The sequence below is a fragment of the Limnohabitans sp. genome, assembly GCF_017848645.1.
Classification (GTDB): domain Bacteria; phylum Pseudomonadota; class Gammaproteobacteria; order Burkholderiales; family Burkholderiaceae_C; genus Limnohabitans_A.
Genome location: NZ_JAFEIF010000059.1, coordinates 1 through 46,391, shown reverse-complemented (window position 1 = coordinate 46,391; position 46,391 = coordinate 1). Strand labels below are relative to the sequence as shown.

General features: G+C 61.0%; 46 protein-coding genes. 11 read left to right on the top strand and 35 right to left on the bottom strand.

Annotated features, from left to right (window positions below; all coding sequences use genetic code 11):
* A partial coding sequence (locus tag QZ190_RS13285) for an aminotransferase class V-fold PLP-dependent enzyme (protein WP_291917062.1) occupies positions 1-1,101 on the top strand: 1,101 nt, incomplete at its 5' end.
* A gap of 162 nt (positions 1,102-1,263) precedes the next feature.
* Here QZ190_RS13285 and QZ190_RS13280 read toward each other — a convergent pair.
* Positions 1,264-2,247, bottom strand: a complete 984-nt coding sequence (locus tag QZ190_RS13280) for a quinone oxidoreductase (protein ID WP_291917061.1) — start codon at positions 2,245-2,247, stop codon at positions 1,264-1,266.
* A gap of 131 nt (positions 2,248-2,378) precedes the next feature.
* Between QZ190_RS13280 and QZ190_RS13275 the strand changes: the two genes are divergently transcribed.
* Both QZ190_RS13275 and QZ190_RS13270 read left to right on the top strand, forming a co-directional pair.
* Positions 2,379-3,278, top strand: a complete 900-nt coding sequence (locus QZ190_RS13275; protein ID WP_291917059.1) for a DMT family transporter — start codon at positions 2,379-2,381, stop codon at positions 3,276-3,278.
* Positions 3,279-3,699: 421 nt separating this feature from the next.
* Positions 3,700-5,040 carry an SAM-dependent methyltransferase gene (locus tag QZ190_RS13270; RefSeq protein WP_291917057.1) on the top strand — a complete coding sequence of 447 codons (1,341 nt, stop codon included), beginning with the start codon at positions 3,700-3,702 and terminating at the stop codon, positions 5,038-5,040.
* A 9-nt stretch (positions 5,041-5,049) separates the two neighbouring features.
* Here QZ190_RS13270 and QZ190_RS13265 read toward each other — a convergent pair whose 3' ends face one another.
* From QZ190_RS13265 to QZ190_RS13200, 14 genes are all read right to left on the bottom strand, one after another.
* Positions 5,050-6,225: a hypothetical protein gene (locus QZ190_RS13265; RefSeq protein WP_291917055.1), complete on the bottom strand. Its 1,176-nt coding sequence runs from the start codon at positions 6,223-6,225 to the stop codon at positions 5,050-5,052.
* Entirely contained in the window at positions 6,222-6,896 is a 675-nt protein-coding gene (locus QZ190_RS13260) for a hypothetical protein (RefSeq protein WP_291917053.1), read from the bottom strand. Before QZ190_RS13260 ends, QZ190_RS13265 begins: the two co-directional genes overlap by 4 nt.
* Positions 6,893-8,962, bottom strand: a complete 2,070-nt coding sequence (locus QZ190_RS13255; protein WP_291917051.1) for a hypothetical protein — start codon at positions 8,960-8,962, stop codon at positions 6,893-6,895. The genes QZ190_RS13260 and QZ190_RS13255 overlap by 4 nt, the downstream gene beginning before the upstream one ends.
* A gap of 507 nt (positions 8,963-9,469) precedes the next feature.
* Positions 9,470-10,270: an SDR family oxidoreductase gene (locus tag QZ190_RS13250; RefSeq protein ID WP_291917049.1), complete on the bottom strand. Its 801-nt coding sequence runs from the start codon at positions 10,268-10,270 to the stop codon at positions 9,470-9,472.
* A 42-nt stretch (positions 10,271-10,312) separates the two neighbouring features.
* Positions 10,313-11,218, bottom strand: coding sequence for a DMT family transporter (locus QZ190_RS13245; RefSeq protein WP_291917047.1), 906 nt, complete (start codon positions 11,216-11,218; stop codon positions 10,313-10,315).
* A complete protein-coding gene (locus QZ190_RS13240; protein ID WP_291917045.1) occupies positions 11,218-12,840 on the bottom strand; it encodes a gamma-glutamyltransferase family protein in 1,623 nt (540 codons plus the stop codon). The genes QZ190_RS13245 and QZ190_RS13240 overlap by 1 nt, the downstream gene beginning before the upstream one ends.
* Before the next feature lies 1 nt (position 12,841).
* Positions 12,842-13,816, bottom strand: coding sequence for a tripartite tricarboxylate transporter substrate binding protein (locus tag QZ190_RS13235; RefSeq protein ID WP_291917043.1), 975 nt, complete (start codon positions 13,814-13,816; stop codon positions 12,842-12,844).
* A 228-nt stretch (positions 13,817-14,044) separates the two neighbouring features.
* On the bottom strand, positions 14,045-15,556 hold the full coding sequence (locus QZ190_RS13230; protein ID WP_291917041.1) for a tripartite tricarboxylate transporter permease: 1,512 nt from the start codon (positions 15,554-15,556) through the stop codon (positions 14,045-14,047).
* A gap of 13 nt (positions 15,557-15,569) precedes the next feature.
* Positions 15,570-16,058: a tripartite tricarboxylate transporter TctB family protein gene (locus tag QZ190_RS13225; protein ID WP_291917039.1), complete on the bottom strand. Its 489-nt coding sequence runs from the start codon at positions 16,056-16,058 to the stop codon at positions 15,570-15,572.
* A 149-nt stretch (positions 16,059-16,207) separates the two neighbouring features.
* Positions 16,208-16,978 (bottom strand): spermidine synthase, encoded by a 771-nt coding sequence (locus QZ190_RS13220; RefSeq protein ID WP_291917037.1) that lies wholly within the window; start codon positions 16,976-16,978, stop codon positions 16,208-16,210.
* Positions 16,975-17,532: a DNA-deoxyinosine glycosylase gene (locus QZ190_RS13215; protein WP_291917035.1), complete on the bottom strand. Its 558-nt coding sequence runs from the start codon at positions 17,530-17,532 to the stop codon at positions 16,975-16,977. The genes QZ190_RS13220 and QZ190_RS13215 overlap by 4 nt, the downstream gene beginning before the upstream one ends.
* Complete coding sequence (locus tag QZ190_RS13210; RefSeq protein ID WP_291917033.1) at positions 17,529-18,353, bottom strand: TatD family hydrolase; 825 nt, start codon at positions 18,351-18,353, stop codon at positions 17,529-17,531. Before QZ190_RS13210 ends, QZ190_RS13215 begins: the two co-directional genes overlap by 4 nt.
* 9 nt (positions 18,354-18,362) lie before the next feature.
* Positions 18,363-19,154 (bottom strand): lipoprotein-releasing ABC transporter ATP-binding protein LolD, encoded by a 792-nt coding sequence (lolD, locus tag QZ190_RS13205; RefSeq protein ID WP_291917030.1) that lies wholly within the window; start codon positions 19,152-19,154, stop codon positions 18,363-18,365.
* The gene (locus QZ190_RS13200) at positions 19,147-20,415 is read right to left on the bottom strand and encodes a lipoprotein-releasing ABC transporter permease subunit (RefSeq protein WP_291917028.1); all 1,269 of its coding nucleotides are present in this window, start codon (positions 20,413-20,415) and stop codon (positions 19,147-19,149) included. The genes lolD and QZ190_RS13200 overlap by 8 nt, the downstream gene beginning before the upstream one ends.
* Positions 20,416-20,603: 188 nt before the next feature.
* Between QZ190_RS13200 and QZ190_RS13195 the strand changes: the two genes are divergently transcribed.
* The 3 genes from QZ190_RS13195 to recJ are packed head-to-tail and all read left to right on the top strand — an operon-like array spanning position 20,604 to position 24,183.
* Complete coding sequence (locus QZ190_RS13195) at positions 20,604-21,461, top strand: phosphatase PAP2 family protein (RefSeq protein WP_291917026.1); 858 nt, start codon at positions 20,604-20,606, stop codon at positions 21,459-21,461.
* Positions 21,462-21,506: 45 nt separating this feature from the next.
* Positions 21,507-22,466: a hypothetical protein gene (locus QZ190_RS13190; protein WP_291917024.1), complete on the top strand. Its 960-nt coding sequence runs from the start codon at positions 21,507-21,509 to the stop codon at positions 22,464-22,466.
* A gap of 7 nt (positions 22,467-22,473) precedes the next feature.
* Complete coding sequence (gene recJ / locus QZ190_RS13185) at positions 22,474-24,183, top strand: single-stranded-DNA-specific exonuclease RecJ (RefSeq protein WP_291917022.1); 1,710 nt, start codon at positions 22,474-22,476, stop codon at positions 24,181-24,183.
* A 12-nt stretch (positions 24,184-24,195) separates the two neighbouring features.
* Here recJ and coaD read toward each other — a convergent pair whose 3' ends face one another.
* From coaD to QZ190_RS13165, 4 genes are all read right to left on the bottom strand, one after another.
* A complete protein-coding gene (gene coaD, locus QZ190_RS13180; protein ID WP_291917020.1) occupies positions 24,196-24,702 on the bottom strand; it encodes a pantetheine-phosphate adenylyltransferase in 507 nt (168 codons plus the stop codon).
* On the bottom strand, positions 24,699-25,421 hold the full coding sequence (gene rsmD, locus QZ190_RS13175; protein ID WP_291917018.1) for a 16S rRNA (guanine(966)-N(2))-methyltransferase RsmD: 723 nt from the start codon (positions 25,419-25,421) through the stop codon (positions 24,699-24,701). The genes coaD and rsmD overlap by 4 nt, the downstream gene beginning before the upstream one ends.
* Positions 25,422-25,613: 192 nt before the next feature.
* Entirely contained in the window at positions 25,614-26,015 is a 402-nt protein-coding gene (locus QZ190_RS13170) for a hypothetical protein (RefSeq protein WP_291917016.1), read from the bottom strand.
* A gap of 52 nt (positions 26,016-26,067) precedes the next feature.
* Complete coding sequence (locus QZ190_RS13165) at positions 26,068-27,429, bottom strand: D-amino acid dehydrogenase (protein ID WP_291917015.1); 1,362 nt, start codon at positions 27,427-27,429, stop codon at positions 26,068-26,070.
* 130 nt (positions 27,430-27,559) lie between these two features.
* Between QZ190_RS13165 and QZ190_RS13160 the strand changes: the two genes are divergently transcribed.
* Positions 27,560-28,030, top strand: coding sequence for a winged helix-turn-helix transcriptional regulator (locus QZ190_RS13160; RefSeq protein ID WP_291917013.1), 471 nt, complete (start codon positions 27,560-27,562; stop codon positions 28,028-28,030).
* Between the two features lie 76 nt (positions 28,031-28,106).
* Here QZ190_RS13160 and QZ190_RS13155 read toward each other — a convergent pair whose 3' ends face one another.
* Together QZ190_RS13155 and QZ190_RS13150 are read right to left on the bottom strand one after the other, a co-directional pair.
* The gene (locus QZ190_RS13155; protein WP_291917011.1) at positions 28,107-29,495 is read right to left on the bottom strand and encodes a pitrilysin family protein; all 1,389 of its coding nucleotides are present in this window, start codon (positions 29,493-29,495) and stop codon (positions 28,107-28,109) included.
* An 8-nt stretch (positions 29,496-29,503) separates the two neighbouring features.
* Positions 29,504-30,979, bottom strand: coding sequence for a pitrilysin family protein (locus QZ190_RS13150; protein WP_291917009.1), 1,476 nt, complete (start codon positions 30,977-30,979; stop codon positions 29,504-29,506).
* A gap of 28 nt (positions 30,980-31,007) precedes the next feature.
* Here QZ190_RS13150 and ftsY point away from each other — a divergent pair, with 28 nt between their 5' ends.
* Positions 31,008-32,099 carry a signal recognition particle-docking protein FtsY gene (ftsY, locus tag QZ190_RS13145; protein WP_291917064.1) on the top strand — a complete coding sequence of 364 codons (1,092 nt, stop codon included), beginning with the start codon at positions 31,008-31,010 and terminating at the stop codon, positions 32,097-32,099.
* Between the two features lie 156 nt (positions 32,100-32,255).
* Positions 32,256-33,188, top strand: coding sequence for an RNA polymerase sigma factor RpoH (gene rpoH / locus QZ190_RS13140; RefSeq protein WP_291917008.1), 933 nt, complete (start codon positions 32,256-32,258; stop codon positions 33,186-33,188).
* A 75-nt stretch (positions 33,189-33,263) separates the two neighbouring features.
* Here rpoH and QZ190_RS13135 read toward each other — a convergent pair whose 3' ends face one another.
* Positions 33,264-34,499 carry a S8 family peptidase gene (locus tag QZ190_RS13135; protein WP_291917006.1) on the bottom strand — a complete coding sequence of 412 codons (1,236 nt, stop codon included), beginning with the start codon at positions 34,497-34,499 and terminating at the stop codon, positions 33,264-33,266.
* Positions 34,500-34,657: 158 nt separating this feature from the next.
* Between QZ190_RS13135 and QZ190_RS13130 the strand changes: the two genes are divergently transcribed.
* The gene (locus QZ190_RS13130; protein ID WP_291917004.1) at positions 34,658-35,641 is read left to right on the top strand and encodes a tripartite tricarboxylate transporter substrate binding protein; all 984 of its coding nucleotides are present in this window, start codon (positions 34,658-34,660) and stop codon (positions 35,639-35,641) included.
* Positions 35,642-35,697: 56 nt separating this feature from the next.
* Here the strand turns inward: QZ190_RS13130 and QZ190_RS13125 are convergent, their stop codons facing one another.
* The 5 genes from QZ190_RS13125 to QZ190_RS13105 are packed head-to-tail and all read right to left on the bottom strand — an operon-like array spanning position 35,698 to position 39,751.
* A complete protein-coding gene (locus QZ190_RS13125) occupies positions 35,698-36,306 on the bottom strand; it encodes an SCO family protein (protein WP_291917003.1) in 609 nt (202 codons plus the stop codon).
* A gap of 10 nt (positions 36,307-36,316) precedes the next feature.
* Positions 36,317-37,213 carry a heme o synthase gene (gene cyoE / locus QZ190_RS13120; protein WP_291917001.1) on the bottom strand — a complete coding sequence of 299 codons (897 nt, stop codon included), beginning with the start codon at positions 37,211-37,213 and terminating at the stop codon, positions 36,317-36,319.
* On the bottom strand, positions 37,210-38,340 hold the full coding sequence (locus QZ190_RS13115) for a heme A synthase (protein ID WP_291916999.1): 1,131 nt from the start codon (positions 38,338-38,340) through the stop codon (positions 37,210-37,212). Before QZ190_RS13115 ends, cyoE begins: the two co-directional genes overlap by 4 nt.
* A gap of 3 nt (positions 38,341-38,343) precedes the next feature.
* Positions 38,344-39,057, bottom strand: a complete 714-nt coding sequence (locus tag QZ190_RS13110; protein WP_291916997.1) for a hypothetical protein — start codon at positions 39,055-39,057, stop codon at positions 38,344-38,346.
* Complete coding sequence (locus QZ190_RS13105) at positions 39,008-39,751, bottom strand: SURF1 family protein (RefSeq protein ID WP_291916995.1); 744 nt, start codon at positions 39,749-39,751, stop codon at positions 39,008-39,010. The genes QZ190_RS13110 and QZ190_RS13105 overlap by 50 nt, the downstream gene beginning before the upstream one ends.
* A 14-nt stretch (positions 39,752-39,765) precedes the next feature.
* Here QZ190_RS13105 and QZ190_RS13100 point away from each other — a divergent pair, with 14 nt between their 5' ends.
* Positions 39,766-39,999, top strand: a complete 234-nt coding sequence (locus tag QZ190_RS13100; RefSeq protein ID WP_291916993.1) for a twin transmembrane helix small protein — start codon at positions 39,766-39,768, stop codon at positions 39,997-39,999.
* A 112-nt stretch (positions 40,000-40,111) separates the two neighbouring features.
* Here the strand turns inward: QZ190_RS13100 and QZ190_RS13095 are convergent, their stop codons facing one another.
* The 8 genes from QZ190_RS13095 to QZ190_RS13060 form a co-directional block, all read right to left on the bottom strand.
* Positions 40,112-40,993, bottom strand: coding sequence for a cytochrome c oxidase subunit 3 (locus QZ190_RS13095; protein WP_291916992.1), 882 nt, complete (start codon positions 40,991-40,993; stop codon positions 40,112-40,114).
* A gap of 43 nt (positions 40,994-41,036) precedes the next feature.
* Positions 41,037-41,261, bottom strand: coding sequence for a DUF2970 domain-containing protein (locus tag QZ190_RS13090; protein WP_291916991.1), 225 nt, complete (start codon positions 41,259-41,261; stop codon positions 41,037-41,039).
* A complete protein-coding gene (locus QZ190_RS13085; RefSeq protein WP_291916990.1) occupies positions 41,258-41,887 on the bottom strand; it encodes a cytochrome c oxidase assembly protein in 630 nt (209 codons plus the stop codon). The genes QZ190_RS13090 and QZ190_RS13085 overlap by 4 nt, the downstream gene beginning before the upstream one ends.
* Positions 41,888-41,896: 9 nt before the next feature.
* Positions 41,897-42,007, bottom strand: a complete 111-nt coding sequence (locus QZ190_RS13080; RefSeq protein WP_228767913.1) for a cytochrome oxidase small assembly protein — start codon at positions 42,005-42,007, stop codon at positions 41,897-41,899.
* A 13-nt stretch (positions 42,008-42,020) separates the two neighbouring features.
* Positions 42,021-43,637: a cytochrome c oxidase subunit I gene (ctaD, locus tag QZ190_RS13075; protein WP_291916987.1), complete on the bottom strand. Its 1,617-nt coding sequence runs from the start codon at positions 43,635-43,637 to the stop codon at positions 42,021-42,023.
* A 32-nt stretch (positions 43,638-43,669) separates the two neighbouring features.
* Positions 43,670-44,842, bottom strand: a complete 1,173-nt coding sequence (gene coxB / locus QZ190_RS13070; protein WP_291916985.1) for a cytochrome c oxidase subunit II — start codon at positions 44,840-44,842, stop codon at positions 43,670-43,672.
* 77 nt (positions 44,843-44,919) lie between these two features.
* Entirely contained in the window at positions 44,920-45,396 is a 477-nt protein-coding gene (locus QZ190_RS13065; RefSeq protein WP_291916983.1) for a DUF2244 domain-containing protein, read from the bottom strand.
* Positions 45,397-45,490: 94 nt separating this feature from the next.
* Positions 45,491-46,391 (bottom strand): biotin synthase (locus QZ190_RS13060; RefSeq protein ID WP_291916981.1); only part of this gene is annotated, 901 nt, incomplete at its 5' end.

The window sequence follows — 46,391 nt, the reverse complement described above, 5'->3', positions numbered from 1 at the left end:
TCGGTGGTCTACACCGACCGCGCCTTGAACCACATGTCCAAGCGCTTTGGCGGGGTGATGACCGACATCTCGCGCATGCTCAAAACAGTCTATGGAGCCCACTCGGTCGCCTTGGTACCGGGCAGCGGCACCTTTGGCATGGAGTCGGTGGCGCGCCAGTTCGCCACCAACCAGCATGTGATGGTCATTCGCAACGGCTGGTTCAGCTACCGCTGGACGCAAATTTTTGACATGGGCCATATCCCCAAGAGCCACAGCGTGCTCAAGGCCCGACGCATCGCAGACGGCTCACAAGCGGCCTGGGCACCCGCCCCGATTGCCGAGGTGACTGCCGCCATTGCCGCAGAAAAACCCGCTTTGGTGTTCGCCCCACATGTGGAGACCGCTGCCGGCATGATGCTGCCCGACGGCTACCTGAAAGCCGTGGCCGACGCGGTGCATGCCGTGGGTGGCTTGCTGGTGCTGGACTGCATCGCCTCGGGTGCCATGTGGGTGGACATGAAAGCCACGGGCGTGGATGTGTTGATCAGCGCGCCACAAAAAGGCTGGAGCAGCTCGCCTTGCTGCGCCATGGTCATGCTGAGCGAACGCGCCCGCCAGGCGATTGACGGCACGACCAGCACGACCTTTGCCATGGACCTGAAAAAGTGGCTGCAAGTGATGGAGACCTACGAAGGCGGTGGCCACATGTACCACACGACCTTGCCCACCGATGCGCTGCTGCGCCTGCAAGAAGCCATGCTGGAAACCGAAGCCTATGGCTTTGCCAAGGTGCGTGAAGAACAAATGGCACTGGGTCGACAAGTGCGCTCCTTACTTCAGGAGCACGGCTTCCCCAGCGTGGCGGCACCCGGTTTTGAAGCGCCCGGCGTGGTGGTGAGTTACACCACCGACCCGGACATCCAGAGCAGCAAGAAGTTCCTGGCGCTGGGCCTGCAAACCGCTGCGGGTGTGCCCTTGCAGTGCGACGAACCCGCCGACTTCCGCACCTTCCGCATGGGTTTGTTTGGCCTGGACAAATGGCACCAGGTGCCGCGCACTTTGCAGATCTTGCGCGAAGCGCTGGAGACCATCGCGCCCAAGGCCAAGCTGGCAGCCTGAAGTCTGAAGTTTTTCATGCAGACGCCCAGCCCATGGGCGATGGCACAAAATCAAGAGGGTGTTTGTAGGAGCCCACCCCGTGGGCGATGGGCGTGGCACACGCCCTTAAAAACCATCGCCCACAGGGGTGGGCTCCCACGGCCTCAGCCTTCGGACTTTCCGTTACAAAGTGATGATGGTGCAACCCGTGGTCTTGCGGGCTTCCAGGGCGATGTGGGCGTCCTGAATTTGCGCCAGCGGGAAAGTCTGGTCGATGTGGATCTTGACTTTGCCGCTGGTCACCGCCTCGAACAAATCATCGGCCATCTCTTGGGTGTTTTCGAGGGTGGTGATGTGGCTGAACAAGGTCTGGCGCGTCACATAGATCGAGCCCTTAGGGCCGAGGATGCCCGGCGCAAACGGGGCCACAGGGCCTGAGGCATTGCCAAAGCTGGCCATCAAACCGAAGGGGGCCAAGCAGTCGAGCGACTTGTCCCAAGTGTCTTTGCCCACCGAGTCGTACACCACTTTCACACCTTTGCCGCCGGTGATTTCCTTGACCTTGGCCTGGAAGTCTTCGGTGGAGTAATTGATGCAGAACTCCGCGCCGTTGGCCAAAGCCAGTGCGCACTTGGCGTCGCTGCCAGCCGTGCCGATCAGGCGCAGGCCCAAAGCCTTGGCCCACTGGCAGGCGATCAGGCCCACACCACCGGCTGCGGCATGGAACAGCACAAAGTCACCGGCTTTCAGGCCACCCTGGGGCAGCGTGCGCTTGAGCAAATACTGCGCTGTCAGGCCCTTGAGCATCATGGCCGCGCCTGTTTCGAACGAGATCGCATCGGGCAACTTGCACACGCACTTGGCGGGCATCACGCGCACTTCGCAGTAGCTGCCGGGCGGCTGGCTGGCATAGGCTGCGCGGTCGCCCACTTTCAGGTGCGTCACGCCCTCGCCCACGGCTTCGACCACGCCCGAGCCTTCCATGCCCAATTTCAGGGGCATGGGCAGCGGGTACAAACCACCGCGCTGGTACACGTCGATGAAGTTCAGGCCAATGGCTTTGTGGCGGATGCGGATCTCGCCAGGGCCGGGCTCGCCCACCGTGACATCGACCAATTTCATGACTTCGGGACCGCCGTTCTGGTCGATCTGGACTGCAAGGCTCATGGTGTTCTCCTGTTGGAATGTGGTTTGAGACCGGACACTTTGCCATGAAACGTGAGCCCCAGCCCAAATCAGGGGCAGTTGGCGGACAGTTTGGCGACAGCGGGAAAACCCGAATGCCGATACAGTGCCGCATGTCACAAAAACTCTCGCCCCTGACCGCCTTGCTGCTGACGGTCCCGCCTTTGCTGTGGGCAGGCAACGCGGTGGTGGGCCGCCTGGTCAACGATTTGGTGCCACCCGTCACGCTCAATTTTCTGCGCTGGGCTGTGGCCTTGTTCATCTTGCTGCCTTTGGCCTCTTGGGTGCTGCGACGCAGCAGCGGTCTGTGGCAGCACTGGCGGCGTTTTGCGCTGCTCAGTTTGTTGGGCGTGGGCTGCTACAACGCGCTGCAATACTTGGCCCTGCAAACCTCCACCCCGCTGAACGTAACCCTGGTGGCCGCCAGTGGTCCTGTGTGGATGCTGGCCATCGGGGCGCTGTTTTTTCAGGCCCCGGTTCGCCGCGCCCAAATCTACGGCGCAGTGCTGTCCATTCTGGGCGTGCTGGTGGTCTTGTCGCGAGGCGACTGGGCGCAACTCATGGCGGTGCGCTTGGTGATCGGTGACTTTTTCATTTTGCTGGCGACGGCCTGCTGGTCCTGGTACAGCTGGCTGCTCAGTCGCAAAGACGAGCCCGAAGCCATCCGCAACGACTGGGCCGCCTTTTTGCTGGCGCAAGTGGTGTTTGGCCTGGCTTGGTCAGGCCTGTTTGCAGGCATGGAATGGGGCCTGACCGATGCGCAGATCACTTGGGGCTGGCCGCTCGTCAGTGCGCTGGCCTTTGTGGCGGTGGGTCCGGCCGTGCTGGCCTACCGCTGTTGGGGGCTGGGCATTCAGCAGGCAGGCCCTGCGGTGGCGGGCTTTTTTGCCAACCTCACACCGCTGTTTGCGGCCATCTTCTCAGCCGCCTTTTTAGGCGAGTTGCCCCAGATGTTCCACGGGCTGGCGTTTGCGCTCATCATTGGCGGGATTTGGGTGTCGTCCAGGAAATAAGACGAGCGGTTTTGACCCAGCCGAACCCAAAATTTCAAACATCGATTTTTTGCTTCGAGCATGGGCAGTGATTTGACGAAAGACTGCTTTGCAGCGATTACGGACCTTCATCCTCTCCAAACAAATGCCCCTTAGTGTCCTCCTACCGGTCATTGACCCGTTCGATCGCTGGGCAGTAATGCCCGGATCGAGGGGATCTGCAGCCATTAGAGAGGACTTATAGCTTACTATGGGATATTCTAGGAAGTCGGCGGTCGAGTTCTGGGCTACCTATCACCAAAAACGAGCTGGTATGACCGCGACCGTCTGACTTAAACCAATAGGCCTACGCGCAAAACCGGGGCAACTCAGGTTCCTTCACGCAGCAGCCAGTTGCGCTGGGGCCTCCAAGTGACACGGTCTGCCACAATTCAGATCAACTATGCGAAACCCACCCGAGCGCTATCTTCAAACGCTGCGTGATCATTTCACGACGGCTCCCGATTGGTTCGACACAAGGTCGGGCTCCGAAAAACGTGGCCGTCCAATCGCAACTGGCGCCGCCCTCACGACATATCTGCATGGGCATGAAACGGCATTCCAACGCTGGTTCCGTTTCAAAGAAGCGTTCTCACCGGAGTTCGTCGCCGCGGCCATAGGATCGCTCGGGTATCGCCCTCAACACGTCATCGACCCTTTTGGAGGGTCAGGCACCAGCGCCATCACATCACAGCTGCTCTCGATCGATGCAACCACGGTGGAAGTCAATCCGTTCCTGGCGGATGTCATCAAGGCCAAGGTGAGCCCGCTGACCGCAGAGAAGTTGCGCTCGGCCGCAGCTGACTTCCATGCGCAGCTGCTCAACACACCCACAGACTTCACCAGTCTGGAGCATTGGCCACCGACGTTCATCGAATCAAATGAGAAGGATCGCTGGATCTTCCCGCGCGACGTTGCAGGGCGTCTAGCGCAGTACCTGAGTTGCATTGAGTCCATCCAGGATGCCGACGTACAACGCTTCTTTCGCGTGGTACTCGGCGCTGTGCTGGTGGACTGCAGCAACGTCTATGTGAACGGCAAAGGCCGTCGCTATCGAAGTGCATGGAAGCTCAAGCAGCCCACGATTGCAAAACTTGATGAATACTTCGGCCGCCAATTCAACACGTCGTTCGAAGACGTGCTGCGTTTCGAGGGGCGTCCGCGATCACGGGTCACAGTGGTCAATGGAGATTCACGAGCGGCGCTGCAGCAGGTTCAGGAGCCCGCCGACCTGATCGTCTTCTCTCCGCCGTATCCAAATTCTTTCGACTACACAGATATCTACAACGTGGAGCTTTGGGTCCTGGGTTACTTCGGCTGCGCTGCCGACAACACCCGCCTGCGCAACGAGACATTGCGGTCACATGTGCAAATCAGGCGTGGCTACGAAGGCCCCATCGGCAAATCCAGTACTCTGTCGCGCACATTGAAAGCCCTAGATGAACAGCGTCACTCATTGTGGGACAAGAACATACCGGAAATGGTTGGCGCGTACTTCCGAGATTTGGAACTAGTGCTTGAACAATCCAAGCGGCTGCTTGCAAATGACGGCCGCGTCATGATAGTTGTAGGCGACTCTCGCTACGCAAATACACGCATCGAGGTCGCCATCGTGCTAGCCGAGCTGGCTCGAAGTATGGGTTTTGGTCGCGTGGCTACAAAGGAGGTTCGCCAGATGCGCGCAAGCGCACAGCAAGGTGGCAGCTACCAGCTTGCCGAAAGCATCGTCGAGCTTAGCCTTTAGTCCCAATCGTCAAGGCCTTTTTGACAAGGGCGGAGTAGTTGGCTGTGCGATTGAGCTCGGCGATGCGGTGACTGTCACTTGGCCGCTTGCTGCAGGAGCTGCGCTTGTACTCGGTGCGAGCAGCGGGAAGCGTTCCTTCCGATGCTCTTCGTTCGAAGCTGTGATCCAGTACCTGCGCCCTATGACGTTGAGTTGAATTGCGGCGTCCTGCACGGCTTTCTCGATTTCCTGGCGATTGCCTGCGCAGAAGTCGTAAACACACAGAAAAGCTCCATCGAGCTTTTCTTGTTCTCGATAGGCGTGAGTCTGCTGAACGCCCGACACAGCCCATTTGACGTTATCGCGCAGTCCGATCTTGGTGGGAGTCGAGGTGCCAGGCTGAGGCGTATGGCAGTCGCGCGTTACTTTCAGCTCGAACACCGCGCTACTGTCTGAATTGTGATCCGGAGTAAATATTAGGTCCGCGCGCCCATTACCGATTTTTATTTCCTGCTTCACTTTTGCACGGTCAGCGTACGCGCCCAATAGGTACAACCACAGATCGTTCTGCACGATCGCCTCTGGAGGGCTAACCGTGACGCGCTCTTTCGCATCCTTCCACCATGTCACGGTTTGTCGCGCCACCTTCTCATAAAATTCACTGAGCTTGTCATCGAGCGTATTGAGGTTCAAGGCTGCCGGTGCATCGTCCAGCAGTTTCTGAGATGGCTGCGTTTCCGCGTCTAGCCCTTGCATCCAGATCCAGAGCTCTGTCGTGCTCATCAGGGCAATCGTGAGGCAGCTGCCTAAGCCAGCCTGCGCGATAGTCTGCTCCACATCATTGACGTCCACTATCTGCTGCGGCCTCGTGAACGCGCCGGCATTCAAGGCGCCGACACCCAATGTTCCAGACAGCGCATCGGCGACACGGGATCCGAGCATAGGGCGACGCACCCAGCCAAGTTCCTTGCCGACCCTGGCCCAATCAGGTACATAGATCAGCACGACAGGATGCGCGAGCGCCTCACCTTTAGTCCGAAGTATTCGTGCATGATCTACAAGTCTACGCGTCCAGGCATCCAGGAACGACTCCTTTGTGCCCACATCGGCGACAGACACGACGGCTGCGCCGTTGCTAACGACAGCAGCAACTGCTTGCTGGTTCGCGCCCCCTAAGCCGGGGACAGTGATGGAGCTTGCGTTCATGCTGGGGCCAATGCCTTGTCCAAGTAGTCGCAATACAACCTCACTCCGTCCCGCTGGGCGTCTGGGCGTAAAGCGCGAAGTTTATCGAGGAGCAGGCGTGCCAAGCCCATGTTCTTATTGTCAGAACTCCATTCGGAAAAATCCACTACCTCGCCATCGAGGATAAGGGCATCACCGTAGTTTGCATCGATCGCGCCGATGTCAGCGCGCTCATATAGAAACCGGCCAAAACAGGCGCAAACAAGTTCGCAAAGCAGCTGAGCGGTTCTTTGTGCTTCCATCAAATGAGCGCCGATGGCCTGGCTGATCTGCGCGCCGCGCTCGCCCAAAGCGTAGTGCGCAGCGAGGTGCCCTTTTACACCAAATTCCACATGCTCTATCTTGAGCACGCCAGCAAATGCCAGACGGTCGACCTCACGCTGAACGTCAGGAAAGAACGGATACGCCCCACGCTTCAGCACACGACCGCGGACTCGCGTGACGCCATAAAAATCGGCCAACGTATTGGCCAAATACAGGATGACGTGCAACTGTGCCGTGGACACTGGTGTGAGTCCCATGCGTTGGGATTCGGAAATGCACAACACCACCCAAGCCTTCCACATACCAGCGCTTTCCAGGCTCACCGAATTCCGGTCGGATTCGCCTTGCTTGAGGTCGTGCTGACTCATAGCGCCTCCGAGCCAGCACGGCGTTCAGGATAGATCGCCAAATCTCGTTCCTCCTCATAGGCAGCGCGAAACCTATCTAACGCGCGGGTGGGTGCCGCAATCTTGATCAAATCCAGAACATGGGATTCGCGAGCTTCGGGAGGGATCGTCTCCGGCATCTCGCTCACTTGCTCGTCAACTACTTGGCCGTAAAACTGCTTGTCCGGATAGGCACCAAAGAGCGCTGGGATCATTTCCTCGCGGTTGACGTTGGATGAGGCGATCAGTCGCGTACCGTGGGCAGCGCCAGTCTTGGTGGCAAATCTACGGAGAAGGTCAGCAGCGCGCGGCACGAAGACCGAATCGAGGCTGGCCTCCGGCGTCTCCAGAATCAGCATGGTCGGAGCACCGGGCGCAGCCAATGCCAGCAAGGCCATCCTAAAGGCGAGGTCGATGAACTCCTTCTGTGACTCCGAGACCGATTGCCCTGCCTCGCGCACAGTCGCGCCACCGCGATGAACACCTGAAGTGAGCGCTGGGATGAAATGAGGAAATGGAAACTGCTCAGTATTGGCCCGCTGCCCTAGTTGCCGATAGCGTGGCGAATACTTGATCTCGCATTGCTCGGCTAAGAATCCGCTGATGTATCTCGCGAAGGTTTGCTCGATTTTCGAAGATACTGCCTGAACTTCCTGATGAATGACTTCAGCCAACTCTCCGAACTTCTTGGCCAACTCGACTCGCTCGACGTCCAGCTGGTTGAGCACTGCTTCGAAGCTCAGCATTTGTTGTTGGAGTTCGTCCCTTTGGGCCATCACAGCAGGGATGGTCTGCCCAAGTTTCTTGAGCTGAAGCTCGAGATCGACGATGATGCCGGTTACCGAAACGAGCTCCGCTGACATTGTCGAATAATCTTCCTCCACCGACTGCAGCGGCGCTGCCATAGCGGCGAGATCAAACTCGGCTGCTGCAATCTCCAGGCGCTGTGCTTCGATGTCTTCGCCAGCAAAGGGATCCGTTATGGGGCTGTGAGCGTCCTCCAGCAGACTGTCACATACCGGGCAGCTGCTCATCATGAGCTTTGTGGCGACGCGCTGCGTCACCTCCTTGCCCTTATTGCCGCAGACCAGGCATCCTACACCCGCCTCGAAGTGCGCCAAAAGGTATCGAGCCGGGCCTTCCAGTGATGGGAAGAACGATTCGTAGAAAGAGTTGAGCTGGACCGCCAACGATGAACGTTTCTCGTGAATCTCTTGCCGGCGGTTCTCCATCTGCTCGCGTAGCTCGTCGCGATCCCGACTCAGTTCGTTCTTCCGCGCAGCGAGACCCTTCAGCTGACTACGACGCTCGTCGAGCGTCTTAACCAACATTTCGATCTGACCGCCCTCAATCGTGCTGTTCTGCTTGTCGAGCTTTCGCTTGCGTCCGTGCACCACCGCGTGCATGTTTCGGTACTCGCTGTCTTTGCTGAGGAGGTCGTTGAAGAGCTCGACGTAGTGCGTGCGCGCTCCCATAGCACCGAAGAGGATGCCCAAGATGTCCCCCTGCGCGGCCGGGTCCCAGACCAAGCTACGGCGATCTTCCAAGTAGAAGATGACATAGCGCAGCAGGAATACGAAATCATCGAACGACGACAGTCCAGCGGCTGCTTGAACCACGTCGCGGTACACGGCTTCCAGCTCAGCGGCTCGCCGGTGAGGAACTTGTTGCTGATCCACCCACAGCTCCAAGACATCTAGGTTGGCCAGCGAGCGCGTGACTTCAAAATGCCGCTCACCGAGATTGAACCAGATCGTCACCTTCGCGTTAACTGCATCATCGGGAACCCTCTTGCGAAACCAGTTTCGCTCCACTGGTATTAGGCGGCGCTTCTTATCACCCAGGGCGTCGTCGCCCGGCACGTCTGAGGCTCCAGACAATGAGCGCAGCAGTATGTTGAGCAGCGTAGTCTTGCCGAGGCCGTTGATGCCGACAATAACGTTGACACCATCGACGAAATGATGGTCGAGGCCTGGCTTGTCGGCCGTACCGACATAGAGCCCATATTCCGTAACGCGCACGCGCTCGAAGACCGGGAAGTTAACCATTTACGCCTCTCGGGAACAAACAGTGGGCGGCGAGCAATAGGCCGCCGATCAAGGTCGAGTACCGGCAAAGATCCGAAGCGCGCACAGAGCATCGTCGAGGCGATAGGTCTGGACGGAACAACAAAACGTGCCACCCTAAATTTTGAAGACGAATTTTTATTGCATTGATTCGCTTAAGGATAAATATACAGCATACTTTTGGTTGAAATATTTTGGCTTTTTCCGTACTCATATCATGCGTCTCGCGCCACGAGCATTCGAAACGAAAGCGCCCGCAACCACGGTATTGACGCTGCACTTATGTGGCTGTGGTCGCTCGTGCAACGGATACGCGAGCGGCGGAAGATGAAGCCGCCTCTCAGACATTGAGGAGGATTGACTGCTCCCAGCCTAAATAGGCCCCTCGACCCACTAACTCAACTCTTCGTGACCCTGCAACCCGGCGATAAAGCTGCTGCCATCGCCTGTCAGCGATGGCAGCACTTCAAAGCAGTCCACTGAACGGTATCAATACGTCCCGGCGTAAGACCCGCCATCGGCCAGCACGTTCTGACCCGTCATGTAAGCCGCGTGCTGGCTGCACAAGAAGGCGCAGATCGCGCCGAACTCCTGCGGGTTGCCGTAGCGCCCGGCCGGGATTTGGGCTTGCTGGATCACGCGCAGCTCTTCCACCGTTTTGCCTTGCTTTTGCGCCATGGCGGGCAAGGTCGAGCGGATGCGGTCGGTGTCGAATTTACCGGGCAGCAGGTTGTTGATGGTCACACCTTTGGCCGCGATGGCGCTGCGCGAAGCACCGGCCACAAAGCCTGTCAAGCCGCTGCGTGCGCCGTTGGACAGGCCCAGCACGTCGATGGGCGCTTTGACGGCGCTGCTGGTGATATTGACGATGCGGCCAAAGCCGCGTGCGGCCATGCGGTCCACGGTGGCTTTGATGAGTTCGATGGGGGTGAGCATATTGCCGTCGATGGCCTTGAGCCAGGCCTCGCGGTCCCAGTCGCGAAAATCCCCGGGCGGTGGGCCACCCGCGTTGGTGACCACGATGTCGTAGTCCTTGCCGGGGCCGCCCGCCACGTTCCAGATGGCTTCGCGACCGGCTTCGGTGGTGATGTCCACCGCAACGCCAATCAGCTGAACCTTGCCACCTGTTTCGACGCGCAAGTCGTCCACGGCTTTGTTCAGCACCTCGGCGCCGCGTGCCACCATGACCACGTTCACGCCTTCCAGGGCCAAGGCCCGTGCGCAACCCCAGCCCAAGCCTTTGCTTGCGCCACCTACCAAAGCCCATTTGCCTGCAATGCCCAAGTCCATGTCAATCTCCTGAAGTTGATGCGATGTGGCCCATTGGCCGCATCACGGTTTGCGACCCGCTGGCCGCGTGACCCAAAACACACCGCTCAAGACCAGCACGGTCCCGGCGATGATCCACATGTTGAACGGCTCGTCCAAAATCCACACGCCCATGAGCAGGGTGAACATGGGGCCGATCATGCCCGTTTGCGATGTGAGGCCTGGCCCAATGCGCTCGATGGCCATCATGACCAAGAGCACGGGCAGCACGGTGCAAGCCGTCGCGTTGAGCAGCGACAGCCACAACACGGGCTCGGGCACCCAGGCGGTGGCCAGGGGCCTGAGCAGCACAAACTGCAGCAAACAAAATGCGCAGGCCACCGAGGTGGCCAGGCCCGCCAGGCGCAGAGAGCCCAGGCGCTGCACCAGCTGCCCGCTGTAAGTCATGTACACGGCGTAACTGGCCGCGCTCAAAAACACCAGCAAAGCCCCCCAAGCCGCATGTGGCCCGGCCAAGCCCACCTCGTGGCCGAACACCAGCAACACGCCCGAGTAGCTGATGGCCATGGCCACACCCTGGCGTTGGGTGATGCGTTTTTTGAACAGGAACCAGCCGAGCAAAAGCACCAGCGTGGGGTTGAGGTAAAGGATCAGGCGCTCCAAAGACGCGCTGATGAACTCCAGGCCCCAAAAGTCCAGAAAACTCGACAGGTAGTAACCACAAAAACCGAGACCCAGCACGCCCAGCCAGTCTTGCCGGGTGAGCGACGCTTTGCCCCGCCCGGCCCACCAGGCCATGAGCACAAACAAAGGCAGAGCCAGCAGCATGCGCCACATGACCAGGGTGACCGCGTCCACGCCGTGCCGGTACGCCAGCTTGACAATGATGGCCTTGCCACTGAAGGCCATGGACCCGGCGGCCGCCAGCAACAAACCCGTGGTCAGGTGTGGCGTGGGGCTGAGCACCATCAAAAGCCCACGGCCTGACCGTCGCGGCGCGGGTCACTGGCGGCTTGGTAGCCCTGCACGGCCGGGTCGCCCATGCGCCAAATGAATTGGCCGGCACCAAAGTCCTGGTAAGAGTCGCTGATGATGTCGAGTTGGTGGCCGCGTGCAATCAGCTCTTGCACCGTGGCGCCGTTCATCGCGGCTTCGACGTTGATGTTCAGGCCCGTGTTGAAGCGCCAGCGCGGTGCGTCACACGCCGCTTGCGGGTTCTGGCCGTAGTCCAGCATGCGCACCAGGGTTTGCATGTGGCCCTGGGGCTGCATGTTGCCGCCCATCACGCCGTAGCTCATGACCGGCTGGCCGTCTTTGGTGACAAAAGCCGGGATGATGGTCTGGAAAGGCCGTTTGCCCGGCAACACCAGGTTGGCAGGGTTTTGGCCCTGCAGGTCGGTGCTGAATCCATGGCCCCGGTTTTGCAAACTGATGCCGTAAGTCGGCTCCACCACACCCGAGCCAAAGCCCATGTAGTTGCTTTGGATGAAACTGATCATCATGCCGTTTTCGTCGGCGGCCGTGAGGTAAATCGTGCCGCCCTTGACCGGGTTGCCGGCCTTGAAGTCTTGCGCCTTCTTCATGTCGATCAGCTTGGCGCGGCTGGCCAAGTAGGCCGGGTCCAGCATTTGCTCTGGCGGCAGCTCCATGAAGCGCGGGTCAGCCACGTAGCGGTAGGTATCGGCAAAGGCGAGTTTCATCGCTTCGATCTGCAGGTGCTGCGAGTCGGCGCTGTCCACCTTGTGGCTGGCCATGTCGAAGTTGGACAGGATGCCCAGCGCGATCAGCGCGGCGATGCCTTGGCCGTTGGGTGGGATCTCGTGCAGGGTGTAGCCCCGGTAGTCTTGCGCCATAGGCTTGACCCACTCGGGCTTGAAGTCGGCCAGGTCTTTGGCGGTGATGCTGCCGCCGTTGTCCTTGGCAAACTTTTCAATGGCTTCGGCGATTTCGCCGCCATACAGCGCTTGGCCTTTGGTGGCTGCAATGGCTCTGAGGCCCCGCGCCGCGTTTTTGAACTGGAACAACTCGCCCACTTGTGGCGCACGGCCCCAGGGCAAAAAGCTTTGCGCAAAGCCGGGCTGCGACTGCAGCTCGGGTGTGGCCGCGGCCCACTTTTGCTGCACCACCACGGGAATTAAATAACCGCGCTCGGCCACCTCGATGGCGGGCTCCATCAAGTCGGCAAAGGGCAGCTTGCCAAAACGGTCGCTCAGCGCCACCCAACCGGCCACGGCACCGGGCACGGTGACCGAGTCAAAGCCGCGCTTGGGCGGTGTTTTGGCTTCAGCGCCGTATTTGCGGTGAAAGTACTCGGGCGTCCAGGTGGCAGGCGCGGGGCCTGACGAGTTGAGGCCATGCAGCTCCTTGCCGTCCCAAAGGATGGCGAAAGCGTCCGATCCCAAACCGCAGCTCACGGGCTCGGTCAGGGTGATGACGGCAGCGGCCGCAATGGCGGCATCCACCGCGTTGCCGCCCTTGAGCATCATGCGCAGGCCCGCTTGCGCGGCCAGCGGGTGCGAGGTGGAGACCACATTGCGCGCAAACAGCGGCAAGCGGGTGCTGGTGTAGGGGAATTGGTAGTCGAAGTTCATGTCATTCCAGGGTGATCTTGCGTTCGGTGATGATCTTTTTCCACTTGGCCGATTCACTGGCCAGTGTGGTGGTGAACTGGGCGGGGGTGCCGCCAACAGGTTCAATGCCAAAGCGCAAGAGTTTGTCCATCACTTCAGGGTCTTTGAGCACCTGGTTGGCCGCCGTGTTGATGCGGCTGACCACCTCGGCGGGCAGGTTTTTGGGGCCAAAGAAACCAAACCAGGTGTTGGACTCATAGCCGGGCAAGACATCGGCGATGGCTGGGATGCCCGGTGCGAGCGCTGTGGGCTTGAGGGTGGTCACGCCCAGGGCACGCAAGCGGCCGTCGCGCACATGCGGCATGCCGGTGGGCAAGCTGTCAAACAGCACGTCCACTTTGCCCGAAATCAGGTCGGGGATGGCCAGCGCCGTGCCCTTGTAGGGGATGTGCACCACAAACACATCGGCCTGGGCCTTGAACAGCTCGGCCGACAACTGCACGATGGTGCCGTTGCCACTTGATGCGTAGTTCAGGCGGCCGGGATTCTTTTTGGCGTACTCGACCCATTCCTTAACGGTTTTGGCGGGCGAGTTGTTGGGCACCAGCATGATGCTGGGTGCGTTGCCCAAATGGGCAATGGGCGTGAAGTCGCGCACCGCGTCGTAAGGCATGCGCGGATTCAGATTGGGGCCAATCGAGTGCGTGCTGGAGGTCGACAGCAGCAAGGTGTAGCCGTCTGGCGTGGCCTTGGCTGCCAAGTCAGAGCCCAAGGTGCCACCAGCGCCGGGGCGGTTTTCGACCACCAGCGGCTGACCCAGTTTTTCGCTGATTTTTTGCGACAAGGTGCGGGCAAACAAATCGGTCGCGCCACCCGCCGGGAACGGCACGATCAGGCGCACGGCTTTGCTGGGGTAGCTCTGCGCCTGGGCCAGGCCCAAGCTGGCCACGGCCAAGGTGGCGGCACACAGGCCACGCAGGAGATGTCGTTTTTTCATGGTGAAGGTCCTCTACCCGAGTCAAGCGCAAATTCAAAAAAACGATTGTGTCAGAGGCCTTGCGCCAGTGCAGCGCCCAAGTGACAAGACCACGGTCTGTATCGGCGTGTCGAACCCAAGGACAAGGGCCCAAAAATCACGACCCTGAAAACTGCGGCCCCAAAAGACAACGGCCTCCAAAGAGGCCGTTGCAGGGGGCACTCAGGCCCCATCAAACCGAGAGGCGCGTCACTCTTCGACAAAAGCCTCTTGGCGTTTGGACTTGATAGAGGGCAAAGCCACAATGATCAAAAGCAGCAAAGCCATGGCCAGCAAACTGGCCGACAAGGGGCGCGTGACAAACACGCTCCAGTCACCACGCGACAAGAGCATGGCGCGGCGCAGGTTTTCTTCCATCATCGGACCCAGGATGAAGCCCAGCAGCAATGGTGCAGGCTCCATGCCGAGTTTGATGAAGGTGTAGCCCACCACACCGAACATGGCCACCATCCAGATGTCCCAGGTGTTGTTGTTGGTCGAATAAACGCCAATCGCGCAGAACAACACAATGGCCGGGAACAACCAGCGGTAAGGCACCGACAGCAACTTGATCCAGATGCCGATCAGCGGCAAGTTCAAGATGATCAGCATGGCATTGCCAATCCACATCGAGGCGATCAGGCCCCAGAACAACTCGGGGTTGCTGGTCATGACCTGAGGGCCGGGCTGGATGTTGTGGATGGTCATCGCGCCCACCATCAAAGCCATCACGGCGTTGGGCGGAATGCCCAAAGTCAGCAAAGGAATGAAGGATGTCTGCGAAGCGGCATTGTTGGCCGACTCGGGCGCAGCCACACCGCGGATGTTGCCTTGGCCAAACGGCACTTCACCGGGCTTGAGCTTGGTTTTCTTCTCGATGGTGTAAGTGGCAAAAGCCGCCAACAGTGCACCGCCGCCTGGCAAGATGCCCAAAGCAGAACCCAAAGCCGTACCGCGCAGCACAGCAGGCACCATGTTCTTGAAGTCTTCGGCAGTGGGCATCAGGCCCGTCACTTTGGCCGTGAAGACTTCGCGGTCTTCTTCGGGCTTGGACAGGTTGGAGATGATCTCGCCATAACCGAACACGCCCATGGCGATCACGATGAAACCCACGCCGTCGGTCAACTCAGGGATGTCGAAGCTGAAACGGGCCACACCCGAGTTCACGTCGGTGCCGATCAGGCCCATCAACAAACCCAACACGATCATGCCCACGGCCTTGATGAGGGAGCCAGAAGCCAGCACCACAGCGCCAATCAGGCCCAACACCATCAGCGAGAAATATTCGGCCGGACCGAACTTGAAAGCCACTTCAGTCAGGGGGACCGCAAAAGCTGCCAACACCAAGGTGCCCACGCAACCGGCAAAAAACGAGCCCAAACCAGCCGCTGCCAAAGCAGGGCCTGCGCGGCCTTTGCGGGCCATCTGGTAGCCGTCGATCATGGTCACCACCGACGAGGCTTCGCCGGGCAGGTTCACCAAAATCGCGGTGGTCGAGCCACCATATTGAGCGCCGTAATAAATACCGGCCAACATGATCAGCGCAGCCACAGGGGGCAGCGCGTAGGTGGCGGGCAAGAGCATGGCAATGGTGGCCACAGGGCCCACGCCGGGCAAGACACCAATCAAAGTGCCGAGCAAACAGCCGATGAACGCGTAAATCAGGTTTTGAAAGGTGAAAGCCACCCCAAAACCGAGGGCGAGGTTGTCAAACAGTTCCATGAATTATTTCTCCTCAACCCGTGATGAATGTGGGCCAGACGGGGAACTGCAAATTCAACAGCTTCACGAATGCACCGTAACTGCCAATGGACAGGATGATGGAGAGAATCAAAACTTCCTTGAGTTTGTATGTGTCTCCCGCCAGGCTGACGACCAAGGTCGTGCCAAAAATCGCCACGATCAAACCCATGGCCGGAACGCCCATGCTGGGCAAGCCCCCGAGCAAGATGCCAAACAACAAGTTGCCGGTGATGATGAAGAACAAAGGCTTCCAGGCCCACTTGCCAATTTTTTCACCGTCTTGGGTTTCCACGGTGAGGGCCTTGAACATGACAAATGCACCAATGATGGCCAACAAGATGCCGAGCAAGAGCGGGAAGTAGCCCGGCCCCATTCGAGCACCCGTGCCCACGTTGTAGTTGGTGGCGCCAAATGCAAAGGCCCCCCCCGCCACCAAATAAAACAATCCTGAGAAAAAGTCTTTTTGACTCTTGATGTTCACGCGATATCTCCTCTGTTTTGAGTTGGGCTTATTTTGCGTGAAACTGACGACTTGATGGATGTGGGTTACACCTATGTCCCCGGGGTGACGAACCCATGGTTAACCCTGATGCACACCCCGGTCTGGTGCGCCTTTTTTTGCGTGTGCACTCATTTGGTCAGGGGCTTGAAAACCTTGAGCCATTTCGTTGCAGGCAGGCCCCACTTGTCCTCGATGGCGCTGGCCATTTGCAGCAGCGCATCGCGCGATGGGCGGCTGGCGGTGCGTTGCGCCAGCACAATGGCGTTGCCCTCTCGCGTGGGCTTGAAGGCCCAGACCGCGTCTTCGCCAAAGGCCGCACAAATTTTCTCCACACTCTCGGCGTAGCTCGACGAGCGCCCAAACAGGTTCACCGTCATGCAGCCTTGCTGGGTCAGCAACTCGCGGCAATGGCGGTAAAAGTCGGGCGTGTCGAGCACCGGGGCGGCGGCCTCTTCGTCGTACAAATCGACCTGCAGCGCATCCACGGTGCCGCGCCATTCGTCCTTCTGGATTTCCAGCGACGCATCGGCCAACACCACGCGCAAGCGCTCATCATCGGGCGGCAAACGAAACCAGCCTCGGCAGGCGTGCAGCACACCGGGGTTCAGCTCCACGGCGGTGCAGGTCATCTTGAGTTTTTTATGGCAAAACTTGGTGATGGTGCCTGCGCCCAGCCCGAGCTGCATGGCGTGTGCGCCCTTGACTTCGACCGGCGGCAAAAACAGCAACCAAGCAAACATGCGCTGCACATATTCCAGCTCGATGTCAAAGGGCCGGTCCAGAAACATGGAGCCCTGAATCCACTCGGTGCCCAGATGCAGGTAACGGATCTCACCGTCTTCGGAGAACTTGACTTCGGGCAATTCGAGGCTGGAGGCAGAGGGTTTTTTTCGGGTCATGGGGTCAGCACCGCCCGCCAGGCGGTGAGTTTTTGTTCAAAGGTCCAGGACGCATTCGCGGGACTGGTCGATGGTAGGCGATGGACCGTGACTTGCCCGGCCAATCCGGCTTGTGCCAGTGATTTTTCGACCGCTTTGGCATGGCGGAAACTCTCGCCGCCGTTGTGGGCGATGGCGCTCAAGTGCGGACAGCGCTGCAACAAGGCCGGAAAGTCGTTCAACTGGGCATGGCGGATGGCGCTGTCCAGGCTGCCCTCACGCTCACACTCGGCATACACATCCCACACCCCCACACCCTGGGCCAGCAAGCACGCGCAGCGGCGGGTGTAGTTCTGGTCGTCAGGCCAGGGCGCATCGGGCCACAGGGCCTGCACAATGCGCCAAAAATGGTTTTGCGGGTGCGCGTAATACTGCTGCAACTGCAAAGACTTGACGCTGGGGAAACTGCCCAGCACCAGCACGCGGGTGCCCGGCCCCACCAAAGGCGGCAAACCCTGCAAACGGGGAATGGTCAAGGACTCGGCCCAAGGCTCAGTCAAGACAGGCCGGGTCATGCGGCCGCCAGTTTGGGCAAAACCCGTTGTGCGTTACGGGTGCTAGCTGCCGCCAGATCGACCAGCGGCATACCCCGCAACCCGGCCAGCACCTGCGCGATGCGCGGCAACTCGGCAGGGCTGTTGCGCCCCTGCGCTGCACCCAGCGCCCGCTGCTCAGCCGTTTGGTAGAGCCACTGCGGCGGGATGTCGGGCGCGTCGGTCTCCAGCACCAAGGCGCTCAGGGGCAGCTCGCAGGCCAGGCGGCGCAATTGCAATGAGCGCTCATAGGTCAATGTGCCGCCAAAGCCCAGCGCAAAGCCCATGTCCACAAAGGCCTGGGCCTGTTGGCTGCTGCCGTTGAAGGCGTGCGCAATGCCTGAGGTGATGCGGCACTGGCGCAAGCCTTTGAGCAAGAGGTCGGCCGAGCGCCGCACATGCAGGATGACGGGCAGGCCATGCTTTTGGGCCAGCTTCAGTTGCGCGGTGTAAAAAAACCATTGCCGCTCGCGCATGTCCGGCGTGCACAGCTCGGGCACAAAAAAGTCCAGCCCGATTTCGCCCACGGCCACCAGGCGCGGGTCGCCTGCGCGCTCGTGCAAGGCTTGGTCCAGCGCCAGCAGATCAGCTTCTTGCGCTTGCGGGACATACAAAGGGTGGATGCCCAAGGCATAGGCGTCGCCATGCCGCTCTGCCAATTGGGCCACTTCGGGCCAGTGGCCCGCGTGCACCGCCGGGATCACGCAGCGCGTCACGCCCACTTGGCGGGCGGCCTCGCGCACCGCATCCCGGTCGGCATCAAACTCGGCCGCGTCCAGGTGGCAGTGCGTGTCGATCCACATTCGAAAAATTCAAACCGGCGCTTGCAACACGCCCTTGACCAAATGCAATTGCCGATCGCAACGCGCGGCCAAGGCCTGGTCGTGCGTGACCACCACAAAGGCGGTGCCGCGCTCGCGGGCCAACTGAAGCATGAGCGCAAACACGCCGTCGGCGGTTTCGCGGTCCAGGTTGCCCGTGGGCTCGTCGGCCAGCACGCAGGCCGGGTCGTTGACCAAGGCGCGGGCCAGGGCCACACGCTGGCGCTCGCCACCCGACAATTCCGAGGGGCGGTGGTGCAGGCGCTCGCCCAAGCCCACGCGCTGCAACCAACCCGTGGCCACGGCAGCGGCTTCGGCGCGGTCTTGGCGGCGAATCCACAGCGGCATGGCCACGTTGTCCAAGGCGCTGAACTCGGGCAGCAAATGGTGGAACTGGTACACAAAACCGAGGTAGCGGTTGCGCCACTGGCCTTGCTCGGCCGCGCTCAGGGCCGAGAGCAACTGGCCCTTGAGTTGCACCGAGCCTTGCGTTGGCGCATCGAGGCCGCCCAGCAAATGCAGCAAGGTGCTCTTGCCCGAGCCTGAAGCACCCACGATGGCGAGTGTCTCGCCCGCGTGCACGGCCAAATCCACGCCTTGCAACACCGTCACGTCCAAGCGCCCTTCGGTGAAACGCTTGGTCAGGCCATCTGCTTTCAGCACAACATCGCCGCGTACAGTGCTTGAGGACACGGGGGTAGGGTCCGGTTTCTGAGGCACCAACGGCACCGCGTTCAATGCACCCAAAGTGTCCGGAATTGCGGGCAGGGAAATGTTATTCATAGCGCAGCGCCTCCGCCGGGTTGACCTGGCTGGCACGCCAGCTGGGGTAAAGCGTGGCCACAAAAGCCAAGACCAAAGAAATGATGGCCACAGGCAGGATGTCGCTGGCCAGGGGCTCGCTGGGCATGCGGCTGATCAGGTAAATGTCACGCGGCAAAAAGCTCGCGTTGAAAAGACTCTCCAGCGCGGGCACGATCACATCGATGTTGAAGGCCACCAGCAGCCCAAACACCAAGCCGCTCATCGTGCCGATCACGCCCACCGTCGCGCCCTGCACCACAAAAATGCCCATGATGCTGCGCGGGCTGGCCCCCAGCGTGCGCAAGATCGCGATGTCGGCACGCTTGTCGGTCACCGTCATCACCAGCGTGCTGACCAAATTGAAAGCCGCCACCGCCACGATGAGCGTGAGGATGATGAACATCATGGTTTTTTCGACCTGCACGGCAGCGAACCAGGTTTTGTTTTGCTGCGTCCAGTCGCGCACAAAAAACTGCGGCCCCAATTCGAGCTGAAGGTCGCGGGCCACCTCACGCGCCTGGTGCAGGTCGTGCAGCTTCAAGCGCACGCCGCTGGGGCCTTCCAGCCGGAACATGCGGGCCGCGTCCTCGACGTGCATCATCGCCAGCGCCGAGTCGTATTCGTAGTGGCCCGACGAGAAAGTGCCCACCACGCCCATTTGCTTCATGCGCGGCACCACACCTGCGGGCGTGACCTGGCCAGACGGTGACACCAGGGTCACCGGGTCACCGCTTTGGAGATACAGGTTGCTGGCCAGATCGCGGCCCAGCACCAAATTGAACTCGCCCGGCCGCAGGCGCTGCAGCACCCCGGCTTGGGTGTCGTTCGACAAATCGCTGACTTCGGGCTCCAGCGCCGGGTCGATGCCGCGCACCAGCACGCCCTTCATGTCCTCGCCCCGCGCCAGCAAAGCCTGCGCGGTGATGAAGGGGGCCGCGCCCAGCACCTGCGGGTGGGCCTTCAGGCGGGCCAGCAAGGCGGGCAAATCGGCCACGGCCGCGCCATCGGCGGCATAGACCTCGATGTGCGAGACCACACCCAGCATGCGGTCACGCACCTCTTTTTGGAAGCCGTTCATCACGCTCAGCACGATGATGAGCGCGGCCACCCCCAGGCCAATGCCCATCATGGACACCCCCGAAATGAAGGAAATGAAGCCGTTTCGCCGGGTGGCGCGGCCTGCACGCGTGTAGCGCCAACCCAGCACCAGCTCGTAGGGGATGTTTTTGAAAAAAGACATAGGCCGCTATTGTGACGAATCGCTCAAGGCCACCGCCCGGGTCGCGGGCACAAAGCCTGTGCCCACACAGCCCACCCGGTGTTTTCACTTAAAAAGTCGCAACGGAGACGTTTTGAAAGCGTGCCCGGGTCTGAAATCCAAAAGCCTCATGCCGCATGGGGCTTCAGACCCAAAAAGGAGACTCCCCCATGAACACCCGCATTGGGACACTGAGCACCCTGGCCGCTACCGCCTTGCTCAGCGCCTGCCAAACCGCCCCGGTACAAACCGCCCCAGTCCAGACCGCCGCGCCCCCGACCTCGCCCGAAGTGGTGGGCGAATTTCGCAAAGGCACGGGCTACCTGAACGGCTACATCGACCGCAAGGAACTGCCCGACAGTTTGGCCCTGGTGCCACCCCCGCCCGCCCTAGGCTCGGCCCGCCAGGCGGCCGATCTGCAGCAGCACCAGCAAACCCGCGCCCTGCGCAACACACCGCGCTGGGAATACGCCTTCAAGGACGTGAACCTGAAGTTTCCCGAAGCGGCCGGGGTGTTCTCGTGCGCCCTGGACATGCCGATCTCGCAAGAGGCCACACCCCACCTGAACATGCTGCTGCGCCGCAGCCTGGTAGACGCGGGCTTTGCCACCTACAGGGCCAAAGACCATTACAACCGCAAGCGCCCCTTTGCCGAGCTGGGTGAAACCACCTGCGCCCCCAAGGAAGAAGCGCACCTGTCCAAGGACGGCGCTTACCCCTCCGGCCACGCCGCTTTGGGCTGGGCCTGGGGCCTGATCCTGGCGGGCCTGGCCCCCGACAAGGCCAACGCCTTGGTGCAACGCGGCCATGCCTTTGGCGACAGCCGCATGGTCTGCGGCGTGCACTGGCAAAGCGACCTGGAAGCCGGACGTGTGGTGGGCGCTGCTGCTGTGGCCCGTCTGCAAGCCGACCCGGTGTTCCAGGCCCAAGCGCAGCTGGCCAAAGCCGAGATCGCCGCCGCGCGTGCCAAAGGCCTCAAGTCCGACCGCACCGACTGCGCTGCCGAAGCCGCTGCTTTGAAACGCTGAACCGGTAAAAACCAGCTTGCATGGGGCCTGCGACAATCAGGCCCCATGCACCTGATCATTCCCTATGCGGCCAGCCACGCCTTCACCGGCCCCGAGGCCTGGGCCGGTTGGCAGCTGCCCCATCTGCAAGCCCTGCTGAGCCTGCTGCAGCGCCAGCAGGTGCTGCAAGACCCCGGCCCCACAGCGCTGCACCTGCCGCACGAACGCCTGCAAGCCCAGGCCTTGGGCTGGGCACCTGACGCCCCCACCCTGCCCTGGGCTGCCTGGCACCAAGCGCAACAAGGCCAGCAGAACGCCGAACCCCAAGCCTGGATGACGCCCTGCCATTGGCAAATCGGCATGGACCAGGTGGTGATGGCCGACCCCGCGCATTTGCGTTTGAGCGACGAAGAATCGCAGCAGCTTTTGCAAGCCATGCAACCGTTTTTGCAAGAAGACGGCCTACAGGTGACTTGGCACAGCGCCTTGCGCTGGCACGTCCAGGGCGCGATGCTGGCCGACCTGCCCACCGCCTCGCTCGACCGGGTGATTGGCCAGAACGTGAAAGACTGGATGCCCCAGCACCCCGCCGCCCGGCCCCTGCAACGGCTGCAAAGCGAGATGCAGATGCTGCTCTACAACCACCCGGTGAACGACGCCCGCGAAGCCCGCAGGCAGCACACCGTCAACGCGTTTTGGCTGCACGGCGCGGGCACGCTGCCTGCGATCACACCTGCCGCCGCACCGCCCATGACCGAGACAGTGACCGTGTCGGACGCCCTGCGCTCCAGCGCTTTGCATGGCGATGTGCAAACCTGGCGGCAAGCTTGGCAGCAACTCGATGCCACGGCCGTGGCCGACCTGTTGCAACACGTCAAAGCCACGGGCCAAGGCACGCTCAGCCTGTGCAGCGAACACACAGCCCACACCTACACCGCTGCACCTGCCGCTTGGCATCAAAAAATCACCCGGCTGTTCAACAAACCTTCCCCCGCAGCGGCACTCCAAGCCCTCATCACCCACTGATCGCCCAATGAATTTGCTCACCCGAGATGTGCCCCCCCGCAGCGCCTGGGCGCTGGAACAAGCGGGCATCCACCCCCTGCTGGCCCGCCTGTATGCCGCCCGTGGCGTGTTGTCCAAAGACGAACTCGACGACGCACTGAACCTGCTGCTGCCCCCGGCCGGCATGCTGGGCACGCAAGCAGCCGCCAAGCTGCTGGCCGACGCCATGGCGCAAAACAAGCGCCTGTGCATCGTGGCCGATTACGACTGCGACGGCGCGACCGCCTGCGCCGTGGGCGTGCGCGGCCTGCGCATGCTGGGTGCACACAATGTGAGCTACTTGGTGCCCGACCGCGTGGTCGACGGCTACGGCCTGACCCCACCCATTGCCGAGCGGGTGCACGCACAAGGGGCCGATGTGTTGATCACCGTGGACAACGGCATCGCCAGCGTGGCGGGCGTGCAAGCGGCCCAAGCCCTGGGTCTGCAGGTGCTGGTCACCGACCACCATTTGCCGGGCAACGAACTGCCCACAGCCGAAGTCATCGTCAACCCCAACCAACCCGGCTGCAGCTTCACCAGCAAATCCATCGCCGGTGTGGGTGTGATGTTTTACGTGCTGCTGGCCCTGCGGGCCGAGCTGCGCCAGCGCGGTGTGTTTGATGCGAGCAACCAGCCGCGCCTGGACGCGCTGCTGCCGCTGGTGGCTTTGGGCACCGTGGCCGACGTGGTCAAGCTCGACGCCAACAACCGCCGTCTGGTGGCGCAAGGCCTGCGCCGTGTGCGGGCCGGGGCCTTGCCGCCCGGCATGGCTGCGCTCATGCGTGCGGCCAGCCGCGAAACCGCCAAGGCCACCACGTTTGACTTTGGTTTTGCCCTGGGGCCACGCATCAACGCCGCAGGCCGCCTGGCCGACATGACGTTGGGCATCGAGTGCCTGCTGACCGACGACGCGGGCCGCGCCGACGAGCTGGCCAAACAACTGGACGCGATCAACCGCGAACGCCGCGTGATCGAGGGCGACATGCGCGAGATGGCGATGGAGATGGCCGAATCGCTGTTTGACGAAGGCGACGAGCCGCCGCCCACCATTTGTGTGTTCGACCCGGATTTTCACGAGGGCGTGGTGGGTATCGTGGCCTCGCGCATCAAAGACAAGCTGCACCGCCCCACCTTTGTGTTCGCGGCCAGCAGTGCCCCTGGCAAAGAGCACGAACTAAAAGGCTCGGGCCGCTCGATTGCGGGCTTTCATTTGCGCGACGCGCTCGATCTGGTGGCCAAACGCGCCCCGGGTGTGCTGCTGCGCTTTGGTGGACACGCCATGGCGGCGGGCTGCACCATTGCCGAAGAACACCTGGATGTGTTTGAAGAAACGCTGAACCAAGTGGCCATGGAATGGCTGGACGCGGCCACACTGCAACGCCGCCTGGAAACCGATGGGCCTCTGCCCGCCGAATACCGGCGGGTGGACCTGGTGGACATGCTGCACCACGAGGTCTGGGGCCAGGGATTTGCGCCACCTGTCTTTTGTGAAGAAATCGAGATCGTGTCACAGCGCTTGGTGGGCGAGAAACACCTGTCGCTCAAGATGAAGCACCAAGGCCAGCCGGTCGAGGGCATCTGGTTTGGCCGCACCGAGCCTTTGCCCGCACGCGTCAAGCTGGCCTACCGGCTGGACGCCGACGAGTGGCAGGGGCAAAAGCGGGTGCGATTTCTGGTCGAAGGCGCGGAGCTGTAAAACCCCAATGGTTCAGTGCTTGGTGGCCACTTTGCCCTGCAAGGCATTGAGCACGGGCGCGGACACCAGGCCCGATACATCACCGCCGAGCTTGGCGATTTCTCGCACCAAGGTGCTGCTGATGTGCTGCACATGGGCGCTGGTGTGCAAAAACACGGTGTCCACTTCCGGTGCCAGGTGGCGGTTCATGCCCGACATCTGCGTTTCGTAGTCGTAGTCGGTCACCGAACGCAGGCCGCGCACAATGACTTGGGCGTTTTGCGCCCGCACAAATTCCACGCTCAAACCATCAAAAGGCAGGGCCTTGACGTTCGGGCAATCGGCCAGCGCGGCTTGCGCCAAGGCCACACGCTCGTCCAGACTGAACAAGGTTTTTTTGTGGTGCGCCACGGCCACCGCGATGATGACCTGGTCAAACATCTGCGCCGCGCGGCGGATCGCGTCTTCGTGCCCCAAGGTCAGCGGGTCAAAGGTGCCCGAGTAAACAGCGGTCACAGCGGTGTTGGCAGATTTGCTCATGGCGTGTCTCCTTCAGCAAAAGTAACAGTTGAGGGGGCAGTTGGGGTGGGCGCAGACTCGGGCACAGACTGGGCGCTGGTCCGTTGCAACAAATGCGCATGCACCGCACCCGCTTTGAGGTGGCGCTCGCACTGCAGACCCAAAGCCGCCAGCGCATCGGCAGGCCAGGCCACTGGCGCTTCCAGGTAAATCCAGCCGCCCACCGGCACGGCCCGGGTGGCGGCCTTCAGGGCCGGCTCAAACCAGGGGCCATCAAAGGGCGGGTCAATGAAGACCAGGTCCACGCTGCCCGCCGGTATTCGGCCCAAGGCGCTCACAGCATCGCCGCGCTGCACACTGACCATGCTGGCTTTCAGGCGTGTGGCGTTGTCTTGTAAATCGCGCACCAACACCGCGTCTTGCTCGACCATCAGCACATGCGCCGCACCACGCGATGCGGCCTCCAGACCCAGCACGCCCGTGCCCGCAAACGCGTCCACACAGCGCCAGCCGCTCAGGTCCTGGCCCAGCCAGTTGAACAGCGTCTCGCGCACCCGGTCGGGCGTGGGCCGCAGGCCCGGCTTGTCCAGCACCTTCAGGCGCGTGCGCCGCCACTGGCCGCCAATGATGCGCACCTCGTGCGAGGGCTGGCCTTTGGGGGGTTTAGGAACAGGTTTTCGAGCTGCAGGTTTGGAGGCTGCGGCGTGGGTCGATGAGCGTGATGTTTTCGATGAGGGCATGGGGCACAAGTGTAAAGGCCGCTGCGCAATCCGTACGTGATCTGAACTGGATGTGGAAGAGAAACAGCGCAGCTTCCAGGGTCACCGCTGGACACCTGTGGCTCAGAACCAAGCCAGACGAAAAAAAACCAGCATCACGCTGGTTTTTTTCAACAAGGTCAGGGACTCAGCGTGAACAAGGGTCCCATGCCCTCACTTGACAGCAGCGACTTTGGCATCCGCCTTGGTTTGTGCCTTGGCGGCAGCTTTAGCCGCTTTCTTTTCGGCTTTGGCTTTGGCGCGACTCTCCGCTTTGTCTTTTGCAGTGGCCTTCATATCAGCTTTGGCATCTTTGGCTGTGGTCACGGCTGCAGCAGCAGGTGCTGTGACAGCTGTTGCAGCGGTCGCGGCTGCGGCAGGTGCCGTGACAGCAGTTGCGGCTTTGGTTGCAGTCGCGGTCGCGGCTGCAACAGGTGCTGTAACAGCTGTTGCAGCTTTGGCTGCGGTCGCGGCGGCAGCGGGCGCTGTGACAGCTGTCGCAGGCAAGGCGGGCGCTTGGGCAAAGGCAGCGGCAGCGAAGAAACCGGCAACGAGGGTGGCGAGCAGCTTGTTCATGATCAAAATTCTTTCATCAGGTTTTCAGTCCAACACTTTGTTGAACTTGTGACTACAACGCCCCCTGTGCCAGTCCTGATGACGCACTGGGCACTCCAGTTGTAACGCCGTGTTTCGTCGCACGGCGAATGCCTGGGCTGTAGCGTTGCCAAGCCAAGTCGTGGTGCGCAATGGCGGGCTCGCGGCCCATCACCAAATCGGTCACCAATTGCGCGCTGCCGCAGGCCATGGTCCAGCCCAGGGTGCCATGGCCCGTGTTGAGAAACAAACCTGCTGTCGGGCAAGCCCCCACCACCGGGGTACTGTCCGGCGTCATCGGGCGCAGGCCTGTCCAGAACTTGGCCTGACTCAGGTCGCCCCCCGGAAACAGGTCTTGCACCACCATCTCCAGCGTTTGACGGCGGTGCTCATCGAGCGACAGGTCATACCCCACCAAGCCAGCCATCCCGCCCACGCGGATGCGTTGGTCAAAGCGGGTGATCGCCACTTTGTAGGTCTCATCCAGCACAGTCGAGACGGGTGCCCGCTTTGCATCGATCAAGGGCAAGGTGAGCGAGTAACCTTTGACCGGGTAGACCGGCAAGTTCATGCCCAAGGGTTGCAGCAAAGCCCTTGACTGCACGCCCAGCGCCAGCACCACGCGGTCTGCGGCCACATGGCGCAGGGGCTGCCCCTTCTCCCGCCCAGAAGCTGCTTGCACCCACGCCCCTTGCACACGACCGCCTTGGACGTCCAGCGCGGCGATGTCCTGCCCCCACTCAAAGCGCACACCTGCGGCCTCGGCCATGGCCGCCAGACGGGTGCTGAACAGGTGACAGTCGCCGGTTTCGTCGTCGGGCAAACGCAGGCCTCCGGCCAAGCGCGGCAAAGCGTCGGCCAGGCCCGGCTCCACGCGCGCCAACTGTTCGCGGCTGAGCAACTCAAAAGGCACGCCGCAGTCGCGCAACACCGCAATGTCTTTGTGCGCGGCATCGAGCTGGGCCTGGGTGCGAAACAGCTGCAAGGTGCCGCCCTGGCGCTCTTCATAGCTCAGGCCCGTGTCGGCCCGCAGTTGGCGCAGCACATCGCGGCTGTAGTTGGACAGGCGCATCATGCGTTCTTTGTTGGTGGCGTAGTCGGCGCCATTGCACTGGGCCAGCATGCTCATCAACCAGCGCAATTGGAACAGGCTGCCGTCCGGGCGCAGGCTCAAGGGCGCGTGTTTTTGAAACAGCCATTTGAGTGCTTTGAGCGGGATGCCGGGGGCCGCCCAGGGCGTGGAGTAACCCGGCGAGACCTGCCCAGCATTGGCAAAGCTGGTCTCCATGGCGGGGCCGCTTTGGCGGTCGATCACGGTGACCTCGGCCCCAGCGCGGGCCAGAAAATAAGCGGTGGTGGTGCCTATGACACCGGAACCCAAGACAAGGACTTTCATGGACTTGACCTCTCATTTTTGCGATGAAATGGATTCTAGGAATCACTTGTCAGTGAATTTCATTGAAAATCAAGCCCCAGACAGTGAAAGACCCTATCCATCCCATCCCCCATGAAGGCTGCGCAGTGAAATGACCGAACTCGACCGCATCGACCTGAAAATCCTGGACGCCCTGCAAGCCCAGGGCCGACTGAGCATGACCGAGCTGGCCGAACGGGTGGGCCTGTCAGCCTCACCCTGCACCGAGCGGGTGCGCCGCATGGAGCGCGAAGGCGTGATCACCGGTTACCACGCGCACCTGCATCCTCAGGCGCTGGGGCGCACGCTGCTGGTGTTTGTGGAGATTCGCCTGTCCAGCAAATCGGACGAGGTGTTCGAGAAAGTGCGTGCGGCCATGCAGGCCCTGCCCGAGGTGATGGAGTGCCACCTGGTGTCGGGCAGTTTTGACTACCTGATCAAGGCACGCCTGAAGGGCATGAGCGATTACCGCAGTTTGCTGGGCAAGCTGCTCAAAAACATCCCGGTGCCCGCCGAGTCGCACAGCTATGTGGTGATGGAAGAGGTCAAGGAAAGCATGCAGCTGGCTTTGGGCCGGGTTTGAGCTCGGTCCTGGAAGGCAGCACGAGGCGCGTTGGCGCTGACTGGCTCACGGGCCAGGACAGCCCATGTGATGCGCTTTATGGCGCTGCGCCCACCACCACAGTGACCATGCGCTCGGGCTGCAGCACCCGGGCCATGGCGCGTTGCACATCGGCCGCGCTGACGCGCTCGATCTGCCGCGTCCAGGTGTTCAGGTAGTCCAGAGGCAACCGGTTCCAGGCGATGTTGGCCACGTTGTCCAGCAACTTGCGGTTGCTGTCGATGCGCAGGGCAAAGCCGCCCACTAGGTTAGATTTGGCCGCTTGCAGCTCGGCCTCGGTCGGGCCTTGGCGCACAAAGCCTTGCACCACCTCTTGGGCCACGGCCACAGCTTGCTTGGCCTGGTCAGGGCGGGTTTGCAGGCCCACGGTGAAGGCCCCGGCGTGCAGGCCCGGGGCAAACGCGCTGTAGACGCTGTAGCTCAGGCCACGTTTTTCGCGCACCTGTTCGGTCAGGCGCGAGACAAAGCCGCCGCCGCCCAAGATGTGGTTGCCCACCAGCAGGGCAAAGAAGTCGGGGTCGGTGCGTTTGTAGCCGGGCTGCCCGATCAGCACATGGGCCTGGGCCGAGTCAAAGGGCAGGTTCAGGTTTTGCGCGGCAGCCAAAGGGGCCACTTCGGGCACGGGCGGCAGGCTCTGGCAGCCTGACTCACGGGGCCACTGCGCCAGCAGGCGCTGCACCAAGGCATCGGTTTGGGCGCGGGTCAAAGCGCCCACCACACTCACCGTGGCGCGGCAAGCGCGCAGGGCCTGGGCGTGCAGGTTTTTCAGGTCTTGCACACCGATGCGCGACAAGCTCTCGGGCGTGGCGCGTTGGCCATAGGGGTGCGTGCCATACACAGCCTCGGCAAAGCGGTGCTGCACCACCGTGCCGGGCTTGGTGAGTGATTCGCGGATGGAGGCGCTGATGCGCTCGCGGTCACGCAGCCACATGGCCTCGGGGAAAGCCGGGTGCGCCATTTGCCGCGCCGCCAAGGCCACGGCTTTGTCCAGCAGGTCCGGGTAGCTCAGGCTGCGCAGGCCAAAGCTCATGCGGTCACCGCCTGCACTGGCGCCAAAACTGGCCCCCAGGTCGGCCCAGGCTTCACCGATCTGGTTTTCATCCAGGGCCTGGGGATACGGACCTTGGCCCTGGGGGTCGGCGCGGGTGCCGTTCGCCATTTGCCCGGCCATGACCGAACCCAGGCCGGCCTGCGCCGACGGGTCACGGCGGCTGCCCGCGTCGATGTCGATCTGCACATCGACCATGGGGATGGCGTGGCTCTCGACCAAATACACCCGCGCACCGCTGGGCTGCGTCCAGTGCTGGATGGGCAAAGAAGCGTGCGCCCAGCTGGCCGCGGTCCAACAGGCCAGCGCCAAGGCCGTGCGCCGCCAAGCCAGGGCGTTCAAGGAAGAGATCAGGAACATGGGGTGTGAAACTTTCATGAAGCGCTTCAATGGCGGGCACCGGGCAGGGCGCGACGCGCCCGGGGCTGGCCCGACAAAGGCTGGGGCAGCAAGGTGGCCACGGTGAGGCTGTCGTCACCAAAATACTTTTGCGCCACGGCCTGCACCTGGGCGGGCGTGACCTGCCGCAACCGGGCAATCAATTGCGCCCCGTAGTCCGGCGGCAAGCCCAGCGTCCAGGCGACGCCCAACTCACGCGCTTGGTTGAAGACCGAGTCGAGCTTGTAAATTTCGCTGGCCACCCATTGGGTTTTGACGCGCTGCAGCTCGGCCTCGTTCACGCCCTCGGTGGCCACCCGCTGCACCTGGGCCCGCAAAGCCGCTTCCAGCGCTTGGGGCGTTTGGCCTTTGGCGGGCACGCCTTCCAGATAAAAGAACTGTGGCCCACGTCCCATGAGGCCGTTGTAGGCACCCACGCTGTCGGCCAGGCGGTTTTCACCTTGGGTCAGGGCGCGGTCCAGACGCGCGCCGCTGTAGCCATCGAGCACAGCCGCCAGCACCGTCAGGGCCAGAGCATCGTCGTGCTCAGGCGAGGCCGCGAGGCTCGCCAAGCGCGGCACCTTGAAGGCCAAGGCCACATACGACTGCTCAGCCGGGGCTTTGAATTCGAAGCGACGCAGGCCTTGCTGCGCGGGCTCTTCTCGTGGCTTCCGCTCGGGCACAGCTCGGGTCGGGATGACGCCGTAATACTGGTCAGCCAGTGCCTTGACTTGCAGCGGGTCCACATCGCCCGCCACCACCACCACCGCGTTGGCCGGGGTGTACCACTTGCGGTAAAAATCGCGGGCGTCTTGCGCCGTCATGGCCTCCAGATCGCTCATCCAGCCGACGATGGGGCGACGGTAGGGCGAAGCCGACAAGGCCGTGGCCGAGAGCATTTCGTGCAACTGGGCGCGGGGGTTGTCGTCGGTGCGCAGGCGGCGCTCTTCTTTCACCACCTCCAGCTCTTTGGCAAATTCGGCATCGGGCCACTGGTTGTTGGCAAAGCGGTCCGACTCCAGACGCATCACGGCTTCGAGTTGGTTCGACGGAATCTGCTGGTAATAGCCGGTGTAATCCTTGGCGGTGAAGGCGTTTTCGCGCCCGCCCAAAGCGGCCACGCGCCTGGAAAACTCCCCTACAGCCAAGGTGGGCGTACCTTTGAACAGCATGTGCTCGAGCACATGGGCCACACCGCTGGTGCCATCCACCTCGTCCATGGAGCCCACACGCAACCACACCATGTGCACCGCCGTGGGGGCGCGCCGGTCGGGTTTGACCCAAAGCGCCATGCCGTTGGACAAGGTGAAGGTGTGCACCTGGGCCACGCTGGCCGCTGGGGCCTGGCCTGTGGTTTGGGCGCTGGCTTGGCCCTGCGGGGCCTGCGGGGCCTGCGGGGCCTGCGGGGCCTGAGCCGTGGCGCTGAAGCTGCTGGCCAGCAGGGCTGTTGCCAGCGAGAGTCCCAAGAGAAAGTTTGGTTTCATAGAATGCATGATCCTTGAAATCCACGCCATGTTCAGTTTCTTCAAAAAAAAATCCCCACCTGCTGAGGTCCCATCGGCTCCAGCGGCTGCTTCACCCGCTGTTTCGCCCGCTGCTTCCCCCACTGTTTCTTCGCCTGTGACCGGCAAAGCCACCGCGCCAGCCAGCCCCCCCACAGCGTCCACACCGAGCGCGGCAGAGGCAACACCTGCCGCCCCCGCCGCACGCCAAGGCTGGCTGGACCGTCTCAAAGCGGGCCTGCGCAAGACCGGCTCCAGCATCACCACCGTCTTCACCGGCACGCGCATCGACGACGAACTCTATGAAGAGCTGGAAACGGCACTCTTGGTGGCCGACACCGGGGTCAAAGCCACCGAGCATTTGCTGCAAGACCTCAAACGCCGCGTCAAAGACAGCAAGGCCACCGACCCTTCACAAGTCAAAACCCTGCTGGCCGATGCCATCACCGACCTGCTGACGCCCCTGCAAAAACCGCTGACCATTGGCGACCACCACCCCACCGTGATCATGGTGGCCGGCGTCAACGGCGCGGGCAAAACCACCTCGATTGGCAAACTGACCAAACATTTGGCAGACGAAGGCCTGAGTGTGCTGCTGGCCGCGGCCGACACCTTCCGCGCTGCGGCCAAGGAGCAGTTGGCGGTTTGGGCCACCCGCAACACGGTGGAGATCATCAGCCAGCAAGGCGGCGATCCGGCAGCAGTGAGCTTTGACGCGGTAAGCGCTGGCCGCGCCCGGGGGCGTGATGTGGTGCTGGTGGACACCGCCGGTCGCCTACCGACGCAGCTGCACCTGATGGAAGAGCTGAAAAAGATCAAGCGCGTGGTGCAAAAGGCCGATGGCACCGCCCCGCACGAGGTGCTGCTGGTGATCGATGGCAACACCGGTCAAAACGCCCTGGCCCAGGTCAAAGCCTTTGACGACACGCTGGGCCTGACGGGCCTGATCGTGACCAAGCTGGACGGCACCGCCAAGGGCGGGGTGCTGTGCGCCATTGCCCGCGAAAAGCCGATTCCGGTTTATTTCATTGGCGTGGGCGAGAAGCTGGAAGACCTGGAAACCTTCAACGCCCGCGAGTTTGCCCAAGCCTTGCTGAGCTGATCACCCCGGCCTGCGCTGTACCCCAGCGCACAGACATGGCCATGCGTCGCCTGCAAAATCAGGGAAAACCCGAGGACTGTTGGCACCCCGAGGCCGTCCTTTAGCACTCCTCACCAGAGAGTGCTAATATTGGGGTATTCTGAAAGGAGTTCTGGTATGAACATTCAAACTGGTTCCCCCGCCACAGCCATCGCGCTGAGCAACCCCTGGGCGGTCGTGCCCTCGCTCGGCCATCTGGACGCCTACATCTCTGCGGTCAACCGCATGCCCATGCTCACCCTCGAGGAGGAGCAAGAGGCCGCCCGCCAACTCAAAGCCAACGACGACCTCGAAGCCGCCCGCAAGCTGGTGCTCTCGCACCTGCGTCTGGTGGTTTCCGTGTCGCGCCAATACTTGGGCTATGGCCTGCCGCACGGCGACCTGATCCAGGAAGGCAATGTGGGCCTGATGAAGGCGGTCAAACGCTTCGACCCCGACCAAGGCGTGCGTCTGGTGAGCTACGCGCTGCACTGGATCAAGGCCGAAATCCACGAGTACATTCTGAAAAACTGGCGCATGGTCAAGGTGGCCACCACCAAGGCCCAGCGCAAGCTGTTTTTCAACCTGCGCTCGATGAAGCAGGGCTACAAGTCCGATGCCGACGAAGGCACACACCGCGACACCCTGACGCCCGACCAGGTCGACGCGATGGCGAACAGCCTGAACGTCAAGCGCGAGGAAGTGCGGGAGATGGAAATGCGCATGTCCGGCGGCGATGTGCTGCTGGACCCGGCCCCCTCGGACGACGGTGAGCAGGCCTTTGGCCCCATTGCCTACCTGGCCGATGTGAACCACGAGCCCACCGCGATGATCGAAGCGCACCAGCGCGATGTGATGGCCAGCGATGGCTTGGCGACTGCTTTGAGCGTGCTGGACGACCGCAGCCGCCGCATCGTGGAAGAGCGCTGGCTCAAGGTCAACGACAACGGCTCGGGCGGCATGACGCTGCACGACCTGGCCGACGAATACGGCGTGAGCGCTGAACGCATCCGCCAAATCGAAGTCGCAGCCATGAAGAAGATGAAAAAGGCGCTGGTCGAGTTCGCTTGAGGCTGAACCACACACCCCCAAGAAAAAATCCGCCTAGGCGGGTTTTTTCTTGGGGGCTTCAAGCCACTACAAGCTTTAGGGGATGTTGGCCAGCAAGCGGTAGATGGCACGACCATCTTTGCTGCTGGTGCCCGTGGGCTGGGCCATTTGACGCAAGTAGCTGCTCACGGTGCCATGGGTGGCGCTGGGGTTGCGGGCCCAGTACAGGGCTGCGGCTCCAGCCACGTGAGGGCTGGCCATCGAGGTGCCCGACAGGCTGATCACACCACCGCCGAGTTTGAGCGAAGGAACGGCCACGCCAGGCGCCCAGATGTCTACGCAGCTGCCGTAGTTGCTGAAAGAGGCTTCCAGGTCGTTCACATCGGTTGCAGCGGTGACCAGCACGCCGGGCGTGCCCACGCCGCCAATGCGGGCAGGCGAAGCGGTGCAGGCGCTGGCCGACGAGTTGCCAGCGGCGATGGCAAACACGATGCCTCGCGCGGCAGCGGCACGCACCGCGTCATCCAGCAATTGGCTGGCACCGCCGCCCAAGCTCATGTTGGCCACAGCGGGCAAGAGGGCGTTCGCGGCCACCCAGTCCACGCCTTTAATGACCGAGGTGGTGGTGCCCGAACCATTGCAGTCCAGCACCTTCACACCATAAACCGGCGCACCAGGGGCCATGCCCACCACGGCGGCCGTGTTGTCATAAGCGGCCATGGTGCCGGCCACATGGGTGCCGTGGCCGTTGCAATCGGTGTTTTTACGGTCAGCAATGAAGTTGACGTGCAAGGGGCGGTTCAGATCGGCGCTTTTCATGTCCACGCCGGTGTCGATCACATAAGTGCGCACGCCCGTGACCGTGCCCGAACCATTGCCCGCCAAGGTGTAGCTTTGGGTCGCCCCAGTTTTGCTGATGCCCCAGGGGGTGGACTGGGTCGTGACGGTGGTCGAGCCACCCGAAGAGGGCCGGCCCAGCGAATAAGTTTGATCTTCTTCGATCAGGTCGACTGAGGGGTCGCGTCGCAAGGCTTCGTGTTGGGCGGGCGTCAAGCGGGCCGACATGCCTTTGAATACCTGGCCAAAAGCCGTGTAGGCTTTGACGCGGTGCTTGCGCTCGAGCGCCTGGATGTGGCCCACCACACGCTCGCCCACGTAGGCCCAGCCCACCGGGTCAGCGCCAATGCGCTCATCACGCACCGAGCCGGGCTTGACGGGGGTCATGGCCGATTCCTTGAAGCGGATGACGTAGTTCTTGTCGTTCGTCTGGGCGCTGGCCCATCCCGTCAGGGCCAGGCTCATGGCCAGTGTGAAACTGGTGAACTTGATCATTTTTTCGCGCTCCTTTTGCTCAACTTCATCACATTTTACAGATTCATGATGGTTTTCCCAGTACCCAATCAGGGTAGGCCTGACGCTGAGACGCATTGATCAAGGATCTTTTAAGATCGAGGCAGCTCTGACTTCCCCTCATTTGTCTGGACATGCCCATGAAACACCCCCTCCCCCGCCGTTTGGCATTGGCTTTGCTCTGCGGCCTGGCCACGCCCTTGGCCTGGTCTCAGGCGGCCAGCCCCGCTTGGCCCACCCAAACCGTGCGTCTGGTGGTCGGCTTCCCGGCCGGCTCCAGCCCCGACCTGACGGCCCGCGCTTTGGCAGAACCGCTGGCCAAAGCCTTGGGTCATAACGTGATCGTCGAGAACAAAGTGGGTGCCGGCGGCAACATCGCGGCTGACTTCGTGGCCAAGTCCACCGACGGTCACACCCTGGGCCTAATGATCAACGGCAACATGACCATTGCCCGCATCCTGAACCCCAAGGTGCCTTATGACCCGCTCAAGGACCTGGCACCCATCAGCCTGATCGGTAAAGCGCCCCTGGTTCTGACTGTCCCAGTCAATGCACCTGGTCAAAGCGCAGCCGAGTGGCTGAGCCAAACCCAAAAAGCGGGTGACAAGCTCAGTTATGCCTCGCCAGGCGTGGGCACCGTGGCGCACCTGGGCATGGAACTGCTCAAAACCAAAGCCGGTATTGCGCCCGTGCATGTGCCCTACCCTGGCAACCCGCAAATCATCACCGCCATGCTGGGTGGTCAGGTGCAACTGGCTTTGCTGCCACCGGCCATGGCGGCCGCCCAAGTGCGCGGCGGCAAACTGCGGGCCATTGGGGCTTCGAGCACCGGGCGCAGCCCCGTGGCCGCTGAAGTACCCAGCCTGAGTGAGATCGGGGTGAAGGATTACCAGCTGGAAATCTGGAATGCGGTGGCTGCACCCGCCTCGATGCCAGCGGCTGTGGCCAGCAAGTTGTCGGCCATGGTCAGTGACATCGTGCGTGCGCCCGAGATGCGTGCCCGTTTGTTCCAGCAAGGCTGGCAAGTCGTGGGTTCCTCGCCTGAGGGCTTGCGCAACCGGATTGAGTCCGACACGAAAGCGCTGGGCGACATCATCCGCAGCCAGAAGATCGAAGTGAATTGATACCCTGAATCGGGCCCTGAAGCGGCGTGTTCAGCCCTGGGCCCTGCGGCTCGGGCTCACTTGCCTTTGAGCAAAATCTTCACATCGGCGGCCAGCGCCTCGGCCCCACTGGCGTGGCGGTTGTACAGGCGAATGCGGCCTTGCGGGTCAAAGGTGAAGCTGCCCGCCGAGTGGTCCATGGTGTAGCTGGTGGGGGTTTTGCCCTCGACCTTTTTGTAATAGATCTTGAAGTCCTTGGTCACCTTGGGCAGCTGCTCTGGTGTGGGGCGCAAGGCCACAAAGTCCGGCCCAAAGTTGGCCATATACGCCTTGAGCAACTCAGCGGTGTCGCGTTCAGGATCCACCGTGATGAAGACGCCCTGCAGCTTGTCGCCATCGGCGCCCAAGAGCTGTTTGGCCTGCGCCATTTCCTGCAAGGCGGTGGGGCAGACGTCGGGGCATTGGGTGAAACCGAAAAACACCACCACGGCTTTGCCCGCAAAGTCCTTGAGGGTGCGCACCTGGCCGTCCTGGTCGCTCAGCTCCCATCCTTGCGCGTAGTCGGCTCCGGTGATGTCCACACCGCGAAAGGCTGGTTTGTCTTCGCCGCAGCCACTCAAGCCCCACACCGCCCCCGCCAAACCCAAGGCCAGGGCCGCTCTCGTTAAAACTCTGCGTTGCAACATGCCTGGGGCCTCAAAAAATGTAGTGGTCGAGCAGCAAAGCGGCAAACAAGGCGCTCAGGTGGATCAGCGAAAAACGGAAGGTCTTGCGGGCCAGCTCGTCCGAATATTCGCGGTACAAGGCTACTGCGTAGCCGATGAAACCGATGCTGAGCACCACAGCCGCCGCCAGGTAGAGCCAGGAGCTCATGCCGTAGACAAAGGGCATGAGGCACGACGCCATCAACACAATGGTGTAGAGCAGGATTTGCAGGCGCGTGAATTCGTTGCCGTGGGTGACCGGCAGCATGGGCAAACCCGATTTGCGGTAGTCCTCCACCCGGTATAGCGCCAGCGCCCAGAAGTGCGGCGGTGTCCACAGGAAAATGATCAAAAACAGGATCAAGGCTTCAGGCCCGACCTGACCGGTCATGGCTGCCCAGCCCAGCACGGGCGGCATGGCCCCACTGGCCCCGCCGATCACGATGTTCTGTGGCGTGAGTGGCTTCAAGATCACGGTGTAGATGATGGCGTAGCCGACAAAGGTGGCAAAGGTGAGCCACATGGTCAGCGGGTTGACCAGCACATAGAGCACCGCCGAGCCCAAGGCGCAGAGCACGGCCGAAAACAACAAGGCCTGCTGGTCACTGAGTTCACCCTTGGCGGTGGGCCGCCAGGCGGTGCGCTTCATTTTGGCGTCGATGGTTTTTTCCACCAGGCAGTTGAAGGCCGCAGCCGCCCCCGCCACCAGCCAAATGCCAATGCAAGCCCACAGGCCCAGCTTCAGCTCAGCCAGGCTGGGCACACCGGGCACGGCCAGCACCATGCCGATCAGGGCACAAAAAACGATCAACTGAACCACGCGCGGTTTGGTCAACGCGTAGTACTGCTGCCAGGCAGTCAGGGGCAAACGGGCGGTGGCGACGGTCATTCGGCAAGCTTTTTGGAAAGGACAGGAGACCCTGAATTATCAACCCGGCTGACACTCAAAGCCCAGGTCAGGGTCAAGGCCATGGCCGCAGCACCACCGGTGTGCATCACGGCGGCCAATAAGGGCCAGCCCAGCACCACGTTGCTCAGCCCCGTGGCGAACTGCAAAGCGCACAGGCCCAGCAACCAACGCCCGGCCACAGCCAAGCCCGGCTGGAGCCGCAAACGCCAGCCCACCCACAGCAGCACCGCCAACACCACCCAAGCGGCCGAGCGGTGCACAAAATGGATGGACACCAGCGATGCGAAAGGCAACAGTTCGCCTGTTGGGGTGTAACCCAGTTCACGCCAGACGCTGAAGCCTTGCCAGTTCATCTCGGGCACCCACTGGCCGTGGCAGGTCGGAAAGTCCGGGCAAGCCAGCACGGCGTAATTGGTGCTGACCCAGCCACCCAAGGCAATTTGCAACCCCAGTAAAACAAAGCCTGCCCACAAACCTGCCCGCAATGGCGACGGCAAAGGCCGCGTGCCTGCGCCGTCATAGCGAACGGCTTGCGCCATCAACAAGACCAACAAACCGATGCCGCCCATCAGGTGCAAGGTGACGATGGCCGGGAACAGTTTCATGGTCACCGTCAGGGCGCCGAACGCCCCTTGCATGCAAACCCATATCAAGGTCAAAGTGGGCAACCAGGGGCTGACTTCCCGGCTTTGGCGGCGCAGCCACCAAGTCATGGCGGCCAAAGTCAAGATCAAAACGCCCACCCCAGTGGCCAGGTAGCGGTGAACCATTTCGATCCAGGCCTTGCTCTTGGTCACTGGCCCGGTGGGCATGGCGGTCTCGGCGGCCTTGATTTCAGCTTTGGCTCCGATGGGCGTGGCGCTGCCATAGCAGCCCGGCCAATCGGGGCACCCCAAACCGGAGTCGGTCAACCGGGTGAAGGCCCCGAACAGCACCAAGTCAAAAGTCAAAAACAAGGTGATCAATGTCAGGGCCTTGAGTCGGCCCGATGGCGAGGCGCGGCGCTGCTTCCACAGCCACCAGCCCAACGGCAATGCCGCTACCGCCAAACCCACGGCCATGAGCTCCAAAATCGGCTCGAGGTTGTACAGGTCAACTTCGGTCATGCCTTAACGCCCCGCGTTGTCCCAAGACGATGAGGCCTTGAGCAATCGGTCCAGGTCACGCTTGGCTTTGGAGGCACCGGGCACATCCATGTTGGCCGGGAAACGCATCATGAAGTTGCCCATCGGGTCGATCACGTACAAATGGTCCTGCAACTGCTGGCCCGGGGCCGGGCTGATCCAGCTTTGCACCGTGGCCGCGTCCAGTCGCAGCACATGCGCCATGTTCAAAGCGGGCAAGAGGCTGGGGGCCACAGGCGCATCGTCAGTGACCAACCAAACGCGGTCCAATCGGTCCTTTTCGCGGCCCAGAATCTCACGCAACTGCCGCTGGAAATACAGGTTTTGCTGGCAGCGCTCATCGCAAGCACCCGAAGCCACTGTGACCAGCAGCCACTGGCCTTTGAGGCTGGCCAGCGTGACCGCTTCGCCCTGCAGGTTTTTGGCGCTGACCTGGGGCATGTCTTTTTGCGGCTGGATCAGCTCGCCATAGACACGACGGCCTTCGGGCCGGATCACGTAGTAGGTGAAATAAGAGGCGATGACCGGCGAGGCGCATATCAGCATCATGGCGATCATTTTCCAGCGGCCCATGCGGGTGCGCTGCGCATCGGCCTGCACCACAGCGCCCGGGCTGGGCATGTCGTGCACCGTCATGGCCAGAGGGCTGTCAGGCTGGTCTTTTTGGGCGGCGGGGTTGGACAATTTGGAACCAGACATAAAGTAATGCGATCAGGCCACTCAGGCCAAACCATTGAAAAGCGTAACCGTGGTGCTTTTCGACCCCACTGGCCACCACAGGCCATTCGCGCAGCAGGCCTTCAGAGGGCCCGCCTGACTGGAGCAAGGTGACTTCGAGTACCTTCAAACCCGTTTCTTGCCGGTAGGCAGTCAGATCGAGATTTTGCCGTATTGGACCCGACTCAGTCCCGCCGAAGTCGTAGAGCCTTGAAGGCCATGGGGCCAAATGGCCTTTCACTTGCACCAGCTCATCAGGCGTCTGCACAGGCGGCAAAGCGGCCCGGTCGGTGAAGGAGCGCTGCGCCCAGCCGCGCTGCACCACCAAGACCTCCCCCGTGCCGTCGATCTGCAACGGGGTCAACACAAAAAAACCAGGCTTGGCATTCATTTGCCGGTTGTCCAGATACACCGTGTGCGTTGGCAACCAACGCCCCGTCACGACCATGCGGCGGTGAATCAACTCGCTGCGTTGTGCCACCTCTTCAGGACCGCTCCTCAGGCTTCGACCGTCCAGCGCTTCTTTGCCTGATTGCTGCGTTCGTGCGTCTTGGAGTGCGGTTTTTTCATGGGCGCGGCCGAGCTGCCACAGCCCCAACGAAAAGGTGATGGCCACCCCCATGGCAGCCACCGCCAGCATCAGCCATCTTTTCCAGTGAAGGGGTTTGTCAGTCATTGGATAATGTGTCCATGAAAATTCTTGTTGCCATCGCATTTGTCGCCATTTTGGTCAGTCTGGGCTCGGCCCTGATGTACATGATGCGGGGAGGAACTCCTCCCGTTGAAGGACAAACGCCCAAAAAAGGCAACATGGCCACCGCACTGGCTTTTCGAGTCGGCCTGTCCATTGTCCTCTTCCTCTGTGTGCTGCTGGCTTGGAAGATGGGCTGGATCCAGCCCACCGGCATACCGCCTGGGGCTTGAGGGTTAATTGGTTTTTCAGCCCTGATGTTTGAGCAGAATCAGCGGTTTGCAAGCCATTGCCCCCCAACAAAAAAGCGCCCAAGGGCGCTTTTTTGTTGTGCCAGTGGCTGGTTTACATCCAGTACACCAAGATGTACAGGCCAAGCCAAACGACGTCCACGAAGTGCCAATACCAAGCCGCGCCCTCAAAGCCGAAATGACGGTCTTTGGTGAAGTGGCCTTTTTGCAAGCGCAAGGTGATGAACAAAAGCATCAACATGCCCACGAACACGTGGAAGCCGTGGAAACCGGTCAGCATGTAGAAAGTGGAGCCATAAATGCCGGAAGACAATTTGAGGTTCAGGTCACCCCAAGCATGGGCGTATTCGTAACCCTGAACGAACAGGAAAACCAAGCCCAAAATGACCGTCATCCACATGAACTTGATGGTTTTGCTGCGGTCACCCGATTGGATGGCGTGGTGTGCAATCGTCAAAGTCACACCGGAAGTCAACAACAAGGCTGTGTTGATGGTCGGCAACCAGAAGGGGCCCATGGTCTGGAAGGGCTCGACGAAACCGGCTGGCGAAGTGGTCGCCCCGGGTACCACGCTGGGCCAGGCAGCCTTGAAGTCTGGCCAAAGCAATGCGTTTTCCAGGCTACCGAGTGCAGGAATCGAATGTGAACGCGCCCACCACAATGCGGTGAAGAAAGCCCCGAAGAACATCACCTCCGAAAAGATGAACCAGGTCATGCTCCAACGGTAAGACAGGTCGATCTTGCGACCGTACATGCCGGCTTCACTTTCATGTACAGCTTCGGAGAACCACTGGTACAAAACGATCAACCACCAGGCCATGCCGAAAAACAGGCAATACATGCCCCATTCGGCACCGTTGATCCATTGTCCTGCACCCAGGATGACGAAGAACAAGCCAATGGCCGACATGACCGGATGGCGTGACTCGTGCGGTACGTAGTAATAAGGCGTGCTGCCGTGTGCTGCTGAACTCATGGGGACTCCTGCTCTCTCTTCTATCGAAATCTTATTTTGGCGGTTACAGGCCAGTGGGCTGAACCACGACCCAATTGACCAGGGCTATCAACCCCAGTACGAACAACAATGCCGCGCCGATGGCCACACCGATGATGTGGAACGGGTTGAGCTTTTCTAAGTCTTGCTGGTATTCGGCGTTTTTGCGCAGACCAACAAAGGACCAAAGAACGGCCTGAATGGTGCGCAACCAGGACGTTTTGGAAACGGGCACTCCGGGTGTGCTCATGAGCCCAGTCCTGTCTTGACCGGCAGGGGCTGCAAAGCTGCAGCCAATGGCGCTGTCGGTGCAGCTGGCGTCTTTCCACCCACCTCAAAGAAGGTATAGGACAAGGTGATGGTGGTCACGTCTTTGGACAACTTCGGATCGATCACAAAGGCCACTGGCCAGGACTTTTTCTCACCGGGCGCCAGGGTGTACTCATTAAAGCAAAAACACTCCAGCTTGTTGAAATGGCTGGCGGCTTGCTTGGGGGCGTAACTGGGAATGGCCTGTGCGGCCATGCGGCGATTTTGCACGTTCTGGAATTCGTACATCACCGTGTTCAACTCGCCCGGGTGAACCTGCATGGAGCGCATTTCTGGTTTGAACTCCCAAGGACCGCGCACATTCGCATCGAACTCGACGGTGATGGTGCGACTGGTGTCCACTTGGCTGTTGCGCAGGACCTGCGCCGCTTGCGCGGCTTTGGCGTTACCAGGGACTTGCGTTTCAGAAATGGACAAAACGTTGATGCCCGTGATTTCGCAAATGGCCTTGTAAATGGGCACCAGCGCATAGCCAAACCCGAACATGCCAGCGGTGACGATCGCCAGTTTGCCAACCATTTTCAGGTTTTCACCGCGCAGGTTCATCATGTTCTTTCAGGGGTTGAGAATCAGCAACTTGGCCACAAAACCGAGCAGCACGGCAAGCGCCACCGAGGCCAAAATCAGGCCCAGGCGCACATTGCTTTTTCTTTGTTCAGGGGTCATGGCCATGACTGCATCAACCAATCACGCGGGTCGCTGTAGCGTCCAGCTTAGGTGGGTTTTCAAAGGTGTGGAATGGCGCGGGAGAAGGCACTTCCCACTCCAAGCCTTCTGCACCTTCCCAAGGCTTCTGAGGCGCTTTCTCGCCCTTGCCCATCATGGCAGGCAAAACAATGAACAGGAAGAAGTAAACCTGTGCAAAGCCGAAGAAGAAGGCACCGACCGAGGCGATCATGTTGAAGTCGGTGAACTGCATGGGGTAGTCGGCATAGCGGCGGGGCATACCGGCCAGTCCCAGGAAGTGCATCGGGAAGAACGTGATGTTGAAGGAAATCAGTGACCACCAGAAGTGGATCTTGCCGCGTGTTTCGTGGTACATCACACCGGTCCACTTGGGAATCCAGTAGTAAACGCCTGCGAACAGGGCAAACAGAGAACCCGCCACCAACACATAGTGGAAGTGGGCCACCACGTAATAAGTGTCCTGCAACTGGATGTCGATCGGGGCCATGGCCAGGATCAGACCCGTGAAGCCACCCATGGTGAACACGAAGATGAAGCCCACAGCAAACAGCATCGGGGTTTCAAAGGTCATGGAGCCGCGCCACATGGTGGCGATCCAGTTGAAGATCTTCACGGCGGTGGGCACAGCGATCAGCATCGTGGCATACATGAAGAACAGCTGGCCTGTGACCGGCATGCCGGTGGTGAACATGTGGTGCGCCCACACAATGAACGACAGGATGGCAATTGACGATGTGGCGTACACCATGGAGGCGTAACCGAACAGCTTCTTGCGTGCGAAGGCAGGCACGATCTGGCTGATGATGCCGAAGGCCGGCAAGATCATGATATAGACCTCGGGGTGACCGAAGAACCAGAAGATGTGCTGGTACATGACCGGGTCACCACCACCAGCGGGGTTGAAGAAGCTGGTGCCAAAGTGGCGGTCTGTCAGGGTCATGGTGATCGCGCCAGCCAACACGGGCATCACGGCGATCAGCAAGTAAGCGGTGATCAACCATGTCCAGGCAAACATGGGCATCTTCATCAAGGTCATGCCAGGGGCGCGCATGTTCAGGATGGTCACGATAATGTTGATCGAACCCATGATGGACGAGGCACCCAGGATGTGCATGGCGAAAATACCCGCATCCATGGAAGGGCCCATTTGCAGGGTCAGGGGTGCGTAAAGTGTCCAGCCGGCAGCGGGTGCACCGCCGGGCATGAAGAACGAACCCACCAGCATGCCAGCAGCAGGAATCATCAGCCAGAAGCTGAAGTTGTTCATGCGGGCAAAGGCCATGTCGGAAGCGCCGATTTGCAGCGGCAGCATCCAGTTCGCAAAGCCCACGAAGGCGGGCATGATCGCACCGAAGACCATGATGATGCCGTGCATGGTCGTGAACTGGTTGAACAGCTCAGGATTCACAATTTGCAAGCCTGGCTGGAACAGCTCGGCGCGGATGCCGAGCGCCAGAACGCCGCCGACCATGAGCATGGCAAAGCTGAACAGCAGGTACAGGGTACCAATGTCTTTGTGGTTGGTGGCATACACCCAACGACGCCAGCCCGCAGGCGCGTGACCGTGGTCGTCATGGGCGTGATCGTGATGGTCTAGAACGGCACTCATCTTGATTTCCTTTGATTGGTATACGGTACGGCTTATTTGCGAGCGGCCAGAACTTCAGCCGGTTGCACGATTTGCCCAGTCTTGTTGGACCAGTTGTTTTTGGTGTACGTGATCACAGCTGCGATTTCGGTGTCCGACAACTGCTTCCATGCAGGCATGGCGCCATTGTTTTGACCGTTCAACATCACCGCGATTTGCTTGGACTTGTCGGCATCGAGCACGATGGAGGAACCGTCCACCGCCTTGATGGCGCCAGCACCTTTGCCGTTGGCCTGGTGGCAGGCTGCACAGTTGGCGGCATACACTTTCTCACCGCGCTTGGACAGGTCGTCCAGCGCCCAGACTTTGGCTGGATCATCGGCTTTGGCCGCTTGCTTTTTCTTCTCGGTGTCGACCCAGGCCGCGTAATCAGCCGCAGACAAGACCTTCACGTGGATGGGCATGTAGGCGTGCTCTTTGCCACACAGCTCGGCGCACTGGCCGTAGAAATCACCGGTTTTTTCGGCACGGAACCAAGTGTCACGCACAAAACCAGGGATCGCGTCTTGCTTGATACCGAAGGCAGGCACCATGAAGGCGTGGATCACGTCGTTGGCGGTGGTGATCACGCGCACTTTTTGGCCCACGGGCACCACCAGAGGGTTGTCCACTTTGAGCAGGTAGTTGTCACCGGCTGGCTTGCCTGCGTCAGACATGGCGCGGTGCGAGGAGTCGAGCGTGGAGATGTAGCTCAGGCCCTCACCTTCGCCTTTGATGTAGTCATAACCCCATTTCCACTGGTAGCCGGTGACTTTGACGGTCAAATCGGCGTTGGTAGTGTCTTTCTGAGCCACGAGCACTTTGGTTGCGGGCAAAGCCATCAGGATCACAATCAGGAAAGGAACAGCTGTCCAAACCACTTCAACTGTGATGGACTCGGTGAAAGAAGCCGGTTTGTGGCCTACCGACTTGCGGTGCTTCCAGATGGAATAGAACATGACCGCAAAGACCGCGACAAAGATCACGGTGCAGATGATCAACATCATCCAGTGCAACCATTGCTGCTCTTCGGCGATCCGGGTCACCGGGGGATGCAAATTAAGTTGATTGACAGCTGGGCCACCCGGCAAATCATTGACAGCGTGAGCAGCCGTAGCCACCCAAGCGCCTGCAAAAATGCCCGCGCGGGATAGCAGCGAAGCCAATTGGTTGGAAATATTCTTCATGGTTCTCACTAACTTCCAAGACTCTGTTGAACTCACACTTTGGACCAAGCCGGACTGACCCGACTGGCCACACGGCATCACGCTGAGCGCAATGCCTTCCTGATTTCTCGCGCCAGCACTTGCCGGAGCTCGGGCCTGACAAATCGCCCCACCTCAATCGTTTGACCTTGACCCGACAACTCGATCAGGCTTTGGTCTCCGGACTTAGGCTCAACCCGCACCCATTGGCGCGCGAATTCAGCCCTCTCCAAGCGGCCTGCCGTTTCCAGCTCGACCACCAGGTTGCTGCCTTGCAGCGAAATCATTTCACCATCTGCAGCGTGGCGGGCATAGGCCAAAAAAGCCAGCCCCACGACTGCCACCTCCAAACCAGCAAAAGCCAGCACCAAAGTGGCCCCTTGCATCCAAAAGAACACCCCGATGCCCAAGGACAGCGTGCACAGCGACAAGTACATCCAGCCCAACTGGGCTGGTGTGACCGAGCAATTGCGTTTAAGCCGCCATTGGACAGCTGGGCCCGACACTTGCGCGAATTGGTAAGCCTGATTTGACATCCGTCAACTTTCAATAACCTAACACCCTGTCAAGCATGTTTTATGGTCAAAACGCGCGGATTTTACCTGAGATCAAACCATGTTTTGACAGATCTCAAACTTTGCCGCCTATACCCCCAGCCGAATGCAGCATAAGCCGCATCTGATCGAGTCCGATTTCGGTTTTTGAAGCCATTTTCATGCGCGGCCGAGGCTTCAGGGCGTGGCCATAAACGATCTCGAAGCCCAAGGACAAGCGACCATCCTCTTCGGGACGGGCCAGAGCCAACAAGGCTTCTGACAAGCGATCACGCCACCGGCGCGTGCGCAAACCCTGAAATCGCTGCACATGCAAATTGCGCCCCAAGCTGCGCAACTCGGCCAGCAAAGTGTCAGGGCTGGCATACGTCAAGGTGATGCGCTCCATGTCCATGACCGGCTCGGCAAAACCAGCCTCCACCAGCATGTCACCCCAGTCGTGCATGTCGGTGAACGCATGCGCGGGCTCGGGCCAGCCAGCCCGGGCATACACCTGCCGCAAATCGCGCAGCGTGTCAGGCCCCAGGCAAGAAAACATCAAGAAACCATCGACCGCCAAGGCCCGGTGCCAGGTCTGCAGCAAGGCCTGGGGCTCGGCGCTGGCATGCAAGTGCATGTTCGCCCACAGCATGTGCGCCGAGTGATCGGGCGGCAAACCCTCATGCCGCTTGGGCCCGCGCCAGTGCCGGGCCTGCCACCATGGGGCTTGCAGCGCCTGGCGGGTGAACTGGGCATGCGCCGGGGACTCGCCAGCCAGCCAAACCTGCGCCTTGGGGTAGCGTTGCTCCAAGGCGCTTTGCGCCGCAAGACCCCCGCGCAGTGGACCCCAATGCACCCATTGCTGGGGCAGCAGTTTGATGAAGTCCAGGCGCTCTTGCATGCGCGACGCTACCTCTTCATGCAGCCAAGGCGACTGCGCGGCTTGCACGGGCAAGGCCTGCCAGCGGGCAGCGGCCACGGGGTCCAAAGAGGGGGGG

Bases quoted from the DNA above. Each gene is read 5' to 3' on its own strand.
- QZ190_RS13280 (WP_291917061.1), bottom strand. From the start codon at position 2,247: ATGAGCCTTGCAGTCCAGATCGACCAGAACGGCGGTCCCGAAGTCATG.
- QZ190_RS13275 (WP_291917059.1), top strand. From the start codon at position 2,379: ATGTCACAAAAACTCTCGCCCCTGACCGCCTTGCTGCTGACGGTCCCG.
- QZ190_RS13270 (WP_291917057.1), top strand. From the start codon at position 3,700: ATGCGAAACCCACCCGAGCGCTATCTTCAAACGCTGCGTGATCATTTC.
- QZ190_RS13265 (WP_291917055.1), bottom strand. From the start codon at position 6,225: ATGAACGCAAGCTCCATCACTGTCCCCGGCTTAGGGGGCGCGAACCAG.
- QZ190_RS13260 (WP_291917053.1), bottom strand. From the start codon at position 6,896: ATGAGTCAGCACGACCTCAAGCAAGGCGAATCCGACCGGAATTCGGTG.
- QZ190_RS13255 (WP_291917051.1), bottom strand. From the start codon at position 8,962: ATGGTTAACTTCCCGGTCTTCGAGCGCGTGCGCGTTACGGAATATGGG.
- QZ190_RS13250 (WP_291917049.1), bottom strand. From the start codon at position 10,270: ATGGACTTGGGCATTGCAGGCAAATGGGCTTTGGTAGGTGGCGCAAGC.
- QZ190_RS13245 (WP_291917047.1), bottom strand. From the start codon at position 11,218: ATGGTGCTCAGCCCCACGCCACACCTGACCACGGGTTTGTTGCTGGCG.
- QZ190_RS13240 (WP_291917045.1), bottom strand. From the start codon at position 12,840: ATGAACTTCGACTACCAATTCCCCTACACCAGCACCCGCTTGCCGCTG.
- QZ190_RS13235 (WP_291917043.1), bottom strand. From the start codon at position 13,816: ATGAAAAAACGACATCTCCTGCGTGGCCTGTGTGCCGCCACCTTGGCC.
- QZ190_RS13230 (WP_291917041.1), bottom strand. From the start codon at position 15,556: ATGGAACTGTTTGACAACCTCGCCCTCGGTTTTGGGGTGGCTTTCACC.
- QZ190_RS13220 (WP_291917037.1), bottom strand. From the start codon at position 16,978: ATGACCCGAAAAAAACCCTCTGCCTCCAGCCTCGAATTGCCCGAAGTC.
- QZ190_RS13215 (WP_291917035.1), bottom strand. From the start codon at position 17,532: ATGACCCGGCCTGTCTTGACTGAGCCTTGGGCCGAGTCCTTGACCATT.
- QZ190_RS13210 (WP_291917033.1), bottom strand. From the start codon at position 18,353: ATGTGGATCGACACGCACTGCCACCTGGACGCGGCCGAGTTTGATGCC.
- lolD (WP_291917030.1), bottom strand. From the start codon at position 19,154: ATGAATAACATTTCCCTGCCCGCAATTCCGGACACTTTGGGTGCATTG.
- QZ190_RS13200 (WP_291917028.1), bottom strand. From the start codon at position 20,415: ATGTCTTTTTTCAAAAACATCCCCTACGAGCTGGTGCTGGGTTGGCGC.
- QZ190_RS13195 (WP_291917026.1), top strand. From the start codon at position 20,604: ATGAACACCCGCATTGGGACACTGAGCACCCTGGCCGCTACCGCCTTG.
- QZ190_RS13190 (WP_291917024.1), top strand. From the start codon at position 21,507: ATGCACCTGATCATTCCCTATGCGGCCAGCCACGCCTTCACCGGCCCC.
- recJ (WP_291917022.1), top strand. From the start codon at position 22,474: ATGAATTTGCTCACCCGAGATGTGCCCCCCCGCAGCGCCTGGGCGCTG.
- coaD (WP_291917020.1), bottom strand. From the start codon at position 24,702: ATGAGCAAATCTGCCAACACCGCTGTGACCGCTGTTTACTCGGGCACC.
- rsmD (WP_291917018.1), bottom strand. From the start codon at position 25,421: ATGCCCTCATCGAAAACATCACGCTCATCGACCCACGCCGCAGCCTCC.
- QZ190_RS13170 (WP_291917016.1), bottom strand. From the start codon at position 26,015: ATGAACAAGCTGCTCGCCACCCTCGTTGCCGGTTTCTTCGCTGCCGCT.
- QZ190_RS13165 (WP_291917015.1), bottom strand. From the start codon at position 27,429: ATGAAAGTCCTTGTCTTGGGTTCCGGTGTCATAGGCACCACCACCGCT.
- QZ190_RS13160 (WP_291917013.1), top strand. From the start codon at position 27,560: ATGACCGAACTCGACCGCATCGACCTGAAAATCCTGGACGCCCTGCAA.
- QZ190_RS13155 (WP_291917011.1), bottom strand. From the start codon at position 29,495: ATGAAAGTTTCACACCCCATGTTCCTGATCTCTTCCTTGAACGCCCTG.
- QZ190_RS13150 (WP_291917009.1), bottom strand. From the start codon at position 30,979: ATGAAACCAAACTTTCTCTTGGGACTCTCGCTGGCAACAGCCCTGCTG.
- ftsY (WP_291917064.1), top strand. From the start codon at position 31,008: ATGTTCAGTTTCTTCAAAAAAAAATCCCCACCTGCTGAGGTCCCATCG.
- rpoH (WP_291917008.1), top strand. From the start codon at position 32,256: ATGAACATTCAAACTGGTTCCCCCGCCACAGCCATCGCGCTGAGCAAC.
- QZ190_RS13135 (WP_291917006.1), bottom strand. From the start codon at position 34,499: ATGATCAAGTTCACCAGTTTCACACTGGCCATGAGCCTGGCCCTGACG.
- QZ190_RS13130 (WP_291917004.1), top strand. From the start codon at position 34,658: ATGAAACACCCCCTCCCCCGCCGTTTGGCATTGGCTTTGCTCTGCGGC.
- QZ190_RS13125 (WP_291917003.1), bottom strand. From the start codon at position 36,306: ATGTTGCAACGCAGAGTTTTAACGAGAGCGGCCCTGGCCTTGGGTTTG.
- cyoE (WP_291917001.1), bottom strand. From the start codon at position 37,213: ATGACCGTCGCCACCGCCCGTTTGCCCCTGACTGCCTGGCAGCAGTAC.
- QZ190_RS13115 (WP_291916999.1), bottom strand. From the start codon at position 38,340: ATGACCGAAGTTGACCTGTACAACCTCGAGCCGATTTTGGAGCTCATG.
- QZ190_RS13110 (WP_291916997.1), bottom strand. From the start codon at position 39,057: ATGTCTGGTTCCAAATTGTCCAACCCCGCCGCCCAAAAAGACCAGCCT.
- QZ190_RS13105 (WP_291916995.1), bottom strand. From the start codon at position 39,751: ATGACTGACAAACCCCTTCACTGGAAAAGATGGCTGATGCTGGCGGTG.
- QZ190_RS13100 (WP_291916993.1), top strand. From the start codon at position 39,766: ATGAAAATTCTTGTTGCCATCGCATTTGTCGCCATTTTGGTCAGTCTG.
- QZ190_RS13095 (WP_291916992.1), bottom strand. From the start codon at position 40,993: ATGAGTTCAGCAGCACACGGCAGCACGCCTTATTACTACGTACCGCAC.
- QZ190_RS13090 (WP_291916991.1), bottom strand. From the start codon at position 41,261: ATGAGCACACCCGGAGTGCCCGTTTCCAAAACGTCCTGGTTGCGCACC.
- QZ190_RS13085 (WP_291916990.1), bottom strand. From the start codon at position 41,887: ATGAACCTGCGCGGTGAAAACCTGAAAATGGTTGGCAAACTGGCGATC.
- QZ190_RS13080 (WP_228767913.1), bottom strand. From the start codon at position 42,007: ATGACCCCTGAACAAAGAAAAAGCAATGTGCGCCTGGGCCTGATTTTG.
- ctaD (WP_291916987.1), bottom strand. From the start codon at position 43,637: ATGAGTGCCGTTCTAGACCATCACGATCACGCCCATGACGACCACGGT.
- coxB (WP_291916985.1), bottom strand. From the start codon at position 44,842: ATGAAGAATATTTCCAACCAATTGGCTTCGCTGCTATCCCGCGCGGGC.
- QZ190_RS13065 (WP_291916983.1), bottom strand. From the start codon at position 45,396: ATGTCAAATCAGGCTTACCAATTCGCGCAAGTGTCGGGCCCAGCTGTC.